Annotated in this window: 57 protein-coding genes and 1 tRNA gene (2 of these 58 cut by a window edge); 30 read left to right on the top strand and 28 right to left on the bottom strand. The window is 55.9% G+C overall.

What is annotated here, in order from left to right; all coding sequences use genetic code 11:
* On the top strand, positions 1-262 hold the 3' end of the coding sequence (locus tag SMB34_RS01195; protein WP_156962617.1) for an MFS transporter. The gene continues 1025 nt to the left of window position 1, outside the view; the window shows 262 of its 1287 coding nt (coding positions 1026-1287); the start codon falls outside the window, past its left edge; its stop codon occupies positions 260-262.
* Between the two features lie 169 nt (positions 263-431).
* Positions 432-2414 carry a bifunctional 2',3'-cyclic-nucleotide 2'-phosphodiesterase/3'-nucleotidase gene (locus SMB34_RS01200; RefSeq protein WP_051682059.1) on the top strand — a complete coding sequence of 661 codons (1983 nt, stop codon included), beginning with the start codon at positions 432-434 and terminating at the stop codon, positions 2412-2414.
* A 96-nt stretch (positions 2415-2510) separates the two neighbouring features.
* Here the strand turns inward: SMB34_RS01200 and SMB34_RS01205 are convergent, their stop codons facing one another.
* Entirely contained in the window at positions 2511-2951 is a 441-nt protein-coding gene (locus tag SMB34_RS01205) for a GcrA family cell cycle regulator (RefSeq protein ID WP_007090171.1), read from the bottom strand.
* 224 nt (positions 2952-3175) lie between these two features.
* Between SMB34_RS01205 and SMB34_RS01210 the strand changes: the two genes are divergently transcribed.
* From SMB34_RS01210 to SMB34_RS01220, 3 genes are all read left to right on the top strand, one after another.
* Entirely contained in the window at positions 3176-3838 is a 663-nt protein-coding gene (locus tag SMB34_RS01210; protein WP_037987272.1) for an NnrU family protein, read from the top strand.
* Between the two features lie 133 nt (positions 3839-3971).
* Positions 3972-4433, top strand: coding sequence for a hypothetical protein (locus SMB34_RS01215; RefSeq protein WP_007090169.1), 462 nt, complete (start codon positions 3972-3974; stop codon positions 4431-4433).
* A 106-nt stretch (positions 4434-4539) separates the two neighbouring features.
* The gene (locus tag SMB34_RS01220; protein ID WP_037987274.1) at positions 4540-5019 is read left to right on the top strand and encodes a hypothetical protein; all 480 of its coding nucleotides are present in this window, start codon (positions 4540-4542) and stop codon (positions 5017-5019) included.
* A 38-nt stretch (positions 5020-5057) separates the two neighbouring features.
* Here the strand turns inward: SMB34_RS01220 and SMB34_RS01225 are convergent, their stop codons facing one another.
* The 4 genes from SMB34_RS01225 to SMB34_RS01240 all read right to left on the bottom strand — a co-directional run bounded on the left by SMB34_RS01225 (position 5058) and on the right by SMB34_RS01240 (position 7992).
* On the bottom strand, positions 5058-5921 hold the full coding sequence (locus SMB34_RS01225; RefSeq protein ID WP_037987276.1) for an NUDIX hydrolase: 864 nt from the start codon (positions 5919-5921) through the stop codon (positions 5058-5060).
* Positions 5922-6001: 80 nt separating this feature from the next.
* The gene (locus SMB34_RS01230; protein WP_007090166.1) at positions 6002-6328 is read right to left on the bottom strand and encodes a hypothetical protein; all 327 of its coding nucleotides are present in this window, start codon (positions 6326-6328) and stop codon (positions 6002-6004) included.
* Between the two features lie 424 nt (positions 6329-6752).
* The gene (locus SMB34_RS01235; RefSeq protein ID WP_037987278.1) at positions 6753-6935 is read right to left on the bottom strand and encodes a hypothetical protein; all 183 of its coding nucleotides are present in this window, start codon (positions 6933-6935) and stop codon (positions 6753-6755) included.
* Positions 6936-6963: 28 nt separating this feature from the next.
* Positions 6964-7992 carry a M23 family metallopeptidase gene (locus tag SMB34_RS01240; protein ID WP_037987483.1) on the bottom strand — a complete coding sequence of 343 codons (1029 nt, stop codon included), beginning with the start codon at positions 7990-7992 and terminating at the stop codon, positions 6964-6966.
* 195 nt (positions 7993-8187) lie between these two features.
* On the opposite strand from SMB34_RS01240, the gene SMB34_RS01245 reads away from it, so the two are divergent.
* Complete coding sequence (locus tag SMB34_RS01245; protein ID WP_037987280.1) at positions 8188-8994, top strand: sterol desaturase family protein; 807 nt, start codon at positions 8188-8190, stop codon at positions 8992-8994.
* A 12-nt stretch (positions 8995-9006) separates the two neighbouring features.
* On the opposite strand, the gene SMB34_RS01250 is transcribed toward SMB34_RS01245, so the two are convergent.
* Entirely contained in the window at positions 9007-9798 is a 792-nt protein-coding gene (locus SMB34_RS01250) for a class I SAM-dependent methyltransferase (RefSeq protein ID WP_007090162.1), read from the bottom strand.
* A gap of 242 nt (positions 9799-10040) precedes the next feature.
* On the opposite strand from SMB34_RS01250, the gene SMB34_RS01255 reads away from it, so the two are divergent.
* The 8 genes from SMB34_RS01255 to mutL all read left to right on the top strand — a co-directional run bounded on the left by SMB34_RS01255 (position 10041) and on the right by mutL (position 20694).
* A complete protein-coding gene (locus tag SMB34_RS01255; RefSeq protein WP_007090161.1) occupies positions 10041-10469 on the top strand; it encodes a MaoC family dehydratase in 429 nt (142 codons plus the stop codon).
* A 120-nt stretch (positions 10470-10589) separates the two neighbouring features.
* The gene (locus SMB34_RS01260; RefSeq protein ID WP_037987484.1) at positions 10590-11546 is read left to right on the top strand and encodes a bifunctional riboflavin kinase/FAD synthetase; all 957 of its coding nucleotides are present in this window, start codon (positions 10590-10592) and stop codon (positions 11544-11546) included.
* A gap of 103 nt (positions 11547-11649) precedes the next feature.
* Positions 11650-14490, top strand: a complete 2841-nt coding sequence (gene ileS / locus SMB34_RS01265; RefSeq protein ID WP_037987284.1) for an isoleucine--tRNA ligase — start codon at positions 11650-11652, stop codon at positions 14488-14490.
* 69 nt (positions 14491-14559) lie between these two features.
* Entirely contained in the window at positions 14560-15033 is a 474-nt protein-coding gene (lspA, locus tag SMB34_RS01270; RefSeq protein ID WP_007090158.1) for a signal peptidase II, read from the top strand.
* Positions 15034-15083: 50 nt separating this feature from the next.
* Positions 15084-15662 carry a DUF3035 domain-containing protein gene (locus SMB34_RS01275; protein ID WP_007090157.1) on the top strand — a complete coding sequence of 193 codons (579 nt, stop codon included), beginning with the start codon at positions 15084-15086 and terminating at the stop codon, positions 15660-15662.
* 187 nt (positions 15663-15849) lie between these two features.
* Positions 15850-17271 carry a M16 family metallopeptidase gene (locus tag SMB34_RS01280; protein WP_037987288.1) on the top strand — a complete coding sequence of 474 codons (1422 nt, stop codon included), beginning with the start codon at positions 15850-15852 and terminating at the stop codon, positions 17269-17271.
* 2 nt (positions 17272-17273) lie between these two features.
* Entirely contained in the window at positions 17274-18632 is a 1359-nt protein-coding gene (locus SMB34_RS01285; RefSeq protein WP_037987290.1) for a M16 family metallopeptidase, read from the top strand.
* 118 nt (positions 18633-18750) lie between these two features.
* Positions 18751-20694, top strand: a complete 1944-nt coding sequence (mutL, locus tag SMB34_RS01290) for a DNA mismatch repair endonuclease MutL (RefSeq protein WP_037987292.1) — start codon at positions 18751-18753, stop codon at positions 20692-20694.
* A 16-nt stretch (positions 20695-20710) separates the two neighbouring features.
* Here mutL and SMB34_RS01295 read toward each other — a convergent pair whose 3' ends face one another.
* From SMB34_RS01295 to SMB34_RS01310, 4 genes are all read right to left on the bottom strand, one after another.
* Positions 20711-22165, bottom strand: a complete 1455-nt coding sequence (locus SMB34_RS01295) for a pentapeptide repeat-containing protein (protein WP_037987294.1) — start codon at positions 22163-22165, stop codon at positions 20711-20713.
* Positions 22166-22182: 17 nt separating this feature from the next.
* A complete protein-coding gene (locus tag SMB34_RS01300) occupies positions 22183-23079 on the bottom strand; it encodes an OmpA family protein (protein WP_084716438.1) in 897 nt (298 codons plus the stop codon).
* Positions 23080-23129: 50 nt separating this feature from the next.
* Complete coding sequence (locus tag SMB34_RS01305) at positions 23130-23903, bottom strand: motility protein A (protein WP_007090151.1); 774 nt, start codon at positions 23901-23903, stop codon at positions 23130-23132.
* A gap of 365 nt (positions 23904-24268) precedes the next feature.
* Positions 24269-25120: a GNAT family N-acetyltransferase gene (locus SMB34_RS01310; protein ID WP_007090150.1), complete on the bottom strand. Its 852-nt coding sequence runs from the start codon at positions 25118-25120 to the stop codon at positions 24269-24271.
* A gap of 198 nt (positions 25121-25318) precedes the next feature.
* On the opposite strand from SMB34_RS01310, the gene SMB34_RS01315 reads away from it, so the two are divergent.
* On the top strand, positions 25319-26392 hold the full coding sequence (locus SMB34_RS01315; protein WP_037987486.1) for a siderophore-interacting protein: 1074 nt from the start codon (positions 25319-25321) through the stop codon (positions 26390-26392).
* A 14-nt stretch (positions 26393-26406) separates the two neighbouring features.
* Here SMB34_RS01315 and SMB34_RS01320 read toward each other — a convergent pair whose 3' ends face one another.
* The 5 genes from SMB34_RS01320 to SMB34_RS01340 form a co-directional block, all read right to left on the bottom strand.
* Positions 26407-27327 (bottom strand): hypothetical protein, encoded by a 921-nt coding sequence (locus SMB34_RS01320; RefSeq protein WP_156962618.1) that lies wholly within the window; start codon positions 27325-27327, stop codon positions 26407-26409.
* A gap of 173 nt (positions 27328-27500) precedes the next feature.
* Positions 27501-28451 (bottom strand): metal ABC transporter permease, encoded by a 951-nt coding sequence (locus SMB34_RS01325; RefSeq protein WP_037987301.1) that lies wholly within the window; start codon positions 28449-28451, stop codon positions 27501-27503.
* Entirely contained in the window at positions 28448-29668 is a 1221-nt protein-coding gene (locus SMB34_RS01330; RefSeq protein ID WP_037987303.1) for a metal ABC transporter permease, read from the bottom strand. Before SMB34_RS01330 ends, SMB34_RS01325 begins: the two co-directional genes overlap by 4 nt.
* A 39-nt stretch (positions 29669-29707) precedes the next feature.
* Positions 29708-30508, bottom strand: coding sequence for a metal ABC transporter ATP-binding protein (locus tag SMB34_RS01335; protein WP_037987306.1), 801 nt, complete (start codon positions 30506-30508; stop codon positions 29708-29710).
* 23 nt (positions 30509-30531) lie between these two features.
* A complete protein-coding gene (locus SMB34_RS01340) occupies positions 30532-31506 on the bottom strand; it encodes a metal ABC transporter solute-binding protein, Zn/Mn family (protein WP_051682060.1) in 975 nt (324 codons plus the stop codon).
* Between the two features lie 143 nt (positions 31507-31649).
* Here SMB34_RS01340 and mntR point away from each other — a divergent pair, with 143 nt between their 5' ends.
* Positions 31650-32081 carry a manganese-binding transcriptional regulator MntR gene (mntR, locus tag SMB34_RS01345; RefSeq protein ID WP_037987309.1) on the top strand — a complete coding sequence of 144 codons (432 nt, stop codon included), beginning with the start codon at positions 31650-31652 and terminating at the stop codon, positions 32079-32081.
* A 94-nt stretch (positions 32082-32175) separates the two neighbouring features.
* Here the strand turns inward: mntR and SMB34_RS01350 are convergent.
* Positions 32176-32265 (bottom strand) — tRNA-Ser (locus SMB34_RS01350).
* A 292-nt stretch (positions 32266-32557) separates the two neighbouring features.
* Between SMB34_RS01350 and rplU the strand changes: the two genes are divergently transcribed.
* From rplU to proB, 4 genes are all read left to right on the top strand, one after another.
* A complete protein-coding gene (rplU, locus tag SMB34_RS01355) occupies positions 32558-32869 on the top strand; it encodes a 50S ribosomal protein L21 (RefSeq protein WP_007090142.1) in 312 nt (103 codons plus the stop codon).
* A 30-nt stretch (positions 32870-32899) separates the two neighbouring features.
* On the top strand, positions 32900-33160 hold the full coding sequence (gene rpmA / locus SMB34_RS01360; RefSeq protein WP_007090141.1) for a 50S ribosomal protein L27: 261 nt from the start codon (positions 32900-32902) through the stop codon (positions 33158-33160).
* Positions 33161-33339: 179 nt separating this feature from the next.
* A complete protein-coding gene (obgE, locus tag SMB34_RS01365) occupies positions 33340-34377 on the top strand; it encodes a GTPase ObgE (RefSeq protein WP_007090140.1) in 1038 nt (345 codons plus the stop codon).
* Positions 34374-35489: a glutamate 5-kinase gene (gene proB / locus SMB34_RS01370; RefSeq protein ID WP_037987312.1), complete on the top strand. Its 1116-nt coding sequence runs from the start codon at positions 34374-34376 to the stop codon at positions 35487-35489. Before obgE ends, proB begins: the two co-directional genes overlap by 4 nt.
* Here proB and SMB34_RS01375 read toward each other — a convergent pair.
* The 3 genes from SMB34_RS01375 to phaR all read right to left on the bottom strand — a co-directional run bounded on the left by SMB34_RS01375 (position 35452) and on the right by phaR (position 38089).
* The gene (locus SMB34_RS01375) at positions 35452-36174 is read right to left on the bottom strand and encodes a hypothetical protein (protein WP_051682061.1); all 723 of its coding nucleotides are present in this window, start codon (positions 36172-36174) and stop codon (positions 35452-35454) included. The genes proB and SMB34_RS01375 overlap by 38 nt on opposite strands.
* A 135-nt stretch (positions 36175-36309) precedes the next feature.
* Positions 36310-36705, bottom strand: a complete 396-nt coding sequence (locus SMB34_RS01380) for a helix-turn-helix domain-containing protein (RefSeq protein ID WP_007090137.1) — start codon at positions 36703-36705, stop codon at positions 36310-36312.
* A 769-nt stretch (positions 36706-37474) separates the two neighbouring features.
* Entirely contained in the window at positions 37475-38089 is a 615-nt protein-coding gene (gene phaR, locus SMB34_RS01390) for a polyhydroxyalkanoate synthesis repressor PhaR (protein WP_037987314.1), read from the bottom strand.
* Positions 38090-38412: 323 nt separating this feature from the next.
* On the opposite strand from phaR, the gene SMB34_RS01395 reads away from it, so the two are divergent.
* On the top strand, positions 38413-39216 hold the full coding sequence (locus SMB34_RS01395; protein WP_037987315.1) for a hypothetical protein: 804 nt from the start codon (positions 38413-38415) through the stop codon (positions 39214-39216).
* A complete protein-coding gene (locus tag SMB34_RS01400; protein WP_240478715.1) occupies positions 39179-40273 on the top strand; it encodes an alpha/beta fold hydrolase in 1095 nt (364 codons plus the stop codon). Before SMB34_RS01395 ends, SMB34_RS01400 begins: the two co-directional genes overlap by 38 nt.
* Here SMB34_RS01400 and SMB34_RS01405 read toward each other — a convergent pair whose 3' ends face one another.
* Positions 40274-41299: a nucleoside recognition domain-containing protein gene (locus SMB34_RS01405; RefSeq protein WP_240478716.1), complete on the bottom strand. Its 1026-nt coding sequence runs from the start codon at positions 41297-41299 to the stop codon at positions 40274-40276.
* A 111-nt stretch (positions 41300-41410) separates the two neighbouring features.
* Here SMB34_RS01405 and SMB34_RS01410 point away from each other — a divergent pair, with 111 nt between their 5' ends.
* The 3 genes from SMB34_RS01410 to phbB all read left to right on the top strand — a co-directional run bounded on the left by SMB34_RS01410 (position 41411) and on the right by phbB (position 44220).
* Complete coding sequence (locus SMB34_RS01410) at positions 41411-41872, top strand: Lrp/AsnC family transcriptional regulator (protein ID WP_037987319.1); 462 nt, start codon at positions 41411-41413, stop codon at positions 41870-41872.
* Between the two features lie 204 nt (positions 41873-42076).
* Complete coding sequence (locus SMB34_RS01415) at positions 42077-43249, top strand: acetyl-CoA C-acetyltransferase (RefSeq protein WP_037987320.1); 1173 nt, start codon at positions 42077-42079, stop codon at positions 43247-43249.
* A 248-nt stretch (positions 43250-43497) separates the two neighbouring features.
* On the top strand, positions 43498-44220 hold the full coding sequence (phbB, locus tag SMB34_RS01420; RefSeq protein ID WP_037987321.1) for an acetoacetyl-CoA reductase: 723 nt from the start codon (positions 43498-43500) through the stop codon (positions 44218-44220).
* Between the two features lie 69 nt (positions 44221-44289).
* Here the strand turns inward: phbB and SMB34_RS01425 are convergent, their stop codons facing one another.
* Positions 44290-44883, bottom strand: coding sequence for a cysteine hydrolase family protein (locus SMB34_RS01425; RefSeq protein ID WP_037987322.1), 594 nt, complete (start codon positions 44881-44883; stop codon positions 44290-44292).
* Positions 44884-45006: 123 nt separating this feature from the next.
* Between SMB34_RS01425 and SMB34_RS01430 the strand changes: the two genes are divergently transcribed.
* Positions 45007-45876 (top strand): LysR family transcriptional regulator, encoded by an 870-nt coding sequence (locus tag SMB34_RS01430; protein WP_037987323.1) that lies wholly within the window; start codon positions 45007-45009, stop codon positions 45874-45876.
* An 83-nt stretch (positions 45877-45959) separates the two neighbouring features.
* Positions 45960-46763: a class I SAM-dependent methyltransferase gene (locus SMB34_RS01435; RefSeq protein WP_037987324.1), complete on the top strand. Its 804-nt coding sequence runs from the start codon at positions 45960-45962 to the stop codon at positions 46761-46763.
* Positions 46764-46777: 14 nt separating this feature from the next.
* Here SMB34_RS01435 and SMB34_RS01440 read toward each other — a convergent pair whose 3' ends face one another.
* The 4 genes from SMB34_RS01440 to SMB34_RS01455 form a co-directional block, all read right to left on the bottom strand.
* The gene (locus tag SMB34_RS01440) at positions 46778-47407 is read right to left on the bottom strand and encodes a nucleoside triphosphate hydrolase (protein WP_037987325.1); all 630 of its coding nucleotides are present in this window, start codon (positions 47405-47407) and stop codon (positions 46778-46780) included.
* A gap of 4 nt (positions 47408-47411) precedes the next feature.
* Entirely contained in the window at positions 47412-48200 is a 789-nt protein-coding gene (locus SMB34_RS01445) for an ATP-binding cassette domain-containing protein (RefSeq protein ID WP_037987327.1), read from the bottom strand.
* Positions 48197-49279: an ABC transporter permease gene (locus SMB34_RS01450; protein ID WP_037987328.1), complete on the bottom strand. Its 1083-nt coding sequence runs from the start codon at positions 49277-49279 to the stop codon at positions 48197-48199. Before SMB34_RS01450 ends, SMB34_RS01445 begins: the two co-directional genes overlap by 4 nt.
* A gap of 190 nt (positions 49280-49469) precedes the next feature.
* Positions 49470-50498 carry a sugar ABC transporter substrate-binding protein gene (locus SMB34_RS01455; protein WP_037987330.1) on the bottom strand — a complete coding sequence of 343 codons (1029 nt, stop codon included), beginning with the start codon at positions 50496-50498 and terminating at the stop codon, positions 49470-49472.
* 223 nt (positions 50499-50721) lie between these two features.
* Here SMB34_RS01455 and SMB34_RS01460 point away from each other — a divergent pair, with 223 nt between their 5' ends.
* Both SMB34_RS01460 and SMB34_RS01465 read left to right on the top strand, forming a co-directional pair.
* Positions 50722-51969, top strand: a complete 1248-nt coding sequence (locus SMB34_RS01460) for an ROK family transcriptional regulator (RefSeq protein WP_156962619.1) — start codon at positions 50722-50724, stop codon at positions 51967-51969.
* A gap of 149 nt (positions 51970-52118) precedes the next feature.
* Positions 52119-53543 carry a mannose-1-phosphate guanylyltransferase/mannose-6-phosphate isomerase gene (locus SMB34_RS01465; protein ID WP_037987331.1) on the top strand — a complete coding sequence of 475 codons (1425 nt, stop codon included), beginning with the start codon at positions 52119-52121 and terminating at the stop codon, positions 53541-53543.
* 81 nt (positions 53544-53624) lie between these two features.
* Here SMB34_RS01465 and gloB read toward each other — a convergent pair whose 3' ends face one another.
* Positions 53625-54395: a hydroxyacylglutathione hydrolase gene (gene gloB, locus SMB34_RS01470; RefSeq protein ID WP_037987332.1), complete on the bottom strand. Its 771-nt coding sequence runs from the start codon at positions 54393-54395 to the stop codon at positions 53625-53627.
* A 126-nt stretch (positions 54396-54521) separates the two neighbouring features.
* Between gloB and SMB34_RS01475 the strand changes: the two genes are divergently transcribed.
* Positions 54522-55355, top strand: coding sequence for a methyltransferase domain-containing protein (locus tag SMB34_RS01475; RefSeq protein WP_037987334.1), 834 nt, complete (start codon positions 54522-54524; stop codon positions 55353-55355).
* Positions 55356-55455: 100 nt separating this feature from the next.
* On the opposite strand, the gene SMB34_RS01480 is transcribed toward SMB34_RS01475, so the two are convergent.
* Complete coding sequence (locus SMB34_RS01480; protein ID WP_007090113.1) at positions 55456-56232, bottom strand: cytochrome c1; 777 nt, start codon at positions 56230-56232, stop codon at positions 55456-55458.
* Positions 56225-56712, bottom strand: partial view of a cytochrome b gene (locus SMB34_RS01485; RefSeq protein WP_007090112.1) — the 3' portion only. Its footprint extends 781 nt past the window's final position; only the last 488 of its 1269 coding nucleotides appear in the window; its start codon lies beyond the right edge, outside the window; its stop codon occupies positions 56225-56227. The genes SMB34_RS01480 and SMB34_RS01485 overlap by 8 nt, the downstream gene beginning before the upstream one ends.

A 56712-nucleotide genomic window follows, 5' to 3' on the forward strand; every position in this document is an offset into this window, starting at 1 on the left:
TTTCCAGAAAATCGCCGATCCGGCCGACATTTCATCCACGGCGGGTGTCAGCTTTACCATCAACCATATTGCCGCAGTGTTCATCCCGGTGGCGTTCGGGTTGTTGTGGCTGATTTCGCCGTCAGCGGTGTTTTTGGCGGGGGCTGCGATGGCGCTGGTGTCACTGGTCCTGGCGCTGAATGTGCCCGATGACCCGGAGCCGGGGAACGAGGTGGTTATGGGATACAAGTCCGATCAACCGATGCTGCGCCCGGCAGAATAGAAAAGCCGCCTTAACTGGTGCAGAATTTCAATATGCCAAACGCCCGCGATCATCTTGCGGGCGTTTTCATTTGTGTTTGCCTTGCTATTTTCGCAAAATCTTCAAATCCTGACCAAACGAACAATCATAATGTCAGGCACGAGCATCGCTTCAACAGGGACCCTTTCACATGTCATATTTTCGTCTGGCCGGTCGTGCATTTTTTGGTCGTGCAGTTGCGGGATCAGTCTTGTCGCTGACGGTCGCACTTGCCAGCGGCACGGCATTGGCCGACAGCGCCGTATCGTTGCGCATTCTGGAAACCACCGATATCCACACGCATCTGGTCAATTACGATTATTATCGCGACAGTTCGTCAGATACGGTCGGTCTGGCCAAGGTCGCGACCCTGTTGAAAAACGCGCGCGGTGAGGCCGAAAACGTCGTCCTGATCGATAATGGTGACCTGATCCAGGGCAACCCGCTTGGCGATTACATGGCAAAGCGCCACGGCCTGAAAGAGGGCGAGGTGCATCCGGTTTACAAGGCGATGAACCTTTTGGGTTATGACGCGGCCAATATCGGCAATCATGAATTCAACTATGGTCTCGATTTCCTGGGCAAAAGTCTTTCGGGGGCCAAATTCCCCTATGTCAGTGCCAATGTGTTTGCCGATGACGGCGATAATGATGCCGAAAATGACAAACCGTATTTTCAGCCCTATGTGATCCTTGATCGTGAATTTACCAATGGCGACGGCAAAAAGCACAAGGCCAAGGTCGGCGTGATCGGGTTTGTCCCGCCGCAGATCATGCAGTGGGACAAGGCCAATCTGGAAGGCAATGTCGTGACCAAGGACATTGTCGAAATGGCCAGAAAATACGTGCCGGAAATGCGCGAAAAGGGCGCGGACATCGTGATTGCGGTGCCGCATTCGGGCCTGTCGACACTGGCACGTGAAGGTATGGAAGAAAACGCCACTTATTATCTGAGCCAGGTTGACGGCATTGATGCCATCCTGTTTGGCCATGCCCATACGGTGTTCCCGTCCGATGCCTATGCAAATATAGACGGTGTCGACCTTGCCAAAGGCACGATCAATGGTGTGGCCGCCGTTATGCCGGGCTTCTGGGGCAGCCACCTTGGCGTGATTGACCTGACACTTTCGGTCAATGATGCCGGGGAATGGAAGGTGACCGACAGCTTTTCGGAAGCACGTCCGATTTATCACCGCGAAGGCCGTGATATCACACCGCTGGTCGATGCCGACCCGGAAGTGATAGAGGCGGTTAAAGAAGAGCACGAGGCAACCATTGCCTATATGCGCGAAGGTGTCGGTACGACGGTCGCCCCGATCAACAGTTTCTTTGCACTGGTGGCTGATGATCCGTCGATCCAGATCGTGACCAATGCCCAGAAATGGTATCTGGAACGTATCCTGAAGGGATCGGAATATGACGGGATGCCGATCCTGTCGGCGGGTGCACCGTTCAAGGCCGGTGGCCGTGGCGGCCCGGAATATTTCACCGACATCCCCGAAGGCAAGATCGCATTAAAGAACGTTGCCGATCTTTATATCTATCCCAATACATTGCGGGCAGTACTGCTTGATGGTGCGCAGGTCCGTGAATGGTTGGAAATGTCGGCCGTACAGTTCAATCAGATTGACCCGAACAGCCGGGAAGATCAGCCGCTGATCAACGAGACATTCCCGACCTATAACTTTGACGTCATTGATGGGGTCAATTACCAGATCGATGTAACCCAACCGGCCCGATACAACGCATCGGGCGAGGTGGTAAACAAGGATGCACACCGCATCATCAATCTGACCTATGATGACAAGCCGGTTGCCGACGATCAGAAATTCGTGGTTGCAACCAACAATTACCGTGCTGGCGGCGGCGGCAATTTCCCGGGACTTGATGGATCAACCGTCATCATCGAAGCACCCGATGAAAACCGTACGGTTCTGGCGAACTATATCCTTGAGGAAAAGGAAATCGATCCGAAGGCCGACGGCAACTGGAGCCTGGCCCCCATCGGGGAGGCATCCAAGGTGACGTTTGTCACCAGTCCCAAGGCATCCTCGGCAATGAACGCACCCGACAATATCAGCTTTGTCGGCGAGGACGAAAACGGCTTTGCCCAATATGTCCTTCAGTCGAAATAGGACTGGACCCGAAACAGAAAAAGCCGCCCATCGGAAGAGGGCGGCTTTTTAATTGGGCGTGCGCGATGACCGTGAAGGTCCGCGACAGCCAGACTGTTACTTTTTGGGACCGTGCGACATATGCGGCGCATTCGGGCGACCCGGAACGTTCCGCGGGCCGTCTTCGCGCGGGTTTTTGCCGTTCAGATAGGCGGCTGCGCAATGTTCGTCGCAGTAAGGTTTGCTCGGCACAGATTTCTTGCCGCAGAAATGGAAGTCTTCATCGCCCGGATCACCGAACGGCCAGCGGCACATACCGGCACCGAGATCAAAGATGCTGATGCCTTTGCTCTGCACTTTCGGGGTCGGTGCCTTTTTCGGCTCGCTCTCTTCGGCGCGGCGCTGGATCGGGGAGGGGCGCTTGGGCAGGCCAAGGCGGTGTGCCTTGCCAACGACGGCGTTTTTGCCAACGCCCAGTTCTTCACCGATGCGTGCTGTGGTCCAGCCCTGATTCCAGAGCGAGGTCAGCAGTTCAATCTTTTCCGGCGTCCAGCTCATTTCGAGTATATTCCGTGTTTCTTTGTCTGCCCGGTGGAAAATCCATAGGCAGGTGCTTATTGTCCGAAGTCAAACAGGGATACAGACGTATCCGCTAATATCACGCGGCGCAAGGGTCTTAGCCATTTTGGACCAATCGGGACCAGTTTGACGACCGGTTTGCTGCACGCGGAAAGATGCGCAATTTGCATGACGGCGCGTCAATGTAAAGGGGAGATCGTCATTTGACATGTTTTTTCGTTTCAGTCGCGGTGTTTATGGCGGGGCATATCGTGCCCGGTCTTCTGCGTGGTGCGATCACGGCAAGGATCGGTCACACGGCATACATTATAACGTTTTCGGTCACGTCGCTGTTCCTGCTGGGGTGGGTCATTTATGAAGTGCGTCATGCGGACTTCATCGCGCTGTGGCCCTACGAAATCTGGCAAAACCATGTGACGCTGACCTTCATGCTGCCTGCCTGTATTTTGTGGGCTGCGGCAATTATTCAACCCTGTCCGTTGTCGATAGGACGAAAAAAAGGCTTTGATCCGGCGCGACCGGGGATCAATCGTTTGACCCGTCATCCGCTGCTTTTGGGCATGATGTTGTGGGGACTTGGGCATATCGTGCCCAATGGTGATCTGGTGGCTTTCATGTTCTTTGGCGGGGCGACGGTTTTTGCCATTGCCGGGTTCTGGCGTATGGAAAAAATCCGCGCCCGCCACATGGACGTGGCCGAATACAAGGCAATCCTTGACGGGACTCGACGGTTTGACGTCGCGTGGCTTGCCAAAGGCGCGCTTGGCTGGCGCGATATCGGGCTGGGAATTCTGCTTTATGTCGTGCTCCTTTGGGCGCATCCCTATGTCATCGGGGTTGATCCATCGGCGGTAATCGGCGGCTGAACCACCATTGACCGCATTTTGCGGTTATGAGGTCTGATGCAGAAAACCTTGCCGCAACGCTTGAAGTTCCAAGGTTTCATTGGAATACTGGTGCAGAATGTCCATCCTGGACAGGTTATTTCTGTGAGGTGTTATGACGTCTCCTGAACTTGCGACCAATCTTGCCCGTTTCGCCGAGATGGAAGGCCGCCACCCCAGACTGCTTCTGGCGACGGCATCGTCGGCGGAAGAACCCCATCACAAGCATGTCGCGACCCTGTTTGCCGATGGCGGGTTTGACGTTGATATCGCCCCGAAAAATTCCGACGCACAATCGATTGCCCGTCAGGCGGTTGATTGCGATGCCGATATTCTGGTTCTGATCCGTTTGTCGCTGACGGCTGAAGACCGGGTGGGGGTAGCCGATGTGATATCGTCGCTGGCCGCCCTTGATGCGGAATATATCAAATTCGGCATTGTCGGGAAAACTGATGACCCGGCGCGTGACAATGTTGATTTCGTCTTTGATCTTGAACATCTGGGAACGGATGATTGCGAGGCGCTGGTCGGTTACATTCTTGAGATTGAAGAAGACCGGGTTGCGCAACATATATAAGGCGTTGCGATATTGCTTGCCGGCCGCAGGCAATGATTTTGAAACCCTTTGGGTGCATGATGGTTGCCTTGTGATGCGGGCAACCAAACCATAGCGGGAACGATTGATGGGAATGCTCAAGGAGACGCTGCTGCGCGTTTTCGTAGGAAAACGCGGACGGGAGGCCCTTAAGGCCTATAGCGATGCACAGTCCCTTCAACTCAATGATCCCGAACTGGCCGCACGCAGTGCTGCCCAGGCCAAACAGGCACGCCGGATCGAAGACCGCGCGATGGCCTATCAGGAAAGTGGCATGTCCTTTGAGGAGGCCCGCGCACAGGCCTTGGCCGAGACCCTGACAGAACAGTCGGATAATCCGCAGGCCGCGATCCTTAAGGCGCTTGAAGCCGCCGATGCCAAGATCGGCAAAAAGAAAAGCCGGATGCCAAGTGCAGCCGACGATGCGCGCGCCAAACTGATTTCCGAAGCATTGGTTGCCATCCGCAACAAGCAGGAAGATCTGGACAAGCTTGATCCGGAATTGCGTGCCAAATTGACCCTGATGGCGGTTGGGGCGCTTATGGGCGGTCCGCCGACCAAACAGTAAGTTTCGGGCGCTTTCGCGCGGGACAAATCGACAAATCCCTATCGGAAAATATTGCGATGCAGCCCGGTGGTCAGCTGGCTGTAATCCGGTTCATTGTCGGCAGTCAGGAAGCCGTGGCGAATCAGGAAATCGATGATCACCAGCGCGCAATTGAATTTGAAATCAAAACTGCTGCGTACGATTTCGGCAACCTCGGCCAAAGGCATCAATTCAAACCGTTCGACTTCGTCGTCCGCACATCGCGGCACGAAATCGGCGGGCAATTCCAGATCATAATTGACCATGACATCGGGCTTTAGCCCTTCGGTGGTTTCGTAAAGATAGGAAACGGTACCGACCGGTTTCAAATTTCTGGAGAGGTTTTCGGGGATGGCGGCTTCTTCGGCACATTCCTTGATCATGTTTTCAAGAAAACCAAGTCCGGTCGGCTGGCCGCCTGCAACCATATTGTCGAGCATGCCGGGATAGGTCGGTTTGTCCTTGGCGCGGTGGGCAATCCACATATGGATGCCATCATCTTTTTGCACATAGCCGTTCATATGCACCCCCCAGGACCGGAACCCGAAATAGGGCATGGCGGACCGATCCAACTGACACAGGGGATCGTGACCCAGTGTCGGGCGAATATCGAACCGTTCGCCATGCAGACGACGGATGACGCCCTGATCGCAAAGCGCCTTGGTGGCGGTATCGAGCGAACGGTTGCGATCATCAAGGGTTCCGATATGTGACGCAAAGCAAAATTCGCCATTTTCATCGCGGACAAAGTCCGGGCCAAGTGCGGACAGGGCGGTGGCAAAGTCCGGACGCAAGGCACCCAGAGACATTCCATCAATGCGGAATGGCACATAGCGCGATGGATTGGCGTTGTTGCAGGCTTTGATATGGTCAAGATAGGTCAAGACGGGCTCCGTCGGTTGGGGCGCACTGCAACACGATCATGTTGCAGTGCCGCGACCCAGACAGACTAAGCGTCCAAGGCCTAAGCGCCAAGGGCAGAGTTGGAATAACCCTTTTCCGATGTCAGAACCGTATTCACATGCACGATCTGACGCAGGCAACGCGCGATATGTTCGGCAACTTTGGTTTCGAGTTGCTGAATCTGGATATCGATCTGCAATTCGCTGAAACCGGCATGGCTGTCGGCGACGGTGGAATGCCAGCTTGCGGGGACAAGATTGCGTTTGGAAAACAGTTCCAGCACACGCGGCATAACATCGGGTTCTGCGGCGGCGTGAACGGCGAAACAATAAACGGATTTGGTCGGCTGCGCGCTTTCAAGCGGCGCGAGAAAAGCATGATCGGTCATGACAATGCACACACATTTTCATTGCATCCAGTAGGCGAAAAGACACGTCCCGGGGTCCTCAGACCACCGGGCTGGTAATTCGCGTAATGGCAACGATGAAAAGGCGGCGGTTGTTCATGAAGATGTTCTTGAACTTTCGGGTCGTTATCCCCGATTGGCTAACGACCGGTAAAATGACAAAGCGCTTGGATAAAGATCAGAGGATCAGGAGCGATGCAATCAGGGCCAGAATGGTGCCAGCAAACAGGATTTCCATCGAACGGGCGATCTGCTGTTCACGGGCAATGGCGATAGCAACGGCTTTGCGCTTATTCATCATTTTTACTCCGTCTTATGACAGGTATCTTTTAATGCACCACACGGTGCACGGTTGAAATATATGCAGGCATATGGTCCCGATACAAGTGCTGTCCTGATAAAAACGTCAAAAAACTTTCAACCTGATGGAAAAGGCCAGCTTTTCTGTGCCTGTTTTGGTCACAAATAACCAAAGGTTGATGGTGCGGCGCATGAAAAACGCGAGAATCGGAATTGGCACGTGGCTCAGTTGCTGCCGATTCCCGCGATATTGGCATGCTGTGCTGCGATACCCGTCGGCAATGTCCATGTTATCCGCAGCGTTATCGGCGGCGTTGTCAGCGAATGGCAAGCTCGGTGATGCCGATTTCCCTGGGTGGTTGGCCGGGGCGGGTAAAGGTGACTTCACCGCGATAGGCCCCTGCGGGCCAGCGATCACCGGGGCGGTTGATATTGACGTAAAACCACTTGGCGCGCGGGCCGTTATCGTTTTCGACATTTATGGTGAAATCGCGGTGTCCGCCAATGCCGTTCGGGCCATCCATGCTTAATCGGATGATATCGCCGTTGCTGGCACCAATCAGATAAGCCCAGAAAAACAGGCCGGGGCTTGAGGCGGGGAGTTCGCTGCTTTTGCCATAGCCGCGTTTAATGTCGGTGGCATTGGGTTTGGCCGACGAAAATCCCGACGCATAAAGCGTTATGGCGCGATAGGACATCTGTTCCTTGGCGGCCTCGGTCCAAAGAACGGCGTTACTGGCATTGCAATCCTGCGGGGTGACGGCACCCATCGGAGTACCGCTGAACGGATCGACCAGCTGGTTATCCTTGCGCAGGTTGAAATGAAGATGCGGGAAGGTGGCCTGACCGGACATGCCGATCAGTCCGATTGTCTGACCGCGTTCGACCGTATCACCTTTTTTCACCGCCAGCGATCCGCGGCGCAGATGGCAATACTGGCTTTGCCAGCCGTCATCATGGTTGATCAGAATGCCATTGCCGCATTCGATCCCCTTAAGCGCATCCCCGACCAGACGGCCGGCGTCGATATCCTCAACCCCGTCGCGGGTGGCGATCACGGTTCCGGCGGCAACTGCATTGACCTCGACCCCGCCAATCATGGTGGCTTCGTCAGGAATGGAAAAATCGGTTCCGCGATGGCCTTCATAGGTGGTGGTGCCACAGGCAAAATCACGGATTTCAGGGCCGGGATCGTGATCGACATAATGAACCACATCGCACTGGCCATACAGGCAATCGACCGGCAGGTCAAAGGGCGGGCCATCAGCGCGGGCGATGGTCGCGAACGGCACGAGGATCAGAACCCCGAATAGCATTGCCGCAATACGTCCTGTCGCCTGACCCATCAAATCCTCCTGCCGGTGCCCCGCGACAACCGGTTCAGAAACGGTTTTTGGCAGGACTGCTTCGTCACACATCCTTCATCTAACATAATGGTGATGGACTTGCGATGGGCAAGGTACTGTATTGTTTCAATATCATCGACTATGACCATAAAGACACAGTCGTCGTTGCAGTGCGTGGTGTTTGGCAGGAACAAGATGGATCAACAGGCAGGGTTTTTAAGATTGGGCATCTTTGCCGCCATCCTTGTCGTTATGACAATGTGGGAGGCATTTGCCCCCTATCGTCCGGCGGGCGGGCTTCGCCATCCGGGGCGGTGGCTGACCAATTTCGGTTTGTTGCTGATGGGGGCCGCGCTTAGCCGGTTTACCGTTGGTGCGGCGATGATTGCGGCCGCCATTCTGGCAGGTCAGCATGGCTGGGGCGTGATCAATCAGGCCAAAGCATTGATCGGGCTTCCGGCGTGGCTTGGCGGTTTGATCGCGATTGTCGTTCTGGATTGTGCGGTTTACTGGCAGCATCGCCTGACCCATATCATACCGGTTTTCTGGCGGTTTCATCGGGTGCATCATTGCGATATCGAATTTGATGTCTCGACCGCCGTTCGGTTTCATCCGTTCGAAATCGTCGCGTCAGCAATTTACAAATCGACCTTTGTGATCGTGCTGGGGGCCGATCCGTGGGCGGTGGTGATTTATGAAAGCATGCTAAGCGGTTTTGCGCTGTTTAATCATGGTAATGTTCATTTGCCGGGCGGGTTTGACCGGGTATTGCGCCGATTGATTGTGACGCCCGATATGCACCGGGTCCATCATTCCAGCCTGATGCGTGAAACCAACAGCAATTACGGAAATATCCTGTCGGTGTGGGACCGGCTGTTTGCCAGCTATGTCGATCACACGCAAACCAATGATCATGACATGCAGATCGGACTTGAAGATTTTCGCGACAAACGCAGCCAAAGCCTTTGGGCGGTGTTGTGGATGCCATTTCGCCGTTCTTGATGGGATCGCCGCTTATTCCCCGACGATCCCGCGTACGACCATGGCGGATGCCACCAGCGACCGGCGGCCATCATCCTTGCCCCCCAGATAGGACCTTTCGGTGGCGGTGCGCAGTTGGTGGGCCAGTTCCGGATCAAGATCGTTAAAGAAATCGCGGATCAGGCTGTGTGCCCCCAGAAGCGACTGCCAGTAATCTTCGAAATCCAGAAAATCCATGCGGATCGACAGGGTCGCGGTATCAACATCGCCCAAACCCGCATCGGACCAAAGATCAAAAAGCGCGTCTTCGCTTTGATAGGGGATATCGAAAATCCTGCTGCGCAATTCATCGCCTGATGGATAGGCGACAACCGCGGCAGCATCCAGAAACAGCCGGATAAAAGATAATCCCCCGGCACGGTCCCAGACACTTGCCGCAATCCGCCCGCCCGGTTTCGTGACCCGGACCATTTCCGAAACAGCACCCGCCGGACCATCCAGATCGTTTAACAGCAATTGCGAAAAGGCGGTGTCGAAGCTGTCATCGGCAAAGGGCAGGTTGCTGGCGTCGCCGGTTTCAAAGCTGACATTCTCGGCAGCGCTGAGAAGGGCTTCGGACAGGTAATCGGGGATCAGGTCCACCCCGACAATCCGGGCCTTGGGATAGCGCGTGGCGGCGGCAAGTGTGAGGCTCCCGGTACCGCAACCGACATCAATCAGCGCACCGCAGGATGGGGCGGCAACGAAATCAAGGAAGCTGCGCGACAGGCGGCGGCTCCATCGGCCCATGGCGATTTCATAGATGTCAGCAGTGGTCGCATTCATGGACGTTTTCCGCAATTTGTTGTTCTGAGAGGCAGTTTGCACCGTGACGGGGCGTGACGGAAGTTCCCATTTGGGCAGGCATAGCCGATATGGCAAGCCGGTTAAATTACCCTGTTCAACCAATTATCCATTGCCGAAAAAAGAAAACACGAAATAATATTGCGAATGCTGCGGCGCAAAAATAAATCAGAAGTCAGACGTGGCGATCAAAAACAGGCAAGGAAAGTCAGGAAATGAGAGAGATGAACGGACTGGAAGGGCTTTATCTTGAAGATATCGAGATCGGCATGGTCGGAAGTTACGCCAAAACCGTGACGGAAACCGATATCGTGATGTTTGCCGGATTGTCCGGCGATACAAATCCGGTTCATCTTAATCAGGAATTTGCCGAAACCACGATGTTTGAAGGCCGCATTGCGCACGGCATGCTGTCGGCCGGTTTCATTTCAACCGTTCTGGGCACGCGTCTTCCGGGGCCGGGCACGATTTACCTGTCGCAGAATTTGCAGTTCAAGGCACCGGTCCGCATTGGCGATACCGTTACCGCAAAGGTCACGGTGCGCGAAATCATCGCGCCCAAGCGCCGTGTGGTTCTGGAAACCAATTGTTATGTCGGTGATAAATGCGTGATTGCGGGCGAGGCGATGGTGATGGTGCCGTCACGCCAATAAGCATCTTTTGTCGGAAAAGTCTTTACGCTTCGGGCTTGCGCGCTTTATAGCTGCCCGCTGGACCGTGCGGATATGCGATCTGCCGGCATGATGACGAGCAAAAAAGAGAGACCGGCGCGGATGCGCGTTTTTCGATCTTTTGACAATCTGACAGATGACGCACGCGGTGCGGTCGTTGCGATTGGTAATTTTGACGGCCTTCACCTAGGCCATCAGACATTGCTTGATCATGCGCGCGAAATCGCCCGCGATCTGGATGCGCCGCTGGGGATCCTTACGTTTGAGCCCCATCCCCGGATGCTGTTCCGGGCGGGCGAACCGGAATTCCGCCTGACATCGGCTGATGACAGGATTACGGCGGCGTCTGATCTGGATATTGAGCTGTTTTTCGAAGCCCGCTTTGACCGCGATTTTGCTGCCATGAGCGCCGAAGAATTCATCGAGCGCATTCTGGTGAACGGGCTTGGTGTGCGCCATGTTGTCGTTGGCTGGGATTTCTGCTTTGGCAAGGGCCGGGCAGGCAATGTCGATCTGCTGCGCGAAATTGGCGAAAAATCGGGTTTTGGCGTGACGGCGATTGAGGCGGTGACGCATGATAACGGGATCATCTATTCCTCGACCGCGATCCGACAGGCGCTGCGCGATGGCCGCCCGCAGGATGCGACCCATTTGCTGGGGCGCCCGTGGGAAGTAGCCGGTGTGGTGATCAAGGGCGATCAGCGCGGCCGGACGATTGGTTTCCCGACCGCCAATGTTGCACTTGGCAATCATCTGCGTCCGAAATTTGGTGTTTATGCCGTCGAGCTTGGCCTGATATCGGACGCAAATGACGAAACCGTTGAACGCTGGATCGACGGAGTCGCAAATATTGGTGTTCGCCCCAGCTTTGGCGGGGATGCGGATGCCGGGCTTGAAGCCCACCTGTTCGATTTCGATCAGGACATCTATGGCCGTCGCGTTCGCGTGCGTTTGCACGGCTTTATCCGGGGCGAACAGAAGTTCGACGGGCTTGATGCACTGAAAGCCCAGATCGCCGCGGATGTGATTGCCGCCAAAGAGATTCTCGGCAAGATTTGAATTTGTCGACGAACCCGTTATGATCCGCGCGCCTTTACGGGGGCAGCCAGTATCACCGGGGGTTCGCCCTTGTAATTTGTTTAAAGACGACAGGACCGTCACGATGAGTGTCGAATACAAAAAGACCGTTATCCTGCCCAAGACCGATTTTCCGATGCGGGCGGGTTTGCCAAAGATGGAGCCGACCCTGCTGGAACAGTGGGTGAAAGAGGACCTCTATGGCAAAATTCGCGGTATTTCGGCGGATCGTGAAATGTTTGTCCTGCATGATGGCCCGCCCTATGCCAATGGCCATCTGCATATTGGTCATGCACTCAACAAAATCCTGAAAGACGTGATCACCCGTTCGCAGCAGATGCTGGGCAAGAACGCGGTTTATGTGCCGGGCTGGGATTGCCACGGGCTTCCGATCGAATGGAAGATCGAAGAACAATACCGTGCCAAAGGCAAGAACAAGGACGACGTGCCGATTGCCGAATTCCGCAAGGAATGCCGCGAGTTCGCCCAGAAATGGCTTGATATCCAGCGCGAGGAATTCAAGCGGCTTGGCGTGATGGGCGACTGGGACAATCCCTATGTCACCATGGATTACAAGGCCGAGGCATCGATTGCCCGCGAGCTTGGCAAATTCCTGATGAACGGCTCGCTCTATATGGGCTCGAAACCGGTCATGTGGTCGGTGGTTGAAAAAACCGCCCTGGCCGAGGCCGAGGTCGAATATCACGACCACACCAGTAAAACGATCCATGTCCGTTTCCCGGTTGTTTCATCCAAGGTCGAAGCCCTTTCCGATGCGACGATCCTGATCTGGACCACGACCCCATGGACGATCCCGGGCAACCGCGCGATTTCGTACGGAGCCGAGATCGACTATGTCGTGATCGAAGTGACCGAAACTGCCGAAGAAGCCTGGGCCAAGGTCGGCGAGAAAATGGCGATCTGTACCGATCTGGTCGAAGACGTTTGCAAAAACGGTCGCATCACCGGGCACAAGGTTGTCGGTAGCTTCAAGGGGGCCGACCTTGAAGGCACGATTGCTGCCCATCCGTTCCGTCGGCAGGGATATGAATTTGACGTGCCGCTTCTGGCGGCGGATTATGTCACGACCGACACCGGTACCGGCTTTGTCCATACCGCGCCAACGCATGGCCCGGACGATTACCAAACCGGTCTGAAATACGGTCTTGAAATCCCGGAAATGGTGGATGGTGAAGGGGCTTATTACCCGACCGTGCCTCTGTTTGCCGGCAAACGCATCTATGATGAAAACGGCAAGGAAGCCGATGCCAACGAGGCGGTCATCGCCAAGCTGGTCGAGGTTGGCGCGTTGCTGTCGCGCGGGCGTCTGAAGCACTCCTATCCGTGCTCCTGGCGATCCAAGGCCCCGATTATTTATCGCACCACACCGCAATGGTTCATTTCCATGAAGGATAATGACCTGCGCGAAAAGGCGTTGAAGGCGATTGATGAAACCCGCTTTGTACCGGAAGGCGGGCGTAACCGTCTGCATTCGATGATTGCCAATCGCCCGGACTGGTGCGTTTCGCGCCAGCGTGCCTGGGGTGTGCCGATCACGGTGTTCATCAATAAAAACACCCGTGAACCGCTGCGCGATCAGGACGTGCTGAACCGTGTTTACGACGCCTTCTGCGAAGAAGGTGCCGATGCATGGTTCACCCGCGATGCGCAATATTTCCTGGGCGACAAATATGATGCCAAGGATTTCGAACAGGTCACCGACGTTCTTGACGTCTGGTTTGATTCCGGTTCGACCCATGCCTTCGTGCTGGAAGAACGTCAGGACCTGAAATGGCCGGCTGATCTTTATCTTGAAGGATCGGATCAGCATCGCGGCTGGTTCCATAGCTCTTTGCTCGAATCGTGCGGTACCCGCGGTCGTGCGCCGTATGATGCGGTTCTGACGCACGGTTTCGTTCTGGACGGCGAAGGCCGCAAGATGTCCAAGTCGCTTGGCAACGTCATCGCGCCCCAGGACATCATCAACAAGCTTGGTGCGGATATCCTGCGTCTTTGGGTGGTCAGTTCCGACTATCACGATGACCTGCGCATCAGCCACGAGATCATCGAACGTCATTCGGACATCTATCGCCGCCTGCGTAATACGCTGCGTTTCCTGCTAGGCAATCTTGACGGCTTTACCGAGGCGGAAAAGGTCGCGGATAACGAATTGCCGGAACTGGAACGCTGGGTTCTGCATCGTCTGAGCAAGCTGGACGATCTGGTGCGAAAGACGACGGCGGATTTCGATTTCCATACGCTGTTTATCGAACTGCATAACTTCTGTGCGCTTGATATGTCGGCGTTTTACCTCGATATCCGCAAGGACGCGCTTTATTGCGACGCGCCAAGCAGTGCCAAACGCCGTGCGGCGCGTACCGTTATGGACCGCGTGTTTGACAGTCTGGTGCGCTGGCTGGCACCGGTTCTGTGCTTTACCGCCGACGAGGCATGGCGCGCGCGCTATGGTGCCGACAGTTCGGTTCATTCCGAGACGTTCAACACGATCTCGGATGGCTGGAAAAACGACGCGCTGGCCGCCAAGTGGGAAAAAATCCGCAAGCTGCGTCGCGTTGTAACCGGTGCGCTGGAACTGGAACGTGCCGAAAAACGCATCGGGGCCAGCCTTGATGCCGCACCGAAGGTCTATGCAACGGCGGAATATGTCGAAGCGCTTAATGGCCTTAATCTTGCCGAAATCGCCATCACATCTGATGTCGAACTGATCACCGGCGACGCACCAGAAGGGGCCTATACCCTTGAAGAAGTTGCCGGCGTTGGTGTGGTTCCGGCATTGGCCGAGGGCGAGAAATGCGAGCGTTGCTGGCAGACATTGCCCGAAGTAGGCAGCCACCCGGTGCACAAAACCGTGTGCCTGCGCTGTGCTGATGCCGTTGATGAAATGGGGATCGAGGCCGCCGAATAAGGCGGCCCGTTTCCGGTTCTGGTCTGTCCATTCGGAAGACCGTGTTCAGGCAAGACAGAAAGAGTGTTGATGAAACATCGTGCCTTTGTCTTTGGGCTGGTCATTATTGCGGTTGTCTTTGCCGTCGATCAGTGGACCAAGCAGCTGGCGATTGACGGATTGTCAAATCCGCATCGCGTGATTGAAGTCACGCCGTTCATGAATTTCCTGCTGGCATGGAACAGTGGCGTTTCATTCGGCCTGTTCCAGGGACAGGCGCCGTGGGTCATGATTTTGGCGACGGCGGCAATCACCGTCGGTTTTCTGATCTGGATGTGGCGGACGCGCGACCGGTTGTTGGGCATTGCGCTGGCGCTTGTGGTTGGCGGGGCGGTTGGCAACCTTGTTGACCGGTTGCGTCACGGGGCGGTAACCGACTTTATCGACATGCATGTTGCAGGCTATCATTGGCCGGTTTTCAACATTGCGGACAGCGCAATTACGATTGGTGCAGTCCTTTTGTTGATCGATTCCCTGTTTGGCGGTAAAAAATCATCCAGGTAATTTTTGATCCGGCAATTCCGTGCCGGAGACTGAGTGGTAAAGAGGCATCAATGGCCCGGAAACTATCGACATCGATTTTCAAAGTTGCGCTGCTGGGCGGTTTGGCATTTGCCGTGTCCGGTTGTGAATCAACGCGTGAAACGTTTGGTCTGAACAAAACGGCTCCGGACGAGTTTCAGGTTGTTTCCCGTGCACCGCTGAGCCTGCCGCCTGATTTCACGCTGCGTGTTCCGGAACCGGGCGCACCGCGCCCGCAGACCGGCACGACCACCGATCAGGCGCGTCGTATCCTGACCGGTGAAGACCCGGACGCGGTCAAGCGTGATATCACCGATGGCAATCGTAGCCAAGGGCAGGTTGCCCTGCTGTCGCAGTCGGGCGCGCAATATGCCGATCCGGCAATCCGCACCACGGTTGATCGTGAAACATCGATCTTTATCGAAGAAAGCGACAGCGTCGTCGACAAGCTGATCTTCTGGCAGGAAAAGCCGCAATTTGGCACCCAGGTCGACGCCGAAGCCGAAGCCAAGCGCATCCGCGATCAGCAGGCATTGGGTGAGTCGGTTTCCGAAGGTGAAACACCAGTCATCGAACGCCGTCAGAAAGGCTGGCTGGAAGATATCTTCTAGGGTGTTGCGGTCACTTTCCGGTGAGTTGTCCCGGAAATAGAACAAAATTCGAATTATGGCAGGGCGCGGTCTTTCCGCGCCCTTGTTCTGTCATATTCAGTTCTTAATCAAAACTTGTCCGTTGCCGTATAGATCAGGCACCCTGCCTGCTTCCTGGCGATCCTGCTTATAGCATTGGGATGACGTAATGACATTTCCGACCCGATCCCCGATTTCGATATTTGCGCGCGGGCCAATTGGCCTGCTTGCTGCTGTTCTTATGATCCTGAGCCCCCATTTGGCCGGGGCGGCGGTTTTCAGCCCGCAAACCATGACCCTTGATAACGGCATGCAGGTTGTGCTGGTGGAAAATCACCGCGCCCCGGTCGTAACCCATATGGTCTGGTACAAGGTCGGGTCCGCCGACGAGACTGAGGGTGTATCAGGGATTGCCCATTTCCTTGAACATCTGATGTTCAAGGGGACGAAGGACATTGCGCCGGGTGATTTTTCCAAGATCGTTGCGCGCAATGGCGGCAATGACAATGCATTCACCGCATGGGACTATACCGGGTATTTCCAGAATATCGCGCGTGACCGGCTTGAAATGGTCATGCAGATGGAAGCCGACCGGATGCAGAATCTTCAGCTTTCCGATGATGTGGTTTTACCCGAACGCGACGTGATCATCGAAGAACGCAGATCACGGATTGATAACAATCCCGGTGCGCTTCTGGGTGAACAGATGCGCGCTGCCCTTTATATGGCCCATCCCTATGGCCGGTCGATCATCGGCTGGCTCAATGAGATGGAAACCCTGTCGACCGATGACGCGCGGGCCTTTTATCGCAAATGGTATGCGCCCAATAACGCCATTCTGGTCGTGGCCGGGGACATCACCATGGATCAGCTTAAACCGCTGGCCGAAAAATATTATGGTGTCATTCCGGCGGGTGACGTTGCCACCCGCCACCGTGTCAAGGAACCGACCCAGCATGCTCCGCGCAAGGTAACGCTGACCGATCCGCGCGTCGGGCAGGCATCCATGTCGCGCTATTACCTTGCACCGTCCTACAACAGCGAAAATGCCGATCAGGCCGCCCCGCTTGAGGTCCTGAGCGAAATCCTTGGATCTGGCACGACCAGCCGTTTCTTCCGCTCGCTTGTTGTCGATCAGTCGATTGCGACCAGTGCCGGGACTTTCTATGACCCGGTTGCGGTTGATCTGGCAAGCTTTGGCCTGTATGCCGTCCCGCGCGACGGTGTCGAACTGGCCGATCTCGAAAAGGCGGTTGATGCCGAAATTGCCAAGGTTGCGGAAAATGGCGTGACCGAGGAAGAACTGGCACGCGCCAAGCAGAAGCTTCTTGATAGTGCGGTTTTCGCCCGTGACTCCCTTTCGGCGGCTGCGCGTACCCTGGGCGAAGCGCTGGCGGTTGGTTTGACCGTCGATCAGGTTGAAAGCTGGCCGGATCGGATCAAGTCGGTAACGGTCGAGCAGGTCAACGAAGCTGCCAAATCGGTATTTGACGATAAACGTTCAGTAACCGGCTGGTTGCAACCGCCCGAAGGCGGCCCGGTGAACGGCATGCCAACCGCGCCGGTCACCGGCGAGCAGGAGGTGCATTGATCATGAGCTATATTGCAAAGACAATTCCGGTAATGAAAATGCGCAAAACCCTGCTGGGGCTGGCATCGGCCACCCTGTTGATGACGTCATTTACCAGCCATGCAAGGGCTGTCGAAGTACAGGAAGTCACATCGGATGGCGGCATTACCGCATGGCTGATCGAAGATCACCTGAACCCGCTTCTGACAGTTGATTTTGCCTTCAAGGGGGCCGGTTCCGCGACCGACCCGGAAGGCAAGGGGGGCCTTGCCAATATGGTGTCGGGCCTGATCGACGAGGGGGCTGGCGAAATGGACAGCCAGACCTTCCGCACCGAAATGGAAGACCGGTCGATCAGCATTTCCTTTGATGCCGGTCGCGATGATTTTTCCGGATCAATGGTGACATTGACGCGTGAACGTGACACGGCGATTGATCTTCTGCGTCTGGCGCTTACCGAGCCGCGCTTTGACGACGAGGCGGTTGAACGCATCCGTGCACAGGTGATTTCGGGCCTGCGCCGGGCGGAAAATGATCCGGGCGATATTGCCGGCAAGGCGTTTTTCAAATCGATCTTTGGCGATCATCCCTATGCCAATCCGGTATCGGGCACGATGGCATCGGTCAGCAGCCTGAACGCCAATGATTTCCGTGAATTTGTCCGTCATGCCATGGCGCGTGACAATCTGGTGATCGGGGTCGCGGGCGATATCACTGCCGAGGAACTCGGCCCATTGCTTGACGAAGCCTTTGGAGGATTGCCGGACAAAAGCGACCTTCCGGCCATTCCCGAAGTCACGCCGAAATTTGGCGGGGTCGAGGTCATTCAGCAGGACATCCCGCAAAGCCAGGCAGTCTGGGGCCAGAAGGGCATTGCGCGCAAGGACCCGGATTTCTATGCCGCCTATGTCATGAACTATATCCTTGGCGGCGGCGGTTTTTCATCGCGCCTGACAGAGGAAGTGCGTGAAAAGCGCGGCCTTGCTTACGGCGTATACAGCTATCTGGCCGATATGGACAAGGCTGAGCTGATCACGGGCGGAGTTGCGACGCGCAACGATGCCATCGGCCAAAGCCTGTCGATTATTGGCGATGAATGGCAGAAGATGAAGGACAAAGGCGTGTCGCAGGAAGAACTCGATAACGCCAAATCCTATCTGACCGGGGCCTTTCCGCTGCGCTTTACCAGCCTTGGCAATCTGTCGGGCATGCTGGTCGGTATGCAGATGCAGGATCTGGGTATGGACTTCCTTGATAAACGCAACAGCCTTGTCGAGGCCGTCACCCTTGATGACGTCAATAGGGTTGCCAGCGAACTGCTTGATCCGGCCAATGTTACCGTGACGGTGGTGGGTAAACCCGAAGGCGATCTGGCGTTTTAAGCCGATCCTGACTTTAAAATGTACAAAGCGCGGTGAAAGGCATTTCGCCGCGCTTTGTGCTTTGATAGGTTCGTTTCAATCACAATAACATCACCCCGTATAACGAGCATTTCCCTTCATGACCCTGCGCGTCCTGCCCCAGAACCTGATCAACCAGATTGCCGCCGGTGAGGTGGTTGAACGCCCGGCTGCGGCGTTGAAGGAACTGGTGGAAAATGCCCTGGATGCCGGGGCAACGCGGGTAGACGTGACCTTGCGCGATGGCGGGCGGACCCTGTTGTCGGTGACTGACGATGGCAAGGGCATGACGCCCGATGAACTTGGCCTTGCGGTCGAGCGTCACGCGACATCCAAGCTGCCCGATGATGATCTGTTCAATATCGGTTTTATGGGGTTTCGCGGCGAAGCCTTGCCATCCATCGGATCGGTATCGCGGATGCGCTTGACCAGCCGGGTGCGCGGGGCGGAAAATGCCTGGACGTTGACGGTCGAAGGTGGTGCCAAAAGCGCACCGGAACCCGCCGCCCACCCGTTTGGCACGCGGGTTGAGGTACGAGACCTTTTCTATGCGACACCTGCACGCCTGAAGTTTCTTAAAACCGCGCGGACGGAACAGATGTATGCGCGCGAAATCATGGATCGGTTGGCGATGGCCCGGCCCGATGTTGGCTTTACCCTGTCGGGGGACGGCAACAAGCAGATCTTGAATTATCCGGCCTGCGAAGGTGATTTGTTCGATGCCCGCCTGAAACGGCTGGGGGCAGTCATGGGCCGCGAATTTCAGGATAACGCGCTTCAGATCGAGGCGGAGCGCGAAGGCATTCGCCTGACCGGTTATGCCGGGGTGCCGACCTTGAACCGCGGCAATGCGCAGATGCAGTTCATGTTTGTCAATGGCCGCCCGGTCAAGGACCGGCTGTTGCAGGGGGCTGTGCGCGGGGCCTATCAGGATTTTCTGGCGCGCGACCGTCATCCGTTGCTGGCGCTGTTTTTTGAACTTTCGCCCCGTGATGTTGACGTCAACGTCCATCCTGGCAAAACCGAGGTCCGGTTCCGTGATCCGGGCATGGTTCGTGGGTTGATCGTCGGCGCGCTCAAACACGCCTTGGCCGGGGCCGGGCACCGGGCATCGACCACGGTGGCCGATATGGCACTGGGCGCAGCCCGGCGCGAAGGTGACGGACCATCCTTGCCTTATGGCGGCGGGCGCCTCGCCTCGGGCGGGTATAATTTCGGGTCCTATCAACCCAGCCATCCAGGTTCGGCAGCCATACAGCGCGATTACGCGGCACAGGCACCGGCAACCTCGTTTGGTGGCTTGTTTGATCGCGGGCGTGATTTTGCCGGTGGAGAGACCGGCGGTGATAATGGCGGATTTGCCGCGGCTGCCGCCAGTGCGCTAGCCGGGGGTTATGGTGGCGGGTATGCCGGTGCCGCCCCGTCGGGACGGATTGATGACACTGACGTGGCCAAATTTGTTGATCATCCGCTGGGCGCTGCGCGCGGGCAGGTGCATGCTAACTATATCATTGCCCAGACCCGCGATGGCTTGGTGATTGTTGATCAGCATGCCGCCCACGAACGCATTGTCTATGAACGTATGAAGGCCGATCTGGCGGAAAATGGCGTTAAACGGCAGGGATTGCTGTTGCCCGAAGTCGTCGAACTGGACGAGGCATCTGCCGAACGGGTGGCTGAGCGTGCCGAAGAATTTGCCGAATTGGGGTTGGTGATCGAGCCGTTTGGCCCCGGTGCGCTGGTGGTGCGCGAAGTGCCTGCGATGCTGGGCAAGGTTGATGTTGCGGGGCTGGTGCGCGATCTGGCCGACGAGATCGTCGAACTGGGGCAGGGCATGGCCCTTAAGGACCGGCTGATGTATGTCTGCGCGACCATGGCGTGCCATGGATCGGTGCGGTCCGGGCGGAAGCTCAATGCTGATGAAATGAATGCGCTATTGCGCCAGATGGAAGCCACCCCGCATTCAGGGCAGTGCAACCATGGCCGCCCGACCTATGTTGAACTGAAACTGCACGACATCGAAAAGATGTTTGGTCGGCGCTAGGCTTTAAGCCTGATCCTTAATCCTTGAGCTTCATGTCACGTGGCAGGCGGGTATTGGCGTTGATCCGTGCGCCTTGGATCTGTTCGGCGAATAATCCCTTGGCCGTGGACAGATCGGCATCGCGGAAATCGGTTTGAGCAAGATTGGCACCGCTCAGATCGCAATTGTGCAGTGTCATGGCGCGAAATGACGCACCTGCCAGATCAGAGCCGAGAAACACCGTATTGCGCAAGATGGCATCGGTAAAGCTGGCACCGGAAAGACGGGTGGCGGCAAGCACGGCATGATCCAGATTGCAGCCGATGAAATCGCCCGCCGTCATATCGCAACGACGCAGCACCGCCTTTTTGCAATTGGCATTGCGAAATGACACATGCGGCAAGGCACATCGGGTCAGGTCGATGCCTTCAAGATCGGCATCGCGCAGATCGGCGTGCCGGATCGACATCATCGCCCCCTCCTTGCCGCCGGTATCAACCCAAAGCCGATGCCCCTTAAGGGCTTCGGTCAGATCGATTTCAACCAGCTTTTCATCAATGCTGGTGTCGACCGGGTCTGCGTCTTCTGCCCTGTCATCGGTCAGTTTGGCGGTTTCAAACGGTTGCTGCACGGGGGAAAGCACCGCGCGTACGGATTCTGCCGCATCAAGGTTATAGTCGCGCTGCGTTTTCCCCGGTTTGGCATCAGAGGTTTCAATGCCGATCTTGGCACTGGTGGGGCGTTTGGTGTCCAACGTCTGTGTGACCGTGGCAGCGTTGCGTGATGATGTTTTGGAGGGCGTCGCAGGTTTCAGGGTGACGGACCGCGACGGTCGCGGTTTGGCTGCGGGCTTTTCGCCATCCTGATCCGATGCCGGTCCCTCGTCAGGTTCAGGCGATTTGATGTCGTCATGACGTCGGGCCGGTTTTTCAGTCTCGCGGTCGATCAGGGAGCTGGCATTGCGGGGCTGGCGTATTTTGCGCGATGGTTCGGCGACATTATCGCCTTCGCGTGCAGGGCCGAAATAATTGTCTTCGAATACGAAGCGGCGCGGCTTTTTAATCACGGTTTGAACGATCTTGCGCAAACGGTCGGCGTCGACCGGCTGGCGAAAGACGCCTTCAATCCCGGCTTCGACCGCATCGCGCATGGCGCGACGATCCAGTTTTGGCGCGCCTAGCAAGACCGGGACCTGATTGCAGAATGGATCGGCATCCGACGCGCTTTGACGCAGGTCGCGAATGGTCGAAATACCGCGAATACCATCCAGATAAAGACCGATCAGAATCAGATCCGGGCGGTGCGTACGGGTCAGTTCGATGATGGCGTCGCGGTCGTCACTGGCATGAAAGGCCGCCAGATGCAGCGGTTCAAGTGCTGTCTGCACTGCCTTGATGTTCCGATCACTGTAATCGGCATACAGGACGGATAGTTTTTTTGGCGACCGCGTTGTCATTCCACCAAGCTTGCCTGCTTTATCGGGTTTTGTCACCCGGTTGCATCCGATGATTACTGGTTGCCCGGTACTGAAAAGCTTCGACGTTGTTCGGGTGATGGAATGCCACCACTGCCTGTTTCCGTGTTTGTGCCTCCGATCGGTCCGAATGTCGTCGCGCCGCTATTGTTTCCAGCGTCATCGACCATTTCGATCATGATTTCGACGCGTCGGTTTTGTGCCCGGCCTTCGGGGGTGCTGTTGTCGGCAATCGGGCGGCTGTCACCGTGGCCCTGCACAACCATGCGGGCCGGGTCGGTGCCATTCTGATCAATCATGTAATGGATGACGGATGTGGCCCGCGCCGCCGATAAATCCCAGTTCGAGATATAGGGCGAATTTGACGATACCGGAATGTTATCGGTGTGGCCGGAAACCACGACCTGACCTTCGGTCTGGTTGATGACCGGTACAAGCCGGTTCAGGATGGCCGCAAATTCCGCTGTCATCCCCGACGAGCCGGATGGAAAGGCAATCTCGTTTGGAAAACGGACAACCACGTCGCCGTCTTTTCGATCAACGCCGATCTGGTTTGTCATGCCCATTTTATGAAGCACGGTTTCCAGTGTTTCTTCGAGGGCCTCGGCCTTTTCAGATTTGCTGTCGCCTTCCTTTATCTCGACCTCGGGCGTTTCGACGGGCGGGATATTGGAAACAATGCGGGGGGTGTCAGGGGTCGGCTGTTTCAGGGCTTTGCCAAGGATCGAACCATCAAGTTCGACAACACCGGCCAGTTCGTCCTGCTTGCTAAAGCCAAACGCGGTTTTGACCGATCCGGCAATCTGTTTGTATTTGATGACATCCATTTCGGCAAAGGTGAGCAACAGCACAAACAGCACGAGCAGCAATGACATGAGATCGGCGAATGTCGCCATCCATGCGGGAGCTCCTGCTGCCGGTTTCTTTGCCATCTTCTACGCCTGCTGCCTTATGTATCTGTCGTAAATGAATGTTGCGCGGCTTATTCGCCGCCTTCGCTGTCGGTATCTTTGGGAATACCGCCCGGCAAATAGGGCCCAAGAATTTCCTTCATCACCAATGGGCTTTGGCTTGATTGAATCTGGACCACTGATTCGATAATCAGCTGCTTGGTGCTTTTAAGCTGCTCGACCTTAAGGGCCAATTTGTCGGCAACCGGAAGCGCAATCAGGTTGGCTAGAACCGCACCATAAAAGGTGGTCAGCATCGCAATCGCCATGGCCGGGCCGATGGCATCGGGGTCCGACAGGTTGGCCAGCATCTGCACCAGACCGACCAGTGTGCCGATCATGCCAAAGGCCGGGGCGGTATCACCAATCCCGCGGAACATCAGTTCGCCAAGTTCGTCATTCTGGATCGATTTTTCGACCTCGCTCGAGATCGAGCTTCGAATGACTTCGCCACTGTGGCCGTCGACACACATACGAATGCCGCGTGCCATGATGTCGTTTTCAATTTCGACATTCTCAAGCCCCAGAAGGCCGTTCTTGCGCACCAGTGTTGAAAGTTCGATGGCCTTTTCATAGATCGACAGCGGATCTTCCTTTGGATTCTTGAAGGCGATCCTGATCCCGATCTTCAGCGACTTGATCACATCACGCATCGGGAATTTAATCAGCGTTGCCGCCGCCGTGCCGCCAAAAACAACCATGATCGATGGCAGATCGACAAAGGCATTCAGGCTGCCGCCCATAAGGATGGCGCCAAAGATAACCCCCATACCGGCGACGATCCCGATAAGTGTTGCAATATCCATGATGCTTATACGTTTTCCGGCGTTATGAATTCATGCGGCAAAAGCTGGTTCGGGATCGAAAAAGGCAATCTTTCTTCCAGGCTGTCAGGCAGCCATTCTGTTCTGGCAAACATCAAAACGCGGTACCCCTGATACGTGTCATGGTGTTGGCGGTTATATTTTCCGTTTCAATCCATCAAATTGGGAGGTTGCAGACGGATTTTCCATAGCAAGCGGATAAAATCCGGCATAATTCGTTCGCTCGGCGCGAACAATCCATGTCTGTGCCTTCCCGATCCGCTTATATGCTTATCGCGAATGTCTAGGACATACTATACGTTTGTTAGTCGACTTTTGTCGGGGGCTCAACCCACCGGTAAGGATAGTCAGCCTAATTCAAACGATGTAATGCCAAACGTCATTTCAAGATTCAGTTCTGGGGCTTTGCCGCGATACATGCGCGCGGTTTCAAATTCCGCCTGCATGCCGTGTTCTTCAACGAGCACACGTGCAGCCTCATTTCCATCGGGAATATCCAGATAGACCGGCTGATCCTGTTCCTTGCGGGTGGCAAGCAGGGCATGGAAAAGGCTGCGGGCATCGTCGATATTGTCGGCAAAAAGCGGCCCGACCTTATGCCCTGTGCGACACGGTCGGATCACGCCATAGCCGCGCAATCCCATCGGGCCGCGAAGGGCCAGTGCGATGTGCTTTTCCGCAGAAATCCAGCCGCGCAGAAACTCGATCCGGCTTTCGGGGAACAGGTTGCAGGTCTGTTCGAAGGCATCAATGATGGCGATATCATTGATCAGAAGTTCGAACAGGTCGTCGTTTTGCGGGTTTTGTGCCGTAACCACGCCGCCAAAGCGCAGGTTGCGATGGGCCAACTCAAAGCCGGATTTACGATAGTTTTCCTGCTGATCGACAACGCCATCAAGACCGATTGTTTTGGCAACCGCCTCGCCCAGCACGGTTTCCCAAAGCCGCAAACCAAGGCCTTCGCCGCGACGATCAGGGCGGCAGATGTAAAAGCCGACAAATCCGTAATCCGAATTGTAATGCACGGCTGAAATCACGGCGGCCAGCCCCTGTTTGTCAAACGTCCCCCAGAAGCCCAGCGGGTCGGTATTGAAAAACGCATCCGCGTCCGAAAAACCCGGATTCCAGCCTTCCTGTGCGGCCCAATCAACGGCAGTGGCGAATTCAAAGGACTTCAGGCGGCGGATTTTATCGGTCATGGCATTGTTTCGTCTTTATGGATCATGGACTTCCGGCCGCTCATGTGTCTGGCATGCATCGGGCCGGTGCGGTTCAGGCCATGATGTAACATGACCCGGCGATTGCAATGACAATAATTTTATTGAGAATGCCTATCAGTTTTATTATCAATGATGCACGGTCAATCTTTGCCGCCAACCGCCACCGAAAGTCATCTAATGCCTGTAAAGTCTGACAGCCCGCTGATTGCCAAAACCCGCATCGTTCTGAGCGCAAGTGCCGATGTCGCAAACGCGGTTGCAGCTTATTATGCCGAACATGATTGCGATGTGACGAACGATGACAACGGTGCGAAGATTTCACTTTCGGTCGGGCATCTGACTTTGCAGCCCGGTGAAAAGCACCTTGATATCGAAGTCGGCTCAAAAAGCGAGGCCGGTGTTGCACAGATGAAGGCCGCACTTATTGCCATCCTGCAAAGCATCGTACCCGAAGCCGATCTTGACTGCCGCTGGAAGGGGGCAGGGGAAAGCAATGGCAAGCTGCCGAACTTCCGGGAACTTCGTGTAATTGGTGTGACGGACCTGTCATCTCATATGCGCCGGTTACGGCTGGCGGGGGATGATCTGGAATTTTACGACGGCGATGGCATTCACATGCGCCTTCTGATCCCGCCACGTGATGTTGTCGAGCCACAATGGCCGACCTTGGCCCCCAATGGTATGGTGGTCTGGCCCGAAGGTGACAATGCGGTTGCGCCAAGGGTTTACACCATCCGCCGGATCGATGCCAAGGCAGGCTGGATCGAGGTGGACTTTGTCATGCATGGCGATAACGGCCCCGGGTCTGCCTTTGCGCTTCATGCGCAACCGGGGGACCGGATCGGCATGACCGGGCCGCTGGGTGGGGAATTGCCCGATGCCGACTGGTTCCTGTTTGCCGGCGACGAAACCGCCCTTCCGGCGATTGGCCGTTATCTTGAAGAACTGCCCGAACATGCCAGCGGCCATGCATTGATCGAGATACAAAGTTCGGCTGACATCATCGATCTGGCCACCAAAAGCCGGATCGCGATTGAATGGGTGTGTCGTGATACCCATCCCGCAACCGATACCAGTCCGATCCGCGAGGCGGTCAGCCGTATCGAAGTGCCCAAGGATCGGGCGCGTGTCTATTGCTGGGCCGGGGTCGAACAGGCCAGCTATAAATCCATTCATCAGATATGGCGCAAGGAAGTCGGCCTTGACCGTGATCAGTGTCTGGCGATGACTTTCTGGCGCAAGACGGCCTGATTTTTGTTCAGGTGCTATTGGACTGATTTGCTTCGGTCGTGCAGTTGGGGGGCGAAATGGGCGATGGCCTGATCAAGGTCCACCAGAATTTCCGCAACCAGCAGATTGCCTTGTTGCGTGCCTGCCAGTTCGATCACGGCGCGAATGATATCGTGATTGGTCGGACGGGGGCCTGTGGTGATGGCTTTGGCGTGATCGAAGACTTGTTGTCGCGCCGCAAGAAAGGCCGCGATTTCGTCGGCAGCCGTCGGATCGTTTCCTGATTGTGTGTCATGTAATGCACGTTTCAGTGACAGGCCGGTCATATGGCTGCTGCTGGCAAACAGGGTTGCGGTGATCATGCGAAATGCCAGCGCATCCTGCGCCAGCTTTTTACGAACAACCGGATCGGTGATGACGTTTAGCGCGAAAAGATCGGCTTCGATTTCGTTATCGCGTTCCTTGTTGCCGCCATCGCCAAAATGTGACGGATCGCAATGGCGCACTTCGTGGCGCATCAGCCATCCATAAGTCAGATCCGAACTGCTGGCATAGTGAAGCTGATTGCCAAACCAGCCGCGCATCAGGTCGGCGAAAATTTCAGTCCCGCTACCCGGTGCGATTTTTGCCGGAATGAAAATCTGGCACGGTACGGCCTGATTGTTGCCGCGGCGTCCCGATACGGTAAAGGGCGACTGCGGCAGTTTGGCAAACAGCAGATCTGCACCTTTTATGTTATCAAGGCCAAGCGTCCGATCAATGATCGACAGAAAGGAAGCACGGTCGGCGAAACTGTGCAGGGCAACCTTTTCATAACGGTTCAGGTCACGTTCGATGTCGGCAAGGGTTCTGAATTCCTGTGCTTTTGCAGGTAATGCCATGCCACCCGCCATGCCCGACAGCAGACAGCTAAAACAGGCAGCCGACAGAGAGCGATAGAATACAGATTTCACCATGCTGCCAGTATGCCGTTCTGGAAGGCTCAGGGCGAGATCAAACTGATGCCGGTTTCAGGCACCCAGCTTGCGGGCGGCGGCAATCGCGCGGCGGATTTTTGCCAATCGGCGCGATGCCCGTTTGAGATCAAGTGTTGATCCGGTCCGTTTTGTCATTGTCATGCAAGCCTCCTTTACGCTTCGGCGCGCTGGCCGGTACGTTTGCGTTGCGGTCCGAACAGACAGGCCAGCAACAGGATAATACCCGAAATCGTGGCAATCATGCCCGCCGCGCTGACCGCATAGGGCGACCCGAACCAGCCAGGCCCGTATCCGGCAAAGACATAACCCAGAACTGCCGAAATTACGGCAAACGCAACGCTCCATCCGATCTGCCGGCCAAGCTGGTTGGTCATCAGGCGGGCTGCGGCAGGCGGGCAGACAAACATCGCAATCACAATGATCGATCCGACCGCATCAAAGGCGGCAACTGCGGCAATTGCGGTGGCGACAACCAGCGCAAATCCAAGCACACGGGTTCGAATGCCAATCGCCTCGGCAAAGGCGGCATCAAAGGTCGATATTTTCAATTCTTTCCAGAATAGCGTGATGAACAGCACGATCCCCAAAAGAACGACCGCCAGTCGCGGTAACTGGGGCGGAAGGGTTGCCAGAGCCGCCGGGTCAAGCAACGATTGCCATCCTTCGGCATCAAACCAGATCAGGCTTTCAAGATTGCCCAGCAACGCATGCTGCACATCGATATGCACCGAACTGGTGTCTGTAATTTCAAGCAGCAGCACACCGGCGGCAAAAAGGGTTGTAAAAACAAGCCCCATCGCGGCCCCCGGCTCAACCCGGCCAAGCCGTTTGACAAGCTCGATCACGATGACGGCAACAATGGCGGCACAGCCCGCACCGATCATCATCGGTACGGCCGTGATGGTGCCGGTTACCAGAAATGCCACGACAATACCGGGTAGGACGACATGACTGATCGCATCTCCGATCAGGGCCTGGCGACGCAGCAAAAGGAAATTCCCGGGCAGGGCGCAGGCAACCGCACCCAGAATACCGATCACGATTGGTGTAAGGCTGAGTTGCACAAATTCAGCACCCAGGGCGGTGATCAGATTGTCGATCATGCGGGGGCTCCGGTTTGTTCGGCAATCACGCGGTCGATTTCGTCGATCTGATCCTGTGTCATCATATCCTCGATCGGGGTCAGACCGTCATAGCGTTCAATCGCTGAATCATCGGGCAGGATGCGCCGCGCCATCGCCCATCTTGCTTCGTCATGGGCGGCCTTTTGTGATGCAGTTTTGCCGCGCAGGGTTGCCACCCCGTCAGGCCGTATCATGCCGGACTGACGCAGGATGCGAAGGGTAAATCCGTCATAGATCGGTTCGCGTCGCGCCAGTGCCAAAAGCCCCTGACGGCGATGCACGCGGCGCTGGAAACGCCAATGACGCAGCGCCGATGCCAGACCGCCACGAAGCGGTGAAAACAATGCGGAAAAGACAAAGAACCCGAACGCCACCAGAACAATGATCGGCCCGGTCGGGAGCGACGCGGCAGCGGCCGAAAACACTGCCCCGATATAACCGGCAAGTCCGCCAATGGCGGCGGCAATACCGATCATCGGTCCGACCTGATTGGTCCAGAACCGGGCGGTAACCGGCGGAATGATCAGAAGGGCGACAATCAGGATCAGACCAACAATCTTAAGCCCGATCACGGTAACAATCAGCGCCAGCCCCATCATTGCCAGATCAATATGGCGGACATTGATGCCGGTTGTTGCGGCATATTCCGGATCAAACGCCACCAGCGTCATCGGACGGCGCAGCATGAAGACAAAGGCGGTGGCAAGGGCGCCGGCAATGGCAATTGTGGTTGCCTCGCTGATCAGCATGCCAGCGGTCGATCCCAGCAGGAAGTTTTCAAGCCCGGCCTGACGCCCCGAAGACATGGTTTGAATAATCGTCAGCAAAACGATGCCAAGCCCAAAGAAAACCGATAGAACCGCCCCGATTGCGGCATCCTCGGTCAGGCGGGTCTGGCGGGTAATCCATTCGACCATCAAAAGCCCGATGCCCGATGAAATGGCCGATCCGATGATCAGGCCGGGTAACCAGCGGCCATCCCCGCCAAGGGCGACCATCAACATGAAAGCAATACCAACACCGGGCAGGGTGGCGTGACTGATTGCATCAGAAACAAGGGCGCGTTTGCGCAGGAAAATAAACGCACCGGCACCACCCCCGGCAAGGCCCAGCAACCCGGCCCCAACCGCGACAAGGGCGCTGTTATATCCGGCCTGAAGGAACAGGGCGCTTATGAAGTAATCAAGAAAACTCATCTTAATGGTTCCGATGGCTTTGCCGAGACGGGCATTTGATCAGGCAAGACGCAATTCATCGATATGCGTGGTCGCCAGTCGCCCGCCATAGGTTTCCTGCAAATTGGCGGCGGTAAAAGTGGTGTCAACCGGCCCTTCGGCAATGCGGCGCACATTGATCAGAAGCACGCGGTCAAAATACTCGGCAACCGTGGATAGGTCATGATGCACGCAAACAACTGTCCGGCCTTCGGACTTAAGCTCCTTCAGCACGGCAACAATGGCCCGTTCGGTTGCGGCATCTACCCCGGCAAAGGGTTCGTCCAGCAGGTAAAATTCGGCATTTTGCGCCAATGCGCGCGCAAGGAATACGCGTTGCTGCTGACCGCCGGAAAGCTGCCCGATCTGACGGGTGGCGAAGTCGCTCATGCCAACGCGTTCAAGGCATTCCATGGCCTGTTCGCGGTGGCGCGCCCGCCAGAAACGAAACAGCCCGACCGAGCCATAAAGCCCCATCAGGACGACATCGATAACGCGTGCGGGGAAATCCCAGTCAACACTGGCGCGTTGCGGCACATAGGCCACCCGGTCGCGTGCCTCGTGAAACGGTTTGCCGAAAATGCGTATTTCGCCAGACAGCCGGGGGATCACGCCAAGTGTCCCTTTCAGGAAGGTCGATTTGCCCGCCCCGTTCGGCCCGATAATCGCGGTCATTGAGCCCGCCGGGATAGAGGCATCGACGGAAAAGACCGCCGGTTTGTTGCCATAGGATACGGTGAGGCCACGCACCGTCAGCGGCGCATCCTTGCCCGCGACATCAACGATCTTTCCGGCTTCTGCAATCAGTTCTGCGTTGCTCATGACAGTTCCTTCGGTGGCGCGGCTCAGGAGCCGGTGGCCAGTTTTCCCTGCATCCCGGTGGCCGGGGCATCGCCGCCAAGCGCACGTGTGATCAGGGTCGCGTTATGGTCGATCATGCCGATATAGGTGCCTTCATAGGTTCCTGGCTCTCCCATGGCATCGGAAAACAGCGTGCCGCCGATTTCAACTTTCTGGCCGCGTGCGGCGGCCCCCTCGATCAGGGCGCGCACATTACGCTCCGGCACGGAACTTTCAACAAAGACCGCGGCGATCTTGCGATCAACAATGGAGTCGACCAGTTCCTCGACCCGGCGAAGGCCGGCTTCGGATTCTGTTGAAATGCCCTGAATGCCCAGAACCTCGAAATCATAGCCGCGCCCGAAATAGCTAAACGCGTCATGCGCGGTCAACAGCACACGGCTTTTTTCCGGCACTGTTTTGGTGACCAATTGCATATAGGTAATCAGCTTTTCGATATCGGCAATATGCTTGTCGGCATTGGCGCGATAGGTGACCTCGCCCTCGGGATCGGTCTTGATCAGCGCATCACGAACCGCCAGAACCACGGTTTCCCACAATTTCGGATTCATCCAGACATGCGGGTCATAACGGCCTTTATATTGCGCATGGCTCAGAAGCTTTGACTTGTCGATTGCTTCGCCGACGGCAATGACATTGCGGCGCTTTTCCAGATCAAGGAAGAATTCCTCAAGCTGTGCCTCAAGATACAGGCCATGCCACAAAACCAGATCGGCGCGCGCCATGGCGGCAATGTCGCTGCGTGTCTGGCGATAGGAATGCGGATCAACCCCGGGGCCCATCAGGGCGGTGACCTTTGCGCGGTCGCCTGCAACCTGACGCGCCGCGTCGGCGATCATGGATGTCGTGGCGACAACATCAATCGGCTTGGCAGAGGCAGCTGTCACCGAAACGGCAACAAAGCCGCAGACGGCAGCAAGGGCAAAACCGAAATTCCGGGCGATGCGGCGAAGCGACATGTGAGGCGGTCCTGTGATGCAAGTTAAAATCAGTCTGCCAATATCCCCTATTTATGTGCGGACTTTTAAAGTTAGTCAAGGCTAAATTGATTTTTGCACACTATGTTGATATGAAGACCTTGGGGATTTCAAAGGAGCTGTGAATGGGCGATCCGAATGCGCGTCATCCGCGACACAACAAGGCCGAAGTTTTTGCGCAATTGCGCGACGCCCATGCCCGCGAGGTAACCGAGGATTACGTCGAAATGATCGCCGACCTGATCCAGGAAGAAGGCGAGGCGCGATCCGTCGCCCTTGCCGAACGCTTTGGCGTGACGGCGGCGACGGTCAACAATACGATCAAGCGCCTGGAGCGTGACGGCTTTGTCACATCACGCCCATATCGCTCGATTTTTCTGACCGATCAGGGCAAAGAGCTTGCCGAAAAGTGTCGTAAGCGCCACGAGATCGTCTATAATTTCCTGATCGCACTTGGTGTCGATCCCTCAATCGCGGAATTTGACGCAGAGGGGATTGAGCATCATGTGAGTGAGGAGACTTTGGCGGTGTTTGCCCGTAAGGCCGGAAAGGGCTGATTCCTCGCACTACGCGTGTTGCGAGATATAAAGTAATTGAGCTCACGCAAAGTTTTGCGGGTTTCTTTTTTTTTGGAAATCGGTACAGGGAAAATGGCGGAGAGGGTGGGATTCGAACCCACGGTACTATTGCTAGTACAACGGTTTTCGAGACCGCCCCGTTCGACCACTCCGGCACCTCTCCGCATGTGTGGTCTGGCGTTCGAGGCGCTGTTTAACGATCCTTAAGCCAGAATGCAAGAGGGAAAACGTATTTTCCACGAACTCTTTTGCCGGTTGGGCCGGGTTGGGTTGGGAAGCAAACCTCTGCCATGCGCCCCGGCCATGGCCAAAGCCCGGAAATGACGCGCTTTGCGGTTGACTCTGGCGGGCTAAAAAGGTATTTCACCCGTCTCTCGCAGCGGTTCGGTTTCAGTTAGCAGCGACACCGAAGCGCGCGTGTGCGTTTCCAGAATGATTTTTCAGGAACTATATCGATGTATGCAATCATCAAAACTGGCGGCAAACAGTATAAAGTTGCTGCCAACGACGTTATCAAAGTCGAAAAGATCGCTGCCCAGGCCGGTGACACCGTGAAACTTGAAGAAGTTCTCATGGTTGCTGGCGACGGTGCGCCGAAGGTTGGTGCTCCGTTGGTCAAAGGGGCTTTTGTGAATGCAGAAGTTCTCGAGCAGACCAAGGGCGACAAGGTGATCGTTTTCAAGAAAAAGCGCCGGCACAACTACCGTCGCAAAAATGGTCATCGCCAGAACCTGACTGTTCTGCGCATCACGGACATCACGGCCTGATCGGCCGGGATGCAGTTTTAGGAGAGTTTCATGGCTCATAAGAAAGCTGGTGGTAGCTCCCGTAACGGTCGCGACTCCGAAGGTCGGCGCCTCGGCGTAAAGAAATTCGGCGGCCAGACGGTTGTTGCAGGTAACATTCTCGTTCGTCAGCGTGGCACCAAGTTCCACGCCGGCGACAATGTTGGCCTGGCCAAAGACCACACCCTGTTTGCGACGGCTGGCGGCAACGTCCAGTTCAAGTCGGGCTTCAAGGGTCGTACCTATGTATGTGTCGTTCCGGCCGAGGCGTAAGCCTCCCGTCGGCTGCGCTCATCCGTAGCAAAGATTTCGAGGGAGGAATGAGCAATCATTCCTCCCTTGTTTTATGTGTTATATGAAAATTTCCCGTGCCGTCGATGCGAGGCGATCTGTTTCGAAATCGCGATCCGGCCGGGCGGAATGATTGACGGGCATCGCCCAAAGGACCGGTTATGAAGTTTCTCGACGAAGCAAAAATCCACGTACGCAGTGGCCGCGGCGGTGCCGGTGCGGTCAGCTTCCGGCGCGAAAAATTCATCGAATATGGTGGCCCGGATGGCGGCGATGGCGGGCGCGGCGGTGACGTGATTGTCGAAGCGGTCGAAAACCTCAACACCCTGATCGATTTCCGTTATCAGCAGCATTTCAAGGCCGAAATCGGCATGCATGGCATGGGCCGTAACCGTACCGGCCGGTCGGGCAACTCGATCACCATCAAGGTGCCGGTCGGAACGCAGATCCTTGAAGAAGACCGCGAAACCCTGATTGTCGATATGCTTGAACCCGGGCAGACCTTTGTGCTGTGCCGGGGCGGGGATGGCGGTCGGGGGAACACCCATTTTAAATCCTCCACCAATCAGGCCCCGCGCCGTGCGGAAGAAGGCTGGCCGAACGAGGAAATGTCGGTCTGGCTGCGCCTCAAACTGATTGCCGATGCTGGTCTGGTCGGCTTGCCCAATGCGGGGAAATCCACCTTCCTTGCCGCATCGTCAAGCGCGCGTCCGAAAATCGCCGATTATCCCTTTACCACCCTGCATCCGCAGCTGGGTGTGGTCGAGATCGATGATCACGAGTTTGTTCTGGCCGATATCCCCGGTCTGATCGAAGGTGCATCCGAGGGCAAGGGCATCGGGACCCGGTTCCTCGGTCATATCGAACGCTGCGAAGTCCTGCTGCATCTGATCGATTGTGCTGACGAAGACCCGGTCGGAACCTATCGCACGGTCCGCGAGGAGCTTGAAGGTTACGCCGATATCCTGATCGACAAACCCGAAGTCGTCGCCCTTTCCAAGGCCGATCAGCTTCTGCCGGAAATGGTCGAGGAACAGCGCGAAATCCTTGAAAAGGGGATCGGAAAGAAAGTCTTTATCGTGTCCGGTGCCACCCAGCAGGGGGTCAAGGAAGTCCATCGCGAATTGCGTCGCCACATCATCGGTGAACGCGAACGCCGCGCGATGGAAGGCCGCGAAGACGAGGGCTTCCAACCGTGAGCCTTGCAGATGCAAAACGCCTGATCATCAAGGTTGGATCGGCCCTTCTGGTCGATGAAAATACAGGCAAGCTTCGCCGCGCCTGGCTCGAAGCACTTGCCGATGACGTCGCCCTTCTGCGTGAACGCGGGGTCGAGGTCATTGTCGTATCAAGTGGTGCGATCGCCATGGGGCGGCGTTTGCTCGGGCTTGATCACCGCACCATCAGCCTGGCCGACAAACAGGCCGCTGCCGCGACAGGCCAGATCAGCCTGTCGCAGGTCTGGCAGGAAGCACTGGGCCGCAATGGCCTGATCATGGCGCAGGTTCTGGTGACCCTTGAGGATATGGAAAGCCGCCGCCGTTACCTTAATGCGCGTGGGACATTGAATGCGTTGCTGGCACGCGGTGCGGTACCGTTGATCAATGAAAACGATACGGTTGCGACCGAAGAAATCCGCTTTGGCGATAATGACCGTCTTGGGGCCAAGGTCGCGCACATGATTTCGGCTGATACGCTGGTGTTGCTGTCCGATATTGATGGCCTGTATACCGCCGATCCGCGCAAGAACCCGGATGCGACCCTGATCCCGACCGTTCGCGAACTGACACCTGAAATCATGGGCATGGCCGGTGCTGCGTCGACGATGTACAGCTCCGGCGGGATGGTGACAAAGTTGCAGGCGGCCGAAATTGCGATGAAAGCCGGGTGCCGCATGATGATCGCGCGCGGCACGATCTATCATCCGCTAAAGGCGCAGCTTGATGGCGGCCCCCATACCCTCTTTCTGCCCAGCGAAAGCCCGCTTGCGGCACGTCGCCACTGGATCGCAACGTCGCTTTCGGCCCGTGGGGCGATCATCGTTGATGGTGGTGCGGCAAAGGCATTGCGGGCAGGCAAAAACCTGCTGGCGGCGGGGATTTCCGGTGTTGATGGGAGCTTCAAGCACGGCGATGCGGTACGCATCCTTGATGCAGATGGTGCCGAAATCGGACGCGGCATCTCGTCCTATTCGGCCGAGGAAACCCGCATGATCAAGGGGCATTCTTCACAGGAAATCGAAACCGCATTGGGATATAGCCGCGGCAACGCGGTCATCCATTCCGATGATCTGGTGATTGCCGACCAATAGATGCCGGACATGGGTTTTGCAACAAAGGGGTAGCCATCGGCTGCCCCTTTGTTGCATCCGGATGATAAAAGGACTGCATGCGGACGTTTTCGGGGGCAAGGGTGCCGTTTCCGGCAATCACCTGACCTGTTTCAAGGATAATCCCCCGTCCTTCGCCAATCCCCTTTAAAACCGCGCCGCGTTCATCGGCAATCGGGTGGCGAAATGATCCGCCCGCGCCAAGCTGCACATCGCGGACAATGATATTGCCAAGGATCTGACTGCCATCACCCAGAACGGATAAGCCGGAAATCTGGATTGACCCGCGATAACGGCCATCTGATCCGATAATGATCGTTGCACCGGGCTGGTTGGTGGCAACATGGACGCATCCCTCGCCAAACAGATTGCCATTGCCGATCGTGATCAGTCCTGTCTGGGCATCAATCACCGTGTTGCCGTAGAACGTATTTCGGCTGCCAATTTCAAGCATCTCCGGGGAGGTGGCATCAAGCCGGACGGCAGGATAGAAAATATTGTCGCGCCCGATCTCGGCATGGATGCTGATCAGGGTTGAAAACGGATCAAGGATGGCATTCCCGGCCCTTGTCAGTGCCATAAGGGCCGATATCGACAGATAGCCAAGTTTGCTGCGTTGCTGGTCGATCAGATCTATCAGGCCGGATTGTGTGATATCGCCTGTCATACGGTTTGTCCCTGTCTTGGTCTTGCCGTGACGCTATCACAAAAATCGTGCCTGTGATCAGCCACAAAAAAAGGCTGCCATCGAAGGAAGGCAGCCTGATTTTTGCAGCAATGCTGAAGATCGCAGTGATCAGGCTTAGGCAGCCTGATCGGCCAGTGCGCGTGCCATCTGGCTCAGCGCTTCCTGGTGTTTTTCGTGCTTGATGCTGGCAAAGTTGCGCGCCAGTTCAAGGCACATGCGCTGACGCGCATTAAGCTCGGTTTCCTGGTTGCCGTCGAGACCTTCATAGAAGTAGCTGACGGGAACGCCCAGGACCTGCGAGATTTCGTAAAGACGACCGGCAGAAATGCGGTTGATGCCGCGCTCGTATTTGTGAGCCTGCTGGTAGGTGACACCGATCAGATCGGCCATCTGCTGCTGGGACAGGCCCAGCATGATGCGACGTTCACGAATACGCTGACCGACATAACGGTCCGTATCGGTTGCGCGATTAGCACGTTTCGGTTCTTCGTTTGATACAATCTCAGTCATTGCATATTTTTCCGTTATCAACCGCCAGTTATTGATTCCCACTCGGGACGCTGTCAGGCTTGTTAATTTCGCCTATTTATTACAAGCAGGTTGACCCGGTTTGAAGGTTGTCTGCTTGCAAGAAATATCTGAACTTTGGTCAGATAGAAGTCTCAGCGATCCGCCAGAAGCTAGCTATATAGGTCAATTCGCCTGTCGTTGTCTAGTGCGTTAGGCGAAAAAAAGACATGGCTTTCTGAGCCGTAAGGTGTGGAATGACGTGCATAGCTGGCATGCAATTCCTGAATGACCGCAGGTTGCAAAAGGTTTTCCTGAGGTAGGAGCTGCCCCAAAAGCTGCGCCCAAAATGCTGCACTGCCCCCAGGATCATGGGGTTCAAGCCATGCGCCACCGTTCTGCGCGATTTCCCGTACAGGCGAAACCAGTGCAGTGACATCCATCCCGATCCCGGCAGGGCCGTCTGTTCCACTACTTGCAGCGTCGGGCCTGCGGGCCGGGGGCAAGGGGATCGGCGTTATCGCTGTCATGTCATTTTGCGGTTTTGTGCGTTCAACCGGGGTATTTAACTGGCCTTATGCAAGGGACTCCGTTCAAAGGGGCGTAAACCCGGCAAAAATTGCCGCCTTGCGACAGGTGCCGGGCGGTGAAAAACGTTAATGAAAAGTTTATGCAGGAATGATGCCGCAACACATGCGGGCAAAAACAAAAAAGCCCCGGAAAATCCGGAGCTTTCTGCGTGATGCTTTGGAATGAACGGGTTTGGGGCCGTTTACTTGCTGGCCTTGTTGTTGACCAGACTGTTGAGCTGCGCCTGCATGGCTTCAAGCTGGCTTTTCAGGTCATCAAGGGATGCGTCATTTTTTGCCGGTTTGCCATTTTTGGCTGCCTCGGCATTTGCATTGGCCTTGTCTGCCTCTTCCTGAAGGAAGGGGGAAAACATCTTCATGGTCTGTTCAAACAGCGCCATGTTCTGCTTGTTCATTTCCTCGAACTGGCCGAACGGGAAAATGCCCTGCATCGTGCCCTGCATATATTCGCGCATCTGTTCCTGATTATGCGCAAACGACCGCATCGCCTGTTCCAGATAGCTTGGCACCAGACCCTGAAGGCTGTCGCCATAGAATCCGATCAATTGACGCAGGAAGCTGATCGGCAAAAGGTTCTGCCCCTTGTTTTCTTCCTCGACAATGATCTGTGTCAGGACCGGACGGGTGATATCCTCTCCGGTCTTGGCGTCATAAACGACGAAATCGGTGTTGTCCTTGACCATCTGCGAGAGGTGGTCAAGCGTCACATACGAACTGGTCGCAGTGTTATAAAGGCGGCGGTTCGCGTATTTCTTGATAACGACGCGATCCTGATCATCTGATTTTTTCGTGGTCATGACGTTATTCCCTGCTTCCCTGTTTCCCGGACGTCTGGCTTGGGCAGTGCGGTATGAAATACCTTGTTTGCGTTTGCACAAATCTGAATGTTGCGCAGCATTTTGAATTTTGCGTCTGCTCAAGCGTGCACAAGAGTGCCGTGTAAATTCCAATGTGTCCAGTGTTCAACGCGATGTGCGCTGCGAAAAACAACCTCTGGTCCCTGTTGTTGCCGCGCAGCAATGGATTTCGTTTTCGCACGCGTCCGAACCGCCTATAGTGATCGAAAGTCACAAGGCGCATTTCATCTGCGTGATCCGAACCAGAACCGGGGGAAGCAGCCGTGTCCGAAACAGGGGCGAAAAAGGATCAGGATCCCGACGATCTGCCAAATGATAACCTCGATGATGAACTTGATGATCAACTCGATCATCTGGCCCGCCAATTCATGGATCTTTGGCGCGAACAGGTTGCCGCGACAGCCGATGGTGCCGACGCGGCGAGCGCCATCGGACGGCTTTATGCATCGCTCGGGGCCGATACATCGCGGATCGGCGAAGGATTTGAGGCATGGGGCAAGCTGATCGGGCAATTGGCGACCGGCCAGAAACCCGGGGCTTTTCCCGGTGCTCTTCCGGGGGCTGTGCCGGGTGGGTTCCCCGGAATGATGTCCGGAATGATACCCGGTATGACGCCCGAAACGCTTCCGGAAATGATGAAGGGCACACCGATGGACCCGGCGGCCAATCCCATGGCGGCCATGATCCATCAGATGTCAAAAATGGCGATGCCCGGAATGACCGGCGCGACCAGCAAGGCCAATGTCGATAAAAAGGCCGATCCGGGCACGACCGCCAAAGAGGCTGGTAAGGCTGAAGCGACCAAAGGCAAGACAGGCAAAAGCAATAAATCGGGGCAGGGAAAAAATGAGCGCGCAAAACCGACAGCAGACAAATCCGCCGAAAAGGGCAAGCAATCGTCGCGCCGGGCCAAGGCCGCTGGCGATGCATCTGGCAGTCGAGATGACGAGCTGGTTGAGCTCGCGCGCCGCATTGCCGATCTTCAGGAAACAATATCTGCCCTGGAGGCCGGAACTGCAGGATCGGGCGATGAAGCTCCTGAACGAGATGGAAAAACATCATCCTGATGATATCGCGCAGGCCCTTGATCGCGTCGCCTTTGCCAATCAGTCGGCCTTTCATGACGGTGTGCGCGCCTATCAGAAACACGGCTATAAACGTGGGGTCGATGATGCGCCCGTAATCTGGGAAGACGGCGCAACCCGCATCCGCGATTACGGCGCAGTCGAAGAAGCCAAGCCCAGAAGCCCGCTTGGCATTGTTGTGCTGGTGCCGTCTCTGGTGAACCGTGGCTATATCCTTGATCTGAATAAAAAACGCAGCTTCGCACGTTTTCTGGCCAAGGCCGGATATCGGCCGCTTCTGGTCGATTGGGGCTATCCCGGCGAAGAAGAAACCCATTACGGCCTTGATGATTACATCGCGGGCCGTCTGGTCACCGCCCTTCAGGACATCGCCGATATGAATGGCGGGCCGGTGCCGATGATCGGTTATTGCATGGGGGGCGTGCTCACGCTGGCCGCGACCTTGCTTGACCCCGCACAGGTATCGCGTCTGGTCCTGCTGGCAACCCCCTGGGATTTCATGGCGGCTGGCCCGACGCAGGGCAGGATTGCCGCGGCCTTCGCGCCCTCTTTGCCCCATATGCTATCGATCCATGACAGCCTGCCGGTCGATGTGCTGCAAAGCCTGTTTGCCAGCCTCGATCCCTTTATGATCGGGGAAAAGTTCCGCCGCTTTGCCTCCATCCCCGCCAATTCGGCCAAGGCCGATGATTTCGTCGCGCTTGAAGACTGGCTGAATGACGGTGTGCCGCTGACCCGCCGGGTGGCGATTGATTGCCTGATTGGCTGGTATGTTGAAAACAAACCGGCCAAGGGCGAATGGCAGATCGACGGCATTGATATCAACCCGGCTGATATCAGTTGCCCGACCTTGGCCGTGATCCCCGAAAATGACCGGATCGTCCCGCCTGAAAGTGCACAGGCCCTTTTCGCAAGCTTGCCGGAAGATGTGCGAACCGAACTGCACCCATCGGCAGGTCATATCGGCATGATGGTCGGATCGCGCGCGGAAAAATCAACCTGGGGACCGGTGCTCGACTGGCTGGCGGAAACGCAATAATCAGAAGCCGGTTTCGGGCGCCACCGTCGGCTTGGTTTGCCAACGTAGCGTCAGGCGCGCAAGGGCGGCAATGATCAGCAATGTCAGGATCACCCGCCCGACCAGAACGACCCAGATATCCGCACCAAGGGCCAGCATGATCGCCGTATCCTCAATCAGGGAATGCGACAGCGACAGCCAACTGAGCGACAGGAAAAGCGTGCGCGGCGGGAAGTTCTTTTTACGCGCCTCGTCAATGATCAGCGCCCCGCCATAAGTCAGGCCCAGCAACACACCGATGGTCGTTACCGGGGCGACGTCGCGCGATAATCCCGAAACCCGCAGGATCGGCATCATGCCGCGCGTGATGCGCTCGGTAATGCCGGTTTTATCAAGGATATCGAGCAACACCAGCAATCCGACAATCACGCCAAAGGTCACGACAAGCGATTTTATCGTCTGGATGGTCCATTCGACCCAGCCATCCATACCGGTGGCGACCACAGCCGTCTCGCCGCCCGCCATCCAAGAAAAATCAACCGGCTCGGAAAGCCAGCCGGTGGTATTGCTGATCCATGTGACCAGTGCGGCGTAGAACACCGCCGCGCCAAGCCGAAGGGCCGTGGTCGTGATCAGGCTGGCCCCGGCGCGTTTGACAATCGCCTGTTCGACTGGAAGCCCATGGGCAAACAGCATCATCGCGCAAAGCGCGCTTAGCTGGGCGGCTGTCATATCCAAATGGGCGGATAACCCGATAAACGCCCCGACCGCGCCATACATGCTGACCAGCGCACATGTTGCCCAGATCAGACCGGCTTCGGGCGGTAATCCGATCAGGCTCATGATGGGGGACAGCAGGTCGGATGCAAAGGCAACCGCGCCGAATTCATCGGCAATCCGCACAATGATCATGACGGGTAACATGACCTTGATCAGGGTGATGAACAAACGCTGGCTGCGGTTTAGCAAATTCAGGAAATAGCGATGCATGGGGCGCGAGGTTCCGGGCTTCTTGGGTGGTACGAAGGGCATATGTGGGGCAGTCATTTAACGATGCGCATCCTCGCACAGTCGATATATTATTGTGCGGCGAAATCACGTGTTTCCGTGCAATAATAAAGCGTACTTTCATCATACCGCGCTTCGGAGTTGCATATATTGGCCGACCTTGACCGTATCGATACCAAAATCCTTCGGATATTGCAGGAAAGCGCGGATATCGCGAATGCAACGCTTGCCGATCATGTTGGCCTGTCACCATCGGCCTGCTTGCGCCGTGTTGCCAAGTTGCGCGAGGCTGGCGTCATTCGCAAAACCGTGGCGGTGATTGATCCCGCGCTGGTCGGACGGCCATTAATTGCGGTGATCAATCTGGAATTTCATCGCCATGGCAACCGCTACCGGCAGGACTTCATCAAAAAAGTCCGCACCCTTGAAGCCGTTCGGCAATGCTACCTTGTCACTGGCGAGGTCACCGGTGTTCTGGTCCTACATATGCGCGACATGGCGGAATATACCGCCCTATGCGAAACCCTGTTTGACGCGGACGACAACATCGTCTGGTACCGCACCTATATCGCGACAGAGGTATTAAAGGATGAAGTCGGGGTTGCGTTATAGCCGTTTCAGGCAAACTATGAGGATAACGATCTGCGCGGATTTGCCCGGCCCATACACCCGGAAACAAAACTGTCCGAAAGTGGTGCGTATCAATGCTTGGCTTTTTGTTGCGTCGCGATAAGATCGTAGGTGGATTGCAGGTCCGATCATCAGGATCGTAAAGGTCCGGGGAAAAACGTATTCAAGATATAATCGGAGGGTTTCATGACAGACGTCGTAATTGTGGGTGCCGCACGCACACCGATCGGCGCTTTTAGCGGTTCGCTGGCCAATACCCCAGCACACGAGCTTGGCGCTGTTGCCATCAGGGCGGCTCTGGAACGTTCCGGTGTCGAGGCGGATGCCGTAAACGAGGTTATTTTCGGTCAGGTCCTGACCGGCGGGGCCGGACAGAATCCGGCACGCCAGGCGGCAATCGCTGCTGGCATCCCCGATACTGCCACCGCCTTTGTCATCAACCAAGTCTGTGGATCGGGCCTTCGCACCGTTGCCCTTGCTGCCCAGCAGATCATGGCGGGTGACGCTAAAATCGTCGTTGCCGGTGGTCAGGAAAACATGTCCATGTCGCCGCACGTTGCCAATCTGCGTGCCGGTCACAAGATGGGTGATGTCAAATTCATCGACAGCATGATCAAGGATGGCCTGTGGTGCGCTTTCAATGGCTATCACATGGGCAACACCGCGGAAAACATTGCCACTAAATGGCAGATCACCCGCGAAGAACAGGATGCCTTCGCGACCGCGTCACAAAACAAGGCCGAAGCCGCCCAGAAATCCGGCCGCTTCAATGATGAAATCGCCCCTGTTACCCTTTCCTCGCGCAAGGGCGATGTGGTCTTTGATGCCGATGAATATCCGCGTCATGGTGCCAGCCTCGAAGGCATGGCGAAACTACGCCCGGCCTTTGATAAGGAAGGCACGGTAACCGCCGGTAACGCATCGGGCATCAATGACGGGGCCGCTGCCCTGATCGTGATGTCCGCCGACGAAGCCGCTAAACGCGGCCTGACCCCGCTTGCTACGATCAAAAGCTGGGCGACCGCCGGTGTTGATCCGGCTGTTATGGGCTCCGGCCCGATCCCGGCATCGCGCAAGGCACTTGAAAAAGCCGGTTGGTCGGTTGGTGATCTTGACCTGATCGAAGCCAACGAAGCCTTTGCCGCACAGGCGATTGCGGTGAACCGTGACATGGGCTGGGATACCGACAAGGTTAATGTCAATGGCGGGGCGATTGCCCTTGGCCATCCGATTGGTGCATCGGGCGCACGCGTCTTTACCACCCTGCTTTACGAAATGCAGAAACGCGATGCCAAAAAGGGCCTTGCGACATTGTGCATTGGTGGGGGCATGGGGGTCGCACTGTGCGTCGAACGCTGATCGCTTCGAACCATCTGATTGGATGAAACGTGCAGGGCGGCCTCCTTTGGGGGCTGCCCTGTTTGTTTACCCGAGGATGCAGATGAAATTCGACCAGAGTTTACGCATTTTACGTGACATGAATCATGGATGGGAAATAAAGTTACATTTATAATTGATTTTGTGGATTAAAATTTCGCATGTCGTAGAAGGGCAAACTACGGGATACCGATACATGAATTGGATGACTGAAGTTTAGGGAGGCGACCATGACAAAAACGGCACTGGTAACCGGTGGCACACGCGGAATTGGCAAGGCGATCAGCCTGGCGCTCAAGGAAGCGGGCCATACGGTTGTTGCAAACTATGCAGGCAATGATGACGCTGCCCGCGCTTTCACCGAAGAAACCGGCATTGCGACCTTCAAATGGAGTGTTGCCGATGCCGATGCCTGTGCGGATGGCATTCGACAGGTGGAATCCGAACTCGGGCCGGTTGATATTCTGGTCAATAACGCGGGGATTACGCGGGACGGCTTCATGCACAAGATGTCGGTTGACCATTGGCAATCGGTGATCGAAACGAATTTAAGTTCGCTGTTCTATATGACCAAGCCGGTGCTTGAAGGCATGCGCGAACGCGGGTTCGGGCGGGTCGTCAATATTTCGTCGATCAACGGTCAGGCCGGTCAGCTCGGCCAGACCAACTATTCCGCCGCCAAGGCTGGGGTGCATGGTTTTACCAAGGCACTGGCACAGGAAGTCGCGCGCAAAGGTATTACGGTCAATACCATCGCGCCGGGTTACATCAATACCGACATGGTCGCCGCCGTTCCGGAAAAGGTTCTTGAGGGCATCATCGCGAAAATCCCGGTTGGTCGTCTTGGCGAGGCCGAGGAAATCGCGCAGGCCGTGCTGTTCCTGTGTGGCCCGAATTCCGGCTTCATCACCGGTTCCTGTCTGTCGCTCAATGGCGGGCAGCATATGTTCTGATCGTACTTCTTGCGCTCACTCTCATCAAAACACCCCGCAGCAATCCTGCGGGGTGTTTTGCATTTACAATCACGCTTTCAGAGCATCCTCGGTATTAACGACCTTGGCAAACGCATCGGCCAGAATGGCCAGTTCGGCGCGGTGCAATTCCGCGGCCGGGATGGCAGCGTGATCCACTGTCGCGGGCAGATCGCGTGTGGTGACCGCATCCCCCGCGATGGTGACCTGCAATCCCTGTTCGTTGGCGGAACGTGCGGTGGTCGACACGCAGACATGTGTCATGAAACCGGCCAGCACCACATGTTTCAATCCGGCCTGATCAATCAGGTCGCGCAAGTTTGTCCCGCTAAAGGCATTGGGCACATTCTTTGTCAGAACCAGCTCGCCGTCGCGCGGGGCGACTTCATCCATGATCTTGGCATACGGACCTTCGGGATCAAACAGACCCTGTCCGTGATGCTGGATATGGATCAAGGTGCCGTTCTGCGTGCGCCAATGGGCGATCAGGCGGGCCACATTGTCCAGTGCAGGTTCAAGCCCTGATAGCTTCAACCTGCCACTGCGATATTCTTCCTGGGCATCGATCACGATCAATGCAGCATCCCGCGCCGATCCGGTCGGAAGTTCAACGCCAAGAATTTCAAAGATGGATTGTGCACTCATGGTGGCTGTCCTTTCAAAGTCATTTGAATGGCCTGATCATGTATCTGCATGTTTGCAGTTTAAATCCGTCAATTTGCAGATATGATCTGCGCATATGCAGAAATTATAACCGGGTGATGATCCATGGATTGGGAAGCCTTGCGGACATTCGCCGTCGTTTGCCGCGCAAATACCATGAGTGCGGCCGCGCGTGAACTTGGCGTCAACCAGACGACGATTGCGCGTCGTATTGCCCGGCTTGAAGAAACCACCGGCTTTCCCGTCCTGCTGCGTCGGGATGGCCAGATGCGCCCGACATTGCGCGCACAAAGCCTTCTGAAAACCGCAAGGGCGATGGAGGCCGAAGTCAGTACCTTGCTCGAAGCAAATGGCACTCTGTCGGAAAAGGTAGCCCGTCCGGAAATATCGGGTGTTGTTCGCGTTGCCGGGGTGGATGTGATTTTTGAAAACTGCATTGCCCCGCGTTTGGGGGAACTGACATCAAACCATCCATCCCTTTGCGTCGAACTGATTGGTGGCAACCGCAATCTAAGCCTGCCGCAACGTGAAACCGATATTGCGCTACGCCTTGCCAGGCCTCAAACCGGGGCATTTCACATCCGGAAAATCGGTGTGATGGAATACGGTATTTATGGTCCCGATGGGATCAATGACCCGACCGATGCACCGTGGGTCGATCTTGACGACGCGTTTGCCGACAAGCCCGAACAGATATGGCTCAACCGCCATTTCCCTAACCGCCAAACCATCAGCCGTTCCAATCGCGGGTCCATCATGGCGACGATGGCATGTTCGGCCAATGCCTTTGCCCTGTTGCCACGATGTTTGGGGGATCGCGTCGCGGGGCTGACGCGCAAACCCGATATAGAGCCGGAGGGACGCGAAATCTGGCTCCTGATCCATCAGGATATGCGCCATGTGCCGCGCGTGCGGGTTGTTGCCGAATGGGTGTCTGATGTACTGATTGGCAGTGCGGCAATTAAATCCGTGTGATCCTGCATTGTTCGTTTGACAGTCTGCTGTCTTGGTTGTGATTATTGAAATATTACAACTTATGGTGTGGGCAGGGGCAGGCCATGGACGCACACAAAAAATACACATCGGCCAACCGTGCCGCATGGGATGCCTCTGCACCATTGCATGAAGCCGGTGAAACCTGGCAACGACTTTTGGCCGAGGTTGCGAAAGCCGATTTCTCGACGTTCGACGAAACCTTGCGGGAAACGTTGGAGGATGTCGGTGTCGTGGGAAAACGCGTCGTGCAGGTGTGCTGCAATAACGGTCGCGAAGTGCTGTCCTTGTCGGCCATGGGCGCAAAAACTGTGCTTGGGATTGATCAATCCGATGCATTTCTCGCGCAAGCCCGGAAACTGGCGCATCTATCGGGACGGAAATGTGATTTTCTCAGTGCTGACATTTACGAATTGCCGGAAGATACGCCGGGCGATTTTGACCTTGGTTTGATTACCATTGGTGTTCTGAACTGGATGCCGGATTTGAAACGTTTCTTCTATGCCGTCTCAGGGCTGCTGGCTCGGGATGGGGTGCTCGTTATCTATGAAACCCACCCGTTTCTTGAAATGTTTGATCCGACTTCTGCCGATCCGTTTTCACCGTCGCAATCATATTTTGAGCGTGGACCGCACGCAAACGAAGATAGCATCACCTATGACGGATCTGATGGCGGGCAGGGGCCGGTTTCATGGTGGTTTTCCCACACGATGGGCGAAATCGTGTCTGCGGCTGTCGCTGCCGGATTAAAACTGGAACGTTTTAACGAATATCCGCATTCAAATCGGGAAACTGAATTTGATATCTATGAAGACAGGAAAGTCCAGATCCCGATGTGCTATACGCTGGTGTTGCGAAAAGAACGGTAATTCAAAACATCCTATCAGGCGTTATTTATAATAATGGCTGTGCCGAACTTGCTGTACTCGGCAACAGTTCTGGCATTGGGGATATCATTATCCAATGCTTTCTGCCGCGCTGAAGGCTGGTCATGTCCGTGGTCAAGCCACCGCTGAATAAGACGCTTTTCCAAAACCGCAAGCGGTGTGTCGATGAACAGGGTCAGGTCGAACAGGCTTGCCAACTGATCCCACGGCGACTGATTGAGCAACAGATAATTGCCTTCGACCAGCACAATGCGATGGCGTTGTGAAACGCATCGGGCCGATCCGCGTGACAGTTCCAGATGGCGGTCGAATACCGGGACATAAACATCGTCATCATCGGTACGGATCGCTTCAAGCGTGCGTTTGAAGCCGCCGGTATCAAACGTTTCCGGCGCACCTTTACGCGGCAGCAGTCCCCGCGCAGAAAGGATGGCATCATCGAAATGATAGCCATCCATCGGCACGACAACAGCCCCGGCTTCATCACCCCCCAGATGGTGATGAAGCCGTTCGGACAAAGTCGATTTGCCCGAGGCTGGTGCTCCGGCGATCGCGACAAGGAGGCGTCGATCACCAATCTGTCTGTCCCTGATCATCGCCGTCAGGGTGTCGATATCCGGCACCATGAATTCAGGCCGCCGCAGATATTTCTGGCGGCTCCTTTGCTCCGGTCATAAAGGCGACCGCGTCCGACATGCTGTAATCATCAGGATTGATCGTGCAAAGCCGCTTGCCCAAACGATGAACATGGATGCGATCCGCCACCTCGAACACATGGGGCATATTGTGCGAAATCAGCACAATCGGCATGCCGCGCGATTTGACATCGGCAATCAGTTCCAGCACCCGGCGGCTTTCCTTGACCCCAAGGGCCGCGGTCGGTTCATCCATGATCACGACGCGAGATCCGAAGGCCGCCGCACGGGCAACCGCAACCCCCTGCCGCTGCCCGCCCGAAAGCGTTTCGACCGCCTGATTGATGTTCTGGATCGTCATCAGGCCAAGCTCGGAAAGCTTTTCCCGCGCGATGCGTTGCATGCCCTTATGGTCAAGGGCCCCGAAATATTTGCCCATAAAACCCGGTTTGCGCAGCTCGCGCCCCATGAACATGTTATCCGCAATCGACAGGGCCGGCGAAAGCGCAAGGTTTTGATAAACCGTTTCAATCCCGGCTTCGCGGGCTTCCATCGGGGACGAAAAATGCACCGGCCTGCCATCAAGCTCGATCACGCCTTCGTCCACCGTGATCGCCCCCGAGAGCGCCTTGATCAATGATGATTTTCCCGCGCCATTATCACCGATCACCGCAAGGACTTCGCCGGGATAAAGGTCAAAATCCGCGTGATCAAGTGCGGTCACCCGGCCATAGCGTTTAACGATACCGCGTGCGGTCAGGACAGGTTTTTTATCCGTGCTCATGACGATACCTTTCTGATCCACTGGTCGATTGCAACGGCGATAATCGTCAGCCAGCCAATCGCAAACACCTGCCAAAGAACATCAACCCCGACAAGCCGAAGCCCTGAATTGAACACCCCAACGATCAGCGCCCCAATCAGCGGCCCGATGATCGACCCGCGCCCGCCAAACAGCGAAATGCCGCCAATCACAACTGCGGTAATCGATTGCAGGTTTGCTTCCTGAAAACTTTGCGGCGAGACCGAGCCAACACGCCCGATCGATGCCCACGCACCAATGCCACAGACAAGCCCGGCAAGGCCATAAACCATGATAAGCGTGCGGTTGGTGCGAATGCCTGAAAGTTCGGCGGCTTCCTTGTCATCGCCGATGGCATAAACATGCCGGCCCCAACTGGTATGGTTCAGGATGTACCAAAGGACGGCAAAGATGACGAGCATCAGGACCGAGCCATAGGTGATCCGCGCCCCGCCAATCGCGATGCTTTCGCCAAAGAATTTCAAAAGCGGTGCGATTTCATCCAGTGTCTGGCTACGGATCGACTGCGCGCCCGAAAGCCAAAGGTTCAGCGCAAAGAAAATATTCCACGTGCCCAATGTCACGATAAAGGGCGGTAACTTGATGCGGGTGACGAGAAACCCGTTCAGCATCCCGGCCAGAATGCCGCCGACAAACCCGATCAGGATGGCAAGCGGTGCGGGGACGCCAAGCGTGATCGCAAGTTGCCCCATAATGACCGACATCAAAACCATGATCGCACCGACCGAAAGATCAATCCCGGCGGTCAGGATCACAAGGCTTTGTGCGGCGGCCAGAATGCCGATGATCGAAACCTGCTGCACAATCAGCGACAGGTTGAACGGCGAAAAGAACTTCGGTCCCGCCAGTGCACCAAAGATGATAATCGAAATGACAAGGACGATCACCGGCACCATCGTCGGATTGCCATGCAGGAAATGTTGCGTGGCATCCAGAAAGTTCCGGCTTTTATGGTCGAACTGCGCAACCGCCTTGTCGCTGGCGTCAAGCGTCTGTTCGTATTCCTGTTTCGTGCGAGATGTGCGAGCAGGTTCGCTCATCGCTTCCTCCCGGCTTGGTCGTGAACATGGGTTGCGAAAAATCATGCACAACAGTTCATCAAATGCCCCCGCCGGTTCTGATGACCGGCTTGGATCGGGTAGGGGCAGACCAAGTGTAACCTTTTTGTGGGACAAGAGGGCGGCGTTTATGACCGCCCTCCTCGAATATCAGATCGTCACGCTAAGGGGCTTAGCCCCAGCAGCGTTTCATGCCTTCATCGATATCAATCGACGGAACACCTTCGGCTGGATCACCGGTCACAAGGTTGACCCCGGTATCATAGAAGTTAAGACCTTCGGTATTGGCTGGTTTTTCACCGCTTTCGGCCCAGGCCTTGATCGCCTCGATACCCTTATAGGCCATATCAAGCGGATATTGCTGCGATGTTGCGCCAATCACGCCATCCTGAACGTTCAGAACGCCCGGGCAACCGCCATCGACCGACACGATCAGAACGCCGTCTTCCATGCCAAACGATTTCAGCGCCTCATAGGCACCGGCGGCTGCCGGTTCGTTGATGGTATAGACGACATTGATTTCGGAATCCTGCTGTAACAGGTTTTCCATCGCCTTGCGGCCGCCTTCCTCGTTGCCGTTAGTGATGTCATGGCCAACGATGCGGGGATCATCTTCGTCACCGATTTTGTTCGGGTCCTTGATGTCGATCCCGAACCCTTTCATGAAGCCCTGATCACGCAGAACGTCAACCGATGGGGCACTTGGCGTCAGGTCAAGAAACGCGATTTTCGCATCCGAGGCCTTGTCGCCGAGCTTGGCAGCGGCCCATTGGCCGATCAATTCGCCCGCCTTGAAGTTATCGGTGGCAAAGGTCGCATCGGCGGAGTCGATTGGCTCAAGCGGGGTATCAAGTGCAATGACGAGCAATCCGGCATCACGCGCCTTTTTGACAACCGGCACAATCGCCTTGGTGTCCGATGCGGTCAGAAGGATACCCTTCGCACCCGATGCGATGCAGGATTCAATCGCCTGCACCTGGGTTTCATGGTCCCCATCGATTTTACCGGCAAAAGTCGAAAGGTTGACACCATTGGCAACCGACGCGGCCTGCGCGCCTTCCTTCATTTTCACAAAGAATGGGTTGATGTCGGTTTTGGTGATAAGGCAGGCACCGATTTCATCGGCTTTGGCAGCATGCGGTGCAGCGGCAAGGCCAAGCGCAAGCGCCCCAAGGGTGGCGCCAACAAGAGTCTTCTTCATCTGTTTCCTCCCAGGAATAACCTGATAATCAGCCCTTTGGGCCGGATTTGTTCATTTTGCGACAGGTGGAACGTATCGTTGCGCACGTCTTTTGTGCCTGTCTGTTGCCTACGACACACCAAATGCTCGAGGCTGTCAATTAATAAATCCGATTGATTTATTAATTAATCCTGTCACTCTCAAACCCATTCGGGCAATAAAGAACCCGAGTGGGAGGATAAAAATGACACCTTCACTGTATATCAACCCGGACATTGCCGGGGATGAGGGACAGGGAGCGCGTCCGCTTCATCCGGGCGGGGGTGCAAACCAGTTACGCGTGCGCGCCTATAATGAACGGCTGGTATTGTCACTGGTACGTCGCAATGTCGGATTGTCGAAGGCCGATATTGCCCGTCTTTCCGGACTTTCGGCGCAAACCGTTTCCGTGATCATGCGTGCGCTGGAAAAGGATGGATTGCTTAAACGCGGCGATCCGGTGCGCGGCAAGGTTGGCAAACCATCAATCCCGATGGCACTTGATCCCGATGGCGTTTTTTCATTCGGCCTTAAAATCGGGCGACGCAGCGCCGAACTGATCCTGATGGATTTTGTCGGGACTGTCCGCGCCAGCCTGAACGAAGCCTATAAATACCCGACCCCGGACGGCATCCGCAAATTCGTGCGCGCCTCGGTCGAACAATTGTCGCGCGACCTGTCAACCACGCATCGCCAACGCATCGCCGGGATCGGCATTGCCGCCCCATTCGAATTATGGAACTGGGTCGAAGAAGTCGGCGCTCCGCCCGAAGATATGAGCGCCTGGCGTGATGTCGATCTGATCGACATCATCGGCGAAATCGTGCCGTTCCCCGTGTTTCAGCAGAATGACGCCACGGCGGCCTGCGGGGCGGAACTGGTGTTTGGGGCAGGGCCGAATTATTCCGACTTCGCCTATTTCTTTATCGGATCGTTCATTGGTGGCGGGGTGGTGCTCAATCAGGCGCTTTATGCTGGTAAAACCGGCAATGCCGGGGCCTTTGGCTCGATGCCTGTCCCGTCGCGATCCGGTCATCCCAGCCAGTTGATCGATCAGGCATCCATCTTCGTGCTCGAAGAAATGCTGACCCGCGAAGGCCGTGATCCCGCCCTGCTTTGGAAGGATCCCGATTACTGGCATCAGCTTGGCGCGACCCTTGATCTCTGGATCGATCACACCGCGCGCGGCCTTGCGATTGCCATTACCTCGGTCTGCTCGGTGATTGATTTCGAAGCCGTCATTGTCGATGGCGGCTTCCCCAAAGATGTCTGTGCCAGAATCGTCGATGCCACGCGCAAGGCCACCCTCAAACTCGACCTGCAAGGCATCGCCCCCCCGCATATCGAACAGGGTGCGGTCGGCAGTGCCGCACGTGCCATCGGTGCCGCCAGCCTGCCACTGTTTTCGCGCTATCTGCTTGATCAGAACGTCCTGTTCAAACAGATGGCCTGACTTCTTTTGGCGCAAGCTTTCCGTTTAGGGTCAACAATGGTGATCCTTTCAGTGATCAGGGCTTTAAACTCCTTGGAACTGAAAGCTGTTTCCAACTATAACAGGGGCTGTTGACTTTGGTTTGATAGCCTCTGGGATCGGTTCTTGAAATGACAATAAAAGAAATTACACCTGTTGTGCTTTGCGGAGGTTCCGGAACGCGCTTATGGCCTTTGTCACGCAAGGGTTTCCCCAAGCAATTCATTCCTGTGTATCATGGTAAATCCCTGCTTCAACTTACGTTCGAACGGTTGTCGTCATTTGGCAATATTTTGGCGTTATCGGGTGAAGAGCACCGTTTCTTTGTCGAAGAAGCTGCTGAAAAATCCAAAGTAAATCTGACGCAAATTCTCGAACCGATCGCAAGGGACACCGCACCTGCGATGGCGCTTGCCGCCTGTCATGCAAGGCAAGAAAATCCCGAAAGCATTTTGCTTTTCTGCCCAGCGGATCACTTTATTCCGGACAATGATCTTTTCCGTAAAATGGTGCTCGAAGCGGCATATTATGCAAAGAGCGGCAATATCGTCACTTTTGGTGTGCGCCCTACGTCACCAAGCACGGCTTACGGATATATCGAAACCGGTGACGAAGTTGGGCCGGGCATATGGAAATCGGCAAAATTTCTTGAAAAACCCGATCACGAAACTGCGATGGCATTTCTGTCTTCGGGAAAGCATCTCTGGAACGCCGGAATATTTCTTGTGCGTGCGGATGTCCTGGCTGATGCGATTGCACGCTTTGAGCCTCAGACCTTTGACGCGTGCAGCGACGCTATAGCGTCGGCACAACTAGATGGTCATTTCCTTCGCCCCGGTGGGCAATTCAAAGACGCGATGGCAAAAAGCATCGACTATGCGGTCATGGAACGTGCCGAAAATGTTCTTGTCGCACCATTCCAGGGCGTCTGGAGCGACGTTGGCAGTTGGAACGCGATGTCAGACCTGGGGACAAAGTTGCAGAACGGAAACTGTGTTCTTGGTGTTGAAGAAAACGTTCGTATGGTCAACTCGGAAAACACGGTTGTTCATGGCACAGACCGTCGCCTGATCGTGACATTGGGGACCAAGGATCTGGTGGTGATTGATACACCAGACGCACTTCTGGTCAGCGCGTCTGCCGAGGTCGAGGCCATCAAAAACGTCGTCAGGGACCTTGCTGCGGAAAATCACGGGCAGGCTCTTGATCATCGGCGGGTTGCGCGTCCGTGGGGCGATTATGACAGCATTGATCACAGTGATCGCTATCAGGTCAAACGCATTACCGTAAAACCCGGTGCCCAGCTTTCTTTGCAACGGCACCACCATCGGGCCGAACACTGGATCGTTGTCAAAGGCAGTGCTTTGGTCACCTGTGATGGCAAAAAATTCCTGCTGGGCGAAAACCAGTCAACCTATATCCCGGTTGGGGCCGTGCACCGCATGGAAAACCCGGGGAAAATCCCGCTGGAACTGATCGAAGTCCAATCTGGTAGCTATCTCGGTGAAGATGACATTGAACGTCTTGACGACGTTTATGGACGTATCCCCGAATAAGTCCTGAGCAACGCCTTTTATCGCACGATTACAGAAGCAAGAAATTGCCTTCTGCCAGCAATTTCTTGCTTCATGCCATGATTAGAACCGATCCTTCCGCCCGCGGATTTCGGCAAAAATCTCGGTGGCGGTTGCACCTTCCATGCCAAGGTCGCTGGCAACCGATGCATGATCGGCGCGCAGGAACGGGTTGGTTGCCAGTTCCTTGTCCATGCGTGATGGAATGGTCGGGATACCGCGTGCGCGCAGATCATCAATTTCCGCGCAGCGCGCCTTAAGCGCCACATTGCCGGTTTCAATCGTTGCGGCAAACCGGGCATTGGACTGGGTATATTCATGCCCGCAATACACCAGCGTCTCGCCCGGAAGGTTGCGAAATTTTTGCAGGGACTGCCACATCTGGGCTGGCGTTCCTTCAAACAACCGCCCGCAACCCAATGCAAACAGACTGTCGCCGGAAAACAGGGCCGATACCGCCGGAAAATAAAACGCAATATGGCCGCTGGTATGGCCCGGCACGTCAAAGACCTGCCCGGAAAGCACACCCATCATCACCTCATCCCCCTCGGCGACCGTCTGATCCATGCCGGGAATGCGCATGGTTTCGGCCTTGGGGCCAATCAGTTTCGCGCCATATCGGGTGATCAGTTCCGCATTGCCGCCGATATGGTCATTGTGATGATGGGTATTGATCACGATATCAAGCGACCAGCCGCGATCTTCAAGCGCGCTTATCACCGGGCCTGCCTCGCCCGGATCGACAATCGCGGTCGTACCTGTTTCGTGGCAGCGCACAAGATAGGTGTAATTATCGGAAAGGCACGGAATGACAAAGACATCGCCTGCGGACATGGCCGACCTCGCGTGTGTGAATGGAATATGCGCCAAGCCTATCAGCTTGCGGCTTCTTAAAACAATCACGCATCGTGCAAGGTTTTTGCGCTTCAATCCAATCAGAAAAGGCTCTAGGCTATTTTCATGCGTCAGGATGTTGTTGATCTTCACCGTTTTTATGCCGGAAGCCTCGGGCAGGCCGCTCGCCGCCTGATCCGTCGCCGCTTGCGCGTGATGTGGTCGGATGTCCGCGGCATGCGCGTGCTGGGTTTTGGTTATGCCACGCCCTATCTGCGCCCCTTCATGGGCGAGGCGGAACGCGTGCTGGCTTTCATGCCCGGCCAGCAGGGCTGCGTGCCGTGGCCCGCGGGCGATCCCAACCATGTCGCCCTTACCGAAGAAACCATGCTGCCGCTGCCCGATAGCTCGGTCGACCGCATCCTGTTGGTGCATCTGGTCGAACATTCCGATTCCATGCGCCGCCTGATGCGCGAATGCTGGCGGGTATTGACCCCCAACGGCCGGATCGTGGTGGTCACACCCAACCGAAGCTCGCTCTGGTCCTGGTCGGAAAATACGCCCTTTGGCTTTGGCCATCCCTATAGCGTGTCACAGCTTCAGAACCTGATGCGCGAAAACATGTTCCTGCCCGTGCAGCACAGCCGCGCCCTTTTCCTGCCCCCGACCCAAAGCCGGTTTCTGCTGCGCTGGTCGCAGGCATTCGAAAATGTCGGATCGCGTCTGTTCAAGGCCTTTGCCGGGGTTTCGATTGTCGAAGCGGGAAAACAGCTTTACGCCAGCACCGGCACCCCGGCGCGTAAACGCAGGCTGGTACATATCCCTGTGACTGTTCCGCCCCTGCGCCCGGCGGACGGCAATCATTCGACTGGCAACCATTCCAGCGGAAATCACGCTGACATTGCGTGCGAAACCGCATTGACCTGTGCCGAACCTCTGCCCGCCAACCCCAAATCCTGATCACAGGCGGCAGTTCCGTGCGACGACGCTTTGCGATGCGCCAACAAATAAGGCCGCCGGTTTCCCGACGGCCTTTGATTTTTGACGATATCGCGAACGCTTAATGTTCGATATCGCGCCAGATTTTGCGTTTCACCGCATAGAGCATCGCGGTCAGAACGATCAGGAACAACAGAACTTTCATGCCCATTGATTTGCGGGCTTCAAGTTCCGGCTGTGCCGTCCAGTTCAGGAACGCAACCACGTCATGCGCGTGCTGTTCCATGGTCATCGGTGTGCCATCGGTGTACTCGACCGCTTCATCATAAAGCGGCGGTGCCATCGAAATCTGATGACCCGGGAAGTAGTGGTTGTAATACTTGCCTTCCGCAAGGTCGAAGCCCTCAGGTGCTTCTTCCTCGTAACCGGTCAGCAGGGCATAAACATAATCCGGACCATGCAGGCGTGCCTTCGTCATCAATGACAGATCGGGCGGAATCGCACCCCCGTTCGACGCAGCGGCAGCTTTGTCGTTCGGGAAAGGTGACGGGAAATAGTCCGACGCAATACCCGGACGGGTGAACATGTCACCATCATCGTTCGGGCCGTCTTCAATATCGTATTCCGCCGCGATGGCCTTGATCTGGTCTTCGTTAAACCCGATGCCTTCCAGGTTACGGAACGCTATGAAACGAAGACTGTGGCAACCGGCACACACGTTTTTGTAAACCTGGAAACCGCGCTGCATCTGCGCCCGGTCATAGGTGCCAAAAAGCCCCTGCCAGCTCCATTCCTGTGCTTCCGGAACCGGAGCGTTGCCCGCGGCCTTTGCCGATGTGCCGGCAAAGGCGCTCAGTGCGAATGCCGCAGCAATGGCGGTCAATGCAAACTTACGCATTTGCGCCTCCCTTGAGTACGGATTCGCTGATGCTGGCCGGAAGCGGTTTGGGCCGTTCCAGTTTACCGACAATCGGCATGACCAGAAGGAAATGCGCGAAGTAGTAAAGCGTTGCCAGCTGGCCAACGGTGATCACTTTAAGCCCTTCGATCCCCAAGAAGTAGTCATCCGGGGCCTTCTTGCCGCAATATCCAAGGATAAAGCAGTCAATGAACAGGATCAGGAAGAACCACTTGTAAACCGGGCGGAACTTCGAACTGCGCACCTTCGAGGTATCAAGCCACGGAATGACGAACAGAACGATGATGGATGCAAACATCGCAAGCACGCCAAGCAGCTTTGCCGGAATACCGAAGATGGTGAAGTCGATGGACCGCAGGATCGCATAGAACGGCAGGAAGTACCATTCCGGCACGATATGCGGCGGGGTCACCAGCGGGTTCGCCGGGATATAGTTATCCGGCTCGCCAAAGAAGTCGG

This window comes from Thalassospira permensis NBRC 106175 (assembly GCF_000714555.1).
In the GTDB taxonomy this organism is placed as follows: domain Bacteria; phylum Pseudomonadota; class Alphaproteobacteria; order Rhodospirillales; family Thalassospiraceae; genus Thalassospira; species Thalassospira xiamenensis.

Excerpts from the sequence above, each read along its gene's own strand:
- SMB34_RS01325 (WP_037987301.1), bottom strand. The coding sequence starts at position 28,451 with ATGATCGACAATCTGATCACCGCCCTGGGTGCTGAATTTGTGCAACTC.
- SMB34_RS01435 (WP_037987324.1), top strand. The coding sequence starts at position 45,960 with ATGGACGCACACAAAAAATACACATCGGCCAACCGTGCCGCATGGGAT.
- SMB34_RS01335 (WP_037987306.1), bottom strand. The coding sequence starts at position 30,508 with ATGAGCAACGCAGAACTGATTGCAGAAGCCGGAAAGATCGTTGATGTC.
- SMB34_RS01425 (WP_037987322.1), bottom strand. The coding sequence starts at position 44,883 with ATGAGTGCACAATCCATCTTTGAAATTCTTGGCGTTGAACTTCCGACC.
- SMB34_RS01380 (WP_007090137.1), bottom strand. The coding sequence starts at position 36,705 with ATGACTGAGATTGTATCAAACGAAGAACCGAAACGTGCTAATCGCGCA.
- SMB34_RS01455 (WP_037987330.1), bottom strand. The coding sequence starts at position 50,498 with ATGAAGAAGACTCTTGTTGGCGCCACCCTTGGGGCGCTTGCGCTTGGC.
- SMB34_RS01465 (WP_037987331.1), top strand. The coding sequence starts at position 52,119 with ATGACAATAAAAGAAATTACACCTGTTGTGCTTTGCGGAGGTTCCGGA.
- SMB34_RS01280 (WP_037987288.1), top strand. The coding sequence starts at position 15,850 with ATGACATTTCCGACCCGATCCCCGATTTCGATATTTGCGCGCGGGCCA.
- SMB34_RS01255 (WP_007090161.1), top strand. The coding sequence starts at position 10,041 with ATGAACGGACTGGAAGGGCTTTATCTTGAAGATATCGAGATCGGCATG.
- SMB34_RS01275 (WP_007090157.1), top strand. The coding sequence starts at position 15,084 with ATGGCCCGGAAACTATCGACATCGATTTTCAAAGTTGCGCTGCTGGGC.
- SMB34_RS01320 (WP_156962618.1), bottom strand. The coding sequence starts at position 27,327 with ATGGTGAAATCTGTATTCTATCGCTCTCTGTCGGCTGCCTGTTTTAGC.
- SMB34_RS01200 (WP_051682059.1), top strand. The coding sequence starts at position 432 with ATGTCATATTTTCGTCTGGCCGGTCGTGCATTTTTTGGTCGTGCAGTT.
- lspA (WP_007090158.1), top strand. The coding sequence starts at position 14,560 with ATGAAACATCGTGCCTTTGTCTTTGGGCTGGTCATTATTGCGGTTGTC.
- mutL (WP_037987292.1), top strand. The coding sequence starts at position 18,751 with ATGACCCTGCGCGTCCTGCCCCAGAACCTGATCAACCAGATTGCCGCC.
- SMB34_RS01245 (WP_037987280.1), top strand. The coding sequence starts at position 8,188 with ATGGATCAACAGGCAGGGTTTTTAAGATTGGGCATCTTTGCCGCCATC.
- SMB34_RS01240 (WP_037987483.1), bottom strand. The coding sequence starts at position 7,992 with ATGGGTCAGGCGACAGGACGTATTGCGGCAATGCTATTCGGGGTTCTG.
- SMB34_RS01480 (WP_007090113.1), bottom strand. The coding sequence starts at position 56,232 with ATGCGTAAGTTTGCATTGACCGCCATTGCTGCGGCATTCGCACTGAGC.
- ileS (WP_037987284.1), top strand. The coding sequence starts at position 11,650 with ATGAGTGTCGAATACAAAAAGACCGTTATCCTGCCCAAGACCGATTTT.
- gloB (WP_037987332.1), bottom strand. The coding sequence starts at position 54,395 with ATGTCCGCAGGCGATGTCTTTGTCATTCCGTGCCTTTCCGATAATTAC.
- SMB34_RS01415 (WP_037987320.1), top strand. The coding sequence starts at position 42,077 with ATGACAGACGTCGTAATTGTGGGTGCCGCACGCACACCGATCGGCGCT.
- SMB34_RS01460 (WP_156962619.1), top strand. The coding sequence starts at position 50,722 with ATGACACCTTCACTGTATATCAACCCGGACATTGCCGGGGATGAGGGA.
- rpmA (WP_007090141.1), top strand. The coding sequence starts at position 32,900 with ATGGCTCATAAGAAAGCTGGTGGTAGCTCCCGTAACGGTCGCGACTCC.
- SMB34_RS01405 (WP_240478716.1), bottom strand. The coding sequence starts at position 41,299 with ATGACTGCCCCACATATGCCCTTCGTACCACCCAAGAAGCCCGGAACC.
- SMB34_RS01285 (WP_037987290.1), top strand. The coding sequence starts at position 17,274 with ATGAGCTATATTGCAAAGACAATTCCGGTAATGAAAATGCGCAAAACC.
- SMB34_RS01260 (WP_037987484.1), top strand. The coding sequence starts at position 10,590 with ATGCGCGTTTTTCGATCTTTTGACAATCTGACAGATGACGCACGCGGT.
- SMB34_RS01475 (WP_037987334.1), top strand. The coding sequence starts at position 54,522 with ATGCGTCAGGATGTTGTTGATCTTCACCGTTTTTATGCCGGAAGCCTC.
- SMB34_RS01220 (WP_037987274.1), top strand. The coding sequence starts at position 4,540 with ATGGGAATGCTCAAGGAGACGCTGCTGCGCGTTTTCGTAGGAAAACGC.
- SMB34_RS01340 (WP_051682060.1), bottom strand. The coding sequence starts at position 31,506 with ATGTCGCTTCGCCGCATCGCCCGGAATTTCGGTTTTGCCCTTGCTGCC.
- phbB (WP_037987321.1), top strand. The coding sequence starts at position 43,498 with ATGACAAAAACGGCACTGGTAACCGGTGGCACACGCGGAATTGGCAAG.
- SMB34_RS01215 (WP_007090169.1), top strand. The coding sequence starts at position 3,972 with ATGACGTCTCCTGAACTTGCGACCAATCTTGCCCGTTTCGCCGAGATG.
- SMB34_RS01315 (WP_037987486.1), top strand. The coding sequence starts at position 25,319 with ATGCCTGTAAAGTCTGACAGCCCGCTGATTGCCAAAACCCGCATCGTT.
- SMB34_RS01375 (WP_051682061.1), bottom strand. The coding sequence starts at position 36,174 with ATGACAGGCGATATCACACAATCCGGCCTGATAGATCTGATCGACCAG.
- SMB34_RS01440 (WP_037987325.1), bottom strand. The coding sequence starts at position 47,407 with ATGGTGCCGGATATCGACACCCTGACGGCGATGATCAGGGACAGACAG.
- SMB34_RS01400 (WP_240478715.1), top strand. The coding sequence starts at position 39,179 with ATGAAGCTCCTGAACGAGATGGAAAAACATCATCCTGATGATATCGCG.
- SMB34_RS01305 (WP_007090151.1), bottom strand. The coding sequence starts at position 23,903 with ATGGATATTGCAACACTTATCGGGATCGTCGCCGGTATGGGGGTTATC.
- SMB34_RS01235 (WP_037987278.1), bottom strand. The coding sequence starts at position 6,935 with ATGGACATTGCCGACGGGTATCGCAGCACAGCATGCCAATATCGCGGG.
- SMB34_RS01445 (WP_037987327.1), bottom strand. The coding sequence starts at position 48,200 with ATGAGCACGGATAAAAAACCTGTCCTGACCGCACGCGGTATCGTTAAA.
- obgE (WP_007090140.1), top strand. The coding sequence starts at position 33,340 with ATGAAGTTTCTCGACGAAGCAAAAATCCACGTACGCAGTGGCCGCGGC.
- SMB34_RS01250 (WP_007090162.1), bottom strand. The coding sequence starts at position 9,798 with ATGAATGCGACCACTGCTGACATCTATGAAATCGCCATGGGCCGATGG.
- SMB34_RS01205 (WP_007090171.1), bottom strand. The coding sequence starts at position 2,951 with ATGAGCTGGACGCCGGAAAAGATTGAACTGCTGACCTCGCTCTGGAAT.
- mntR (WP_037987309.1), top strand. The coding sequence starts at position 31,650 with ATGGGCGATCCGAATGCGCGTCATCCGCGACACAACAAGGCCGAAGTT.
- SMB34_RS01450 (WP_037987328.1), bottom strand. The coding sequence starts at position 49,279 with ATGAGCGAACCTGCTCGCACATCTCGCACGAAACAGGAATACGAACAG.
- SMB34_RS01310 (WP_007090150.1), bottom strand. The coding sequence starts at position 25,120 with ATGACCGATAAAATCCGCCGCCTGAAGTCCTTTGAATTCGCCACTGCC.
- SMB34_RS01300 (WP_084716438.1), bottom strand. The coding sequence starts at position 23,079 with ATGGCAAAGAAACCGGCAGCAGGAGCTCCCGCATGGATGGCGACATTC.
- rplU (WP_007090142.1), top strand. The coding sequence starts at position 32,558 with ATGTATGCAATCATCAAAACTGGCGGCAAACAGTATAAAGTTGCTGCC.
- SMB34_RS01230 (WP_007090166.1), bottom strand. The coding sequence starts at position 6,328 with ATGACCGATCATGCTTTTCTCGCGCCGCTTGAAAGCGCGCAGCCGACC.
- phaR (WP_037987314.1), bottom strand. The coding sequence starts at position 38,089 with ATGACCACGAAAAAATCAGATGATCAGGATCGCGTCGTTATCAAGAAA.
- SMB34_RS01330 (WP_037987303.1), bottom strand. The coding sequence starts at position 29,668 with ATGAGTTTTCTTGATTACTTCATAAGCGCCCTGTTCCTTCAGGCCGGA.
- SMB34_RS01430 (WP_037987323.1), top strand. The coding sequence starts at position 45,007 with ATGGATTGGGAAGCCTTGCGGACATTCGCCGTCGTTTGCCGCGCAAAT.